The organism is Leptospira haakeii (assembly GCF_002812045.1).
In the GTDB taxonomy this organism is placed as follows: Bacteria; Spirochaetota; Leptospiria; order Leptospirales; family Leptospiraceae; genus Leptospira_B; species Leptospira_B haakeii.
The window spans coordinates 57,672-115,342 of the sequence record NZ_NPEG01000010.1 but is presented as its reverse complement, the minus strand read 5'-3'; the positions used below and the strand labels follow the sequence as shown (position 1 = coordinate 115,342).

The window sequence follows — 57,671 nt, the reverse complement described above, 5'->3', positions numbered from 1 at the left end:
TGATCAATTCTACTATCTTTTGGATGCGAGGATCGACCATTCGAATATTGTTTTCCACGATCGGAGGAATCTGATTTAATAATTCTAATATAGCTTCTTCTGAGCCTGGCTCAGTAGATAGGACTTGGTTGACCGTAGTGAATAATTGCTCTTCTTCCCTTAAAGAAATAAAGATACCGTCTGTTTCACTTTCTAAATTAGATGCTCTTAAGGATTCGTAATTAGGGCTACTTAAGTCCATAAAAAGTAATACACAGAACTTTCCCGAAAATTTGATAGAATGATCTACCATCGGGGGAATGAGTGCAGAACGAAAACTAATCCAATCGGAATTATTTAAAGAAACCTGGAATTCTCCATCTAAACTGATACAAACTGTTGCTGCAGCTCTTCGACGTAAGGTTAGATCGGGGAGATGACCCGCAAATAGACAACGACTTCCCCAAATACAAATCCTTTCCTGTCGATCGAGTGAGTGTGAATTAATTTCCATAGGTTGCAGAATTATACAAGTAGCTTTCATCATCTGCAAATATAATCATCCTGTCACTGAGAATTTATTCTACCGGATATTGGGTGGAAGGTTGGAAAGAACATACTACTTTATAATAGGATCTACACTTATATGATAAAACAGACCTTAGAATCTAAAACAGAAAATCCAAACAAGATATTATGGGAGAAGGGTGATTTTACTGAGATTGCTCGATTGATGCGTAAGTCAGGAGAAGAGCTGGTAGCAAATTTAGAAATTACGTCTTCAAAAAGGATTTTAGATTTAGGATGTGGGGACGGAACTACAGCGATCCCTCTTGCAAGAAGCGGAGCAGAAGTTCTTGGGATAGATATTGCAAAAAATCTTGTAGAAGCAGGTAATAGGAGAGCAAAAGAAGAAGGCCTATCCAATTTAAAATTCCAAGAAGGAGATGCATGTAATTTACAAGAAATCCCGGATCATTCTTTTGATCTAACTCTTTCAGTGTTTGGAGCGATGTTTGCTCCAAAACCATTCGATGTTGCAAGTGAAATGGTGAGAGTTACAAAACCTGGCGGTCGCATCGTGATGGGAAACTGGATCCCGAACGATCCTAATTCATTTGTTTCTCAGTTATTAAAAATAAGTGCTTCCTTCTCGCCTCCGCCACCGGAAGGTTTCGTAAGTCCTATGACTTGGGGAATGAAAGCATACATTATGGATTATTTCGCTAAAGCAGGGGTGAAGGCAGAAAAAATCTCCTTACTAAAAGACACGTATAGTTTTATTTCTCCCGATAAAACTCCGGAAGATTTAATAGAATCATTAAGAAAATATTATGGTCCTACTATGAACGCTTTTGAATCTGCAGAAAAAAATGGAAAAGTCGATATGTTACGTGCACAACTGATCGAACTTGCAAATTCGCAGAATCGAAGTGTCGATACTGGAATTTCCATCCCTGCTACTTTTTTGAGAGTGATTGTGGATCTATAATAAGAAAATTTATATCGGTTCTTTTATCTTTCTTTTTTATAAAAGAAAAATTTTGCAAATTCTGCAGAGCCAATGTACATCACTATTATTCCAAGTAAATATCCGTAGAACAATAACGGCAAATGGCTAAAGCCGAATGTTTTTGCTAATGGAAGATAAGGGATTGCAAATACGAAGCAGATGCAGAGTAGGGTGGCGCCTAATAGTAATTTACCCGGTTTACTTCGGTAAAAAACGTTTTTAGTACGGATCACGAGTACGATTAGACTTGCGGAAACGACTGACTCAATAAACCATCCGGTTTGGAATTGGGTTTCGTTCGCGCCTAATCCAAATAATAATAAACCGAATGTAGCGTAATCGAAAAGGGAACTTAGGAAGCCGAACATCAGCATAAATCTTCCGATAAATTTGATGTCCCATTTGCGCGGACGGATGATCCAATCTTTATCTACCTCGTCCGAGGCGATTGTCATTTCAGGTAGATCCGTTAGTAAATTTGTCAATAAGATCTGCTTAGGTAGAAGCGGGAGATAACTTAAAAAAGCAGAGGCTCCTGCCACACTGAACATATTTCCGAAATTCGCGCTGGTGGCCATAAACACGTATTTTAAGGTATTTGCAAACGTTATGCGCCCTTCTTTCACTCCATCCAGTAAAACCGCTAAATTTTTTTCTAATAGGACGATATCTGCTGCTTCTTTTGCAACATCTACTGCGGAATCAACGGATATTCCCACATCCGCGGAGTGGAGTGCAGAAGCATCATTGATCCCGTCTCCAATATACCCGACGACATGACCTGCTTTTTTTAGGGCTAATATGATCCTTTGTTTTTGATTTGGTTCTATTTCAGCAAATACATCCGTTTCTTCCGCCTTTACTCTTAAGGCTTCTTCTCCGATACTTTGTAGTTCTTCCCCAGTAAGTACCGTTCCGTTTGAAATTCCTACAGACTTGGCAACCTGCCCAGCAATCCATCTATTATCGCCGGTAATCATTTTTAGACGAATACCCAAGTCCCCTAGGTTACGGACTGTATCTTGGATGCCGGCTTTTGCAGAATCTGAAAAAGCTACAAATCCTAAGAACACCATCGAAGTTTCGATCTCATAATCGACCGGATCGTTTTCATGAATCTCCTTAATAGAAATCCCGATCATCCGATATCCATCCCGACTAAAAGTTTCATATACATTTTGAATAGATCCTAATTCTTTAGAGATGGATTGGATCTGCCCTTGTGGGTCTATATACCTATCACAAATTTCTAAAAGAGGAGTGCAGGCACCCTTACAGATAGCGACACGTTTTCCTTCTATCTCAGCGATCACTGTGATCCTTTTTCTATGAAAATCATAAGAGAGTTCTCCCGATTTAGGGATCGTATCAGCCGAGATCGGCCATACTTTACTAATAGCTAGATCCATCGGGTTTTGAAAACCGCTTTGTAGGTTGGAGTTGATCGACGCGAATTTTAATACTTCTTGGTTTGGATTTCCATTTGGATCTATGCTTGTATGTACTTGGATAACGCCTTCCGTTAAAGTCCCCGTTTTGTCTGAACATAGTACATCCATACTCCCGAAGTTTTCAATTGAGTTCAGACGTTTTACGATTACCTTTTTCTGGCTCATTTGTTTGGCGCCTTTAGCCAAATTAATATTGATGATTGCAGGTAATAATTGAGGTGTGAGTCCAACAGCGATTGCTAATGCGAATAAAAAGGAATCTAAGATCGGTTTTTCTAGTAATATATTGATCCCTAAGATTACTAATACTAAGCCCAAAGTGATTTCAAGTAGAAGGTTACCGAATTTTCGGATCCCTTTTTCGAAATCGGTTTCAGGCTTTCTTTCGTTCAATCGTTTATAGATCTCTCCGAATTGTGTATTTTTTCCAGTAGCATATATAAGAGCTAAACCGGAACCACTAACTACATGGGAACCCATGTATAATAAATTTGATCGTTTGGATAACGCAGTTTCTTCAGGTAATGGTCCTGTTGTTTTTTCTACCGGAAAAGTTTCTCCGGTAAAAGCGGCTTCGTCTAAAAACAATCGGTCCGAATTAATAAGATAGGCATCCGCAGGTATGATATCTCCGACTCTTAATCGGATTAAATCTCCAGGCACTAAAGATTGTGAATCTAATTCGGATTCTACATTACCACGGATTGTAGACGCGTTTAATCTAACCATGGACAATAAGGAATGTAGTGAATCGCTCGCACTCTTTTCTTGCCAATAACCCAGGATACTACTTAATAAAACGATACATTGGATGATGATCCCATCTGTTGGGTCGCGTAGAAACCATGATAATGCTGACGCAAAAAGTAAAATGATAGTGATTGGGTTTGCAAATTGTCTTAGGAATAGTACAAACCCGGCGACTTTTTGGCCGGAGCCGAAACTATTTTTCCCGTATATTCCCAAACGTTTTTTGGCTTCGGAAATCTCGAGACCGCTTGGCCCGGAACCGATTTCAGAGAACATCTTCTCCGAGGTATAAGTCCAGTAATTGGGGGATATTTTCCGGGATTCCATTCTCTTAGGTTGAGATCCCCGGATACTTAGAAAAGTACTAATTCATTCGTAAAAACCTCCTCCGCCAGAAGGACTAGCGGAGGAAAGTTTGATATTTGTTATCTATTTTGAATGGTTACGTTCTCAGTTTTCACATAAGAAGTATCAAACCACCATGCGCGAACTTCCATAGGACGATCCGCTTTATCTGGCGCTATATTAAAATCTAATGAGAAGTTAGTGTATTGGCCCGGACCTACGAACTCGTTTCTATAAACGTCTCTTCTTGCCAATACTTCTTGACCGTCATAAACATCTATCGTAACAATCTTATCGTTATTCGCGTTAGTAACATCTACTAACATGCGGAATACGGCACGTTTATTACCAGTTCCCCAACGACCTCTGTCGTAAGGACCATAGATAATATGATCTGCCCAATGATCAGCTGTAGTCACTACCCAAGCATCACCTTCTGCGAATCCAGTGCGGTGAGAAAGATTTTTTGCCTTATATACTAAAGGTAACTCTCCACTCAATGGAGAAGAACAGCAGAGTAGTGCAGCTCCGCCTCCGTCTCTTTGTGCAACCCCAGCTACATATTCAGTATCCGCACATTGTCCTTTATAAGAACCTGGAGCCCAGTCTCCTCCACGCTGAGAAGAGCGGCTATCTCCTCTGTCGAACCAAATAGTGCGGCAAGAGTTAGCTAAAGGGACTTTACTGTGTGCACAAAGGATACCACTAGTTCCCCAGGAATGTTTAGTCGCTCCTGCAACATAGTAGTCGTTAGGACATTCGTATTTTGTGAATCCGCCTGCCCAATCTCCCGTGCCATGGTAACGAGTAGTAGTTTCATAAACTGCCTGAACATTAATCGCACGGTCTGCATGCCAAAGTTTTCCGTATTTTGTATCACTACAAAGTGCTCTTTGGTCACGGCTTAAACCTAATAGACGTTCTCCGTCAGGACAAGTTCCTTTGTTTGCACCTGATAACCAGTCGTTATCGATTGTACTTACGTTATCATCTACACCGTTAAATCCGATCTTGGTCAAATGATCTACATACGCAACGGATCCGGTTTTACCATTGAAAGCAAGAAGACGATCCATATGTTCATCACGCCAGTTGCCTCTTTTGGTTTGAGACCAATCAGAAGTTACAAGTCCCCATTCATCTTCTCCATTCAGAGGCCAGAATGCAAAATCAAGATCCTTCTCGATTAAATAATCCACGAGTCTTTTGAGCCATTCTCTATCTGCAGGATTTGTTTCTCCTGGAGAAGCTCCGAATTCACTTACCCAAACAGGAGCAGTAGTAACTGCATCGGGATCAGTAACATATCCCCATTCGTCTGTGATGGTATTTCGGAATGTATTTAAATCCATATCCTTGTATTTGATATTTCCGCCGGATGTTCCATCGTCACCGTTATGTTTAGGTCCGATAAATCCGTAGTTATGAGCGGCATAAACAAGTTTGTTTACGTTACGAATATGAACTTGAAGATCTCTAACAGGTTTTAGGTGAGGGCGTTCTCCCGAACCTAAGATTGGGATTGCTCCCCACCAGTTGATACCTTCTACAACGATAACCAAGTCTGGATTTGCACGTAAGATATCATTTCCTGCTTCCTGAGCTGCCTTACGCCAATCATCTATATTATTCCAACCCCAGTTAGGGCTATTAGGTAGATGAGTATCGTTAAAACGTTGAGTGCGCACTTCGTTTCTAAGGTCCGCAGCAGCGACTAACTTATTATTTTTATAACGATTTACTAAGAACACCCAATCCGCTTTCCACATTTCAGGAGTTTGGTTATAAGCGAAGGAAGATCCTGTATGATACCATTGACCATTATAGTCAAAACCGCAACACCACTCTGAAAAAGTAGTATGGTTATTTAAAACAACTACGATCCCTGCAGCAGTTAAGGCAGCGACAGTCTCGTCATAGATCTGTAGGGCTGTCTTTCCGAAAAACTGTGGGTTAGCCGCCACATATTCATTCGGGACGATGTTTGCGTCATGAAGCATTATATTAGAAAAAGGCAATCTAACCGAGTTAAAGCCCCATTCTTGGATTAGAGAAATGATATGAGAGATAGGTTGTTTATCCAAACCTCCCACTACTTGACGAGTGTCACTTGCTCCATACCAGTTCACCGCTTTTAATTTGAAACGGTTATTATTCGAATCTACGATGTATCTTCCGTTCGTACTCAGAGGAACGACCGGAGGATTAGTAGCCACTACAAAAGCTCTGACAGAGTTGTAAGTGGACTTCGCCGATTTAGAAAGTGAGAACGGTAAATACGCTTGGTCTGTTTCAGGGGAACAACTTGCTAATATAGCAAATACCACTGATACAGAACAAAAAATTTTCATTTTCCTTCTGTTAAACATTTTGAATTCTCTCCATTGAATTCCCAATCAATCACGATAGTTTTTTATATGTGTGGGGGATATTTAACAGGGCATACTTATAAATCGTTTATTTTTTCCGAAGATTCTATTCTATATATGAAGTTTTTTCTTTTTAAAGCGTTCGTTATAATAAAAATATTGAACGAACAGTCCATATATTTAAACCTATTTATTACGAAATTTGTTGTATTATAAATATTTAATATATTTGATTTGATATATAGGGCGCCTCTTCGCTAGCGCTCAGACCGGGCTATTCGCTCACATCTGCGCCTCACCACTATCATGTTGCGGCGCAGGATGACGCTACTATCCCTGGCGCGTACTTGATTCGCAAAGGATCTGTATCTTGCCGTCAGTCATATTTTGGTTATAAAATGTGTATGCCTCTGCGGCTTCTTCCAACTTGAATTGGCGTTGTATCTTGGGTCTAAAAAGACCGTTCACATTCTCGATCACTTCTCGCGATAGTAAATATCGCGACGGAAGAGAGAGTGCATTGATATAGTATTCAATCTCGAAAAATTGGACTTTCCAACCGTTGAATAATTTCTGAGGTTGGAACTGCATGGGGCCGGTATTAAAATAACCATACATACAAAGGGTGGATCCTTGGGGCATAGATCGGACAAGTGTCAAAGGCATTTCTCCCCCGATACAATCGAAACCGTATGTGCAATTGACTTCTTTACATAGTTCTGTAAGTCGTTTTTCGAAATCTGGATCGGATTGATTTAATACGTATGATGCACCTTCTTCTTTGCAGATCGAGATCTGCTCCTCTCTGCGAACGATTGCTATACTTTTTAGACCGTATTTATGTGCGACACGCATCGTCATTCTGGCAACTGCTCCTGCCGCAGCGGTAATAAAAAAATATTTGGATTCGGATGCTTTCGCACATCTTGCCATAGCAATCCCTGTAATGGGATTTGCAACTGAGGAGGCTGCTTCCTGGAATTGCACGTCATTAGGAAGAACGATCAATTTTAAAGCCTCTGCCAAAGCGTATTCCGCAAATACTCCGCTCTTGCTATAAAAGGCAACTCTTTTGCCCATTCTCATTTTTCCGACGATCCCTCCTCCGTTAGCTACTACTGTTCCTGCTGCTTCAAAGCCGACCCCTCTAGGATAAGGATAATCAAAAGTAGAACTGTATACTCCTCGGATATGGTAAAGATCGTTCGGGTTCATAGAGCCTCGATCCACCTTTATGAGAACCTGTCCTGGGCCAGGTTTTGGCAAATCGATAGAAGTAAGTTGTAAGATTTTTTTAATCTCATTTGGATCAGAGAGTGCCTCGTTAGGTAGTGGACCTAATTGGCGGACCGCTTTCATTTTTTGGGGAAGATTAATTTTCATGGATTGGTTTTTTCGAAGCTAGATTTTTTTGGGATACAAGTATAAGATTACCTTCTGGATCTTTGAATATTGTGGTATTGTCTTTCTCTTCTAATAAAACCCCACCTTCTTCCAGTATTTTTTTTACTGATGATCGTAAATCGGATACTCGGAATCCTACCGCAATTCTTCCTGTATCAGATTTATCTAATGGGCCTATTTTGCTGAATTTATTGTATGAGAATATCTCGAATGTGGGTCCACCTTCTTCGTATCCGGGGAGGGGAAGATGACGTCCTTTTACTTCAATTTCAGTGAGTCCCGTTAGATTTTCTATAAAGTTTCCCTTATAGTCTCTTTCGAATCCTGTGGCATTTGTTTCGAATATCTTGCCGTAAAAAGAAAGAGTCCTGATCCAATCCTTGGAATTTATATTTACGTGAAGGAATCTGATCTTATCAACCGCAGGAGGGTCCAGTTTAAAGTAAGTCCTTACGAATGAATTTAGGCTGCGAAAGATGGTGCTTGGGCTAAGTGGAGTTGGAAATGGAATATGGACCTCGAATATATTCCCATCCGGATCTCTGCCGTAGATTGCCGGGACTTTTTGTAAGTCCTCGAAACGACTATCAATCTTTCCTCCGTTATTTTGGATTGTTTGGATAAGACCGGGAACATTATCCGTTTCGAAACAGATATGAGCGTAGCCTAGATCATTCGCTGCGAATGTATCTAGATTCTTTTTTTCCGTTTTTAATATGGTAAATAATGGTCCTTCTCCTTGATAATCAGGAGTTCTAAGAGTAATAATGGAAGAAAGCGGATCGCTTAGGGACCAACTAGAGTCGTTCTCCGCTTCTTTTGCTTGGAATACATTTTTATAAAAATTGGAAAGACGTTTCGGATCGGAACTCCTGAAAATTACAGTTTCAAAAGAAAGATCTGAATTTGTGATTCTTTTGTATTCATGAGGAGAAGGAGTTAAAATCCACCAGATTATAATTAAAAAAAGTACGGAAAATAGAACGATCAGAAACTTCTTCATTTATAACCAAGGATAGCATAAACATTTTATCCTTGGCTTGAACGAATCCGGTATAAGTGAAAAAAATTGTCCCCTGAACAACTGATTCACATTTCTTTCTTAAGAAGAAGGAAGAATTTTCGTTAAGTTAATTCAAACATTCTAAATTGTCTTGGAGTTCGTCCGGTGATCCGTTTGAATTCGGCGTTAAACGCAGCCTTGGACCCGAATCCTGATTCATAAGCAATTTCTAAAATATTCCATTCAGAGTTTTCTTTTAATAGTTGGATCGAATGTTTTATTCTATAATAAGATAATAGCCTTGGAAATGTGGTATTCAATTGAGTATTACATATTTCCGAAAGTTGGTGAGGATTTAATTCCAGCCTTGTAGCAAGAGTAGCTAAGGAAAGATTTTCTTCTTTAAATATCATTTCTTGCGTAAATAATCTTTCTATTTCTCCCAATATCTCATTTACATTTGTATTATGGATCTTACTTCTGATGTATTTAGAAGTTTTTCCGTCTGATGTCTTGGATTTTTCTGTCTTAAGAGAAAATTCAGATAACCGATCCATTGCTGTTTTCATTTCGATCTCTAATATTTTTCTTCTTGAATCTATGTTTTTATATCTTTGGTAGATACTCGCCGCAAAAAATATAACTTCCAAGGGTAGTGCCCAAACTGGCAAGTAAAAGCAAATAGGATTAGGTGGAAGAATTCGCATGATCCATAATATATATACGAATGCTGCCGAATAAAATGTGCCCCATGTGAGAACGAATGTTAAAAGATGTTTTTGTCCTTGAACTAGCATTCTAATCGTAACGATTAAAAATGCAGGGATCCAAATCATATAAATAAGGGAGAATACTCTAGAAAATAATTGGTTCCAATCCGAAAGCACTGAAGCAATTGAACTTAACGCGGCAAAAATAAGTATGGCGATCGCAATTTTATCAAAACGAGGGAAATGAGATCTCAAATCCACAAATTCCCTGAAGAATGCAACTCCAAAGAATAAGGTGCATGCCTGACTGAAGAAGAATCCATGATTGAGCCAATAGGGAATTTCTGATAAAAGAATCCTAGGTGCGGAAGAATACATTAGGCTAAAGTTCATTGTTACAAAAAATATATAACCTCCGTACCAAAGATAGATTTGGTCTTTGAGGGTAAAAAAGAAAAATAAAGAAAACAAACATATCGCGAGCATGAACCCTGCATAAAAGGAGGTGTACATGGTGCGGTCATTGGTTTTGTTTCTGGCTTCTTCTTCAGATAAGATAAAGAAAGGAATACGAACTAATGAACGAGTATTGATCCTTACTAGTATTTCTTTGTTCCGAAGAAGTGGAATACTCGGGTAATCCAACCAAGCAATTTTCCATTTGCTTCTTTCTAAAATCGCTCCTGCCTGACCATACAGGTTCCAGTCGCCTCTATCATTTTCTAAAAAGAAGTCTATATGAGTAAGAGTAGCCCATTCTAAGACCATATAACATTTTTTTTCCGCTGAAAAGGGTTTACTCTGCAGTTTGATCCAAATAGTACGATCGGTATATCCAAGATCAATATATGGCTGGTTTAGATCCTCAAAAGTTTGCGAAAACGCGAGATTCGGATCTCTTTCTTCGCTAAGAGTTGTTCGAATCTGTAAGGTCTCAACGCTACAATCTGCTTCCTTCTCCGCTTGGTTTGAGGACTTACAAGCGCTCATCGAAAGAAGCAGGATCAATAAGTATACTTTATATTTGGATCTCCACATTCACGGTGAGTTCTTTCAGATATCTAAAAGATGGCAATTCTTATTGGAAATAAATGTCCAGAATTATAACCACAGACGACGGATGACGATTTATGCCTATTATATTGTCCCGAATATGGAAGCCTTACCACAGAACCCTTGGCCAATCATTCCTTCGGATCCTACCGGTCTTCAGTATTTTTGGTACCAGCTCCCTTTTGCAGTTCCGGGACTCACTACCTTTGTTGTAGGTTTTTTGTTATTTGTCGCAGGTATGATAAGAGCTCGAAAAGAAGGTTCGCAAGCTCTTTTAATTAGTTTTGCAATTAGCTGCCTTGCCTTCGGAACTCTTGGACTTCTTTTGGGACTAAGAGCGGTTATTTTGGATGAGAGTTTTTTATTATCCGTTAATACGCTCTTGTACCCGATCGTTCTTTTATTCACTCCTATGAGTGCTCATATTCTGCATCATATCCTGGAAAAAAAATATAAGATTCTTTCTTGGATGAACTGGTTGAATTGGGGAGCAGTCGTATTTGCATTGTCCGGTATTATTTTAAATCGTGCCTTTACTGGAGATTTTATACATTATCCGTTCGGAAAATATCCTGTATCCACTTTCTTCTTAAAACCTTGGGGGATCATAGGAGTATCTACTTACTTTTTAATAGGTGTTCCATGTATTCTTCATTTTCTAAAACAAAACTCTTTAAAAAATAAGAAAACACTTGTACTCGGACAAAACCTTCTTATCATTCTGACCGCGTCCAATCTACCTAGTTTTGTAGGGATTCCTTTTTTCCCAGGTGGTAATTTTTCTTTTATTCCTATGCTTATTCTTGCATACGGAGTATTTCGATCTGACTTTCTGAACTTAAGCGATTTCTTATTTAATAAGAATGCTTTATTCTATTTTTTGAATGCGATAATCGCTCTCTTATTTTTGGGAATATCCGGAGCATTTGTTTATCTTATTTCTCCGGATGAGCTTGCCAAATCCCAAAATATACAATGGCTTTTTATTCCACTAGTCTCTACTTTGGCGGTTTTTTGGCTGGGGATAATTGTTGGAGGAACAAATCCCGCTTCCCCTTTAAATCAGATCGCGGCATTTTCTCTTTATATCTATGGGGCACAATTGATCTCCGTGCTTTCGATCAATATCATTTCAGATCCTATCATAGGTCTTAGAGTCACTCAGGTCTGTTATATGATCTTTTTTCTTGCACCTTCTATTCATATACGTTTTGCTTATCTTGCCCTAAAAAAACCTTTGCCCAAATATTTTCCAATCTTCGACGCGCTAGTATTTTTATTAAGTGTCGCAGCGCTCTCGCCTTGGTTGTTTGTAGGATATTACGAATTTCCTTGGGGAAGGATACTTGCATCCGGACCAGTTGTCCAAGGATTTGGAGTAGTCGGTTTTATCGGGATCTTAGCAGTTTTATTGGAATGGTTCTCCGCATTGAGAAAGAGAGAATCAGATTTCTTGGGGAACTTGGCAGTCTTGTTCTTAGTTGTAGGAAGTGTGATGCTTCTTTTGAATTTACCTGCAACACAAGGATTTCCTATCTATCCTCTTGGAAATTTAAGCATTATACCGACTGGAATACTTGCCTATGGAGTTCTTAAAAATTCAACAAGGTTGGAAGCTCAGCAGGCTTTTAGGATCAGTCACAGGATCTCTCTATTATCCCTTTCCTTGATCCCGTTATTTTCATTTCTCCTTTTTCCGTTTTTGTCGAAATATAGTCCAATTGATTCAAGAATACTTTATATACTTTTAATATGTTTTCCTATCCTTCTTCTAGGATACCAACTTGCTTTCTTTTTGACTAGGCCTATTTCGTCGGAGCTGGATGTTTTATTACATAGATTGGATCGGGCAAGAGAAGAAGCAGAAAATTCTCGAAACGAAGCAGAGATACTGACCGAGCTTGCTAAAAGGATCAATTCAACAAGTGATTTGACTGAAATTTTACAATTTGTTAAGGATCATATTTCTTTAAGGTTCGGGCAAGATTCCATTCTCGCTCTGTTTACGATCAATGATGCCCAGCAATCATTGGTGTTGTATCACCTGACTTCAAACGCGGATTCGGATATTAAAGACAAGATGTCGGATCTTAAGATTCCATTAGCGTTAGAAGGAGGAATTCTTGCAAGAACCTCAAAAAAGCAGAAGCCAATTTATTTGGCAGAGATTAAGCCTGAGTGGTTGGATGCTTCTCCCTTTGATGCGATTCTAGTTAGGACTTTTAATTTGGAATCTGTCCTTCATGTTCCTTTGATCGTACAAGGAAAAACACTCGGGGTCCTTTCGGTGACCTGGTCAAAAGTCCAATTTTTAGCCCAGAAAGATTTGAAGGAAATTGCATCCTTGGGAGATCAGATCGCAGGCGCAGTTCAAAATGCTATTTTATTACAGGAAACAAAGGATTCTGCAGAAGAAATAGAAGAGTTGAATAGATTTGCAAGAATTTTGAATTCTTCTTTGGATCTTGATCAAGTCTTTCAATCCGCATTCGATCATATCGTTGATCATGGTGCGGTGGATACTATATGGTTATTGTTGAAAGATAAAGAGAAAGGAGTGTTAAGGACTTATTCCGGAAATTCTGCCATGCCTGGGCTTACAGAGAAGGAGATGCAGTATTTTCGTAATCTGGAAATACCTCTGAACGAAACGGGTGGGAGTATCTATCATACTTATTCTGAAAAAGTTCCATTATATATAGATGATATACGCTCGGACCAAGGTTTTACGAATCTTCTCAATGGAAGTAAGGTTAACTTTTCTAAAATCGATCTCAGGATAGCAAAGAATTGTCATCTATATTCTATGTTCCAAATTCCACTTATATTGAACCAGGAAGTGATAGGGATTCTGAATTTAACTGCCTTCGAAAGAAAGATAGGTTTAAGCGTTAAGTCGCGGAATAAGATCATGCGGATCTGCGAACAAATTACCACAGCATTGCATAACGCTTCCTTATATGATCAGATCAAAAATCTTTTTACAGAAGCTGAAATTTCTCGAGAAAAAGCAGACTCATTACTTCTTAATATTCTTCCTTCAGAGATAGCAGAGGAATTGAAGGAAAAAGGAGAAGTTAGACCGATCTTATATGAATCTGCTACGATCCTATTTACGGATTTTAAGGGTTTTACTCAAATTGCAGAGACACTTTCTCCATCCGATCTGGTCAGAGAATTGGATAGTTGTTTTACTCAATTCGATGAAATAGTACATCGTTATAAATTAGAAAAATTGAAAACGATCGGGGATTCCTATATGTGCGTAGGTGGGATTCCCGCAAAAAATAGGACTCACGCAATCGATGCTTGTTTAGCTGCCTTGGAATTACAGGCGTTTATGAATCAGATGCAATCTATTAAAAAACAATTGGGATTACCTTACTGGCAGATGAGAATAGGAATCCATACCGGTCCGGTCATAGGAGGTGTGATCGGAAAGAAAAAATTTGCATTTGATGTATGGGGAGACGCAGTGAATACTGCATCACGTTTAGAGTCTGGAGGAGAAGTAGGGAAGGTTAACATTTCCCAGAATACATTCGAACTAGTGGACGATTTTTTTGAAACGGAATATAGAGGAACGATACCGGTTAAGAATAAGGGTTATATGGCTATGTATTTCTTAGAAGGACTTAGAGAAAAGTATTCTTTAACCGAAGGAAATGTTCCAAATAAAGTATTCCATGAAAAATATTTATCTATCTATTAAGTGAAATGACAGGCTGATTTTGCTTTTCACATCCTCAGCCTAAATTTTTTCCTACTCTTACTTTAATCCAGCCCTAACATAATTTCGTATATGAGAACCTACACTTTTCATATGATCCGTAATTGTAGAATTTAGATCCCCTAAGGACTTTTGATTGATCTCAGGTAAAAGTTTGTCTTCTGAAAATCCCTTTAATAAATTAGATTCATCTATCAGGGTATCGATTCGATCAGAAATATCGTAGCTTTGTTTTGATACAACGTTTACAATATAGGAATTATCGTATTTCCCGTAATTATTATCCGAATCAGTTTGTTTTACGCTTTGGATAAAAGGATGAGTTATCTCTTTAGTTCGATAAGCATTTCTTAATGTACTAAAATGGTATTTTTCGATAGTCGTGTGCCTGTTTGCGATCCTATCGATTGCTTCATTTTTGGCAGTTTCAAATCCAAGAATTGCTTTTAGATTGATCCAAAGCATGCTGATTGTCCCGAAATTCGGAAGAACCCTGGAATGATAGGGTTGAGTAAGATCCACAACATAGTGCATTCCCCAACCTAAAAAACGATATCCCCAATATGGATGACCGGTCTCAAAAGCAATACGAGAGAGTGTCATAAACTGATGTACTCTATATTTAGGATAGGTGCGGGTTAAAAATCCTGCTGCAGCAAAAATAATCGGAGATTCGTGATAATAACCTATATGAAATGGGACTTGAGTCGCGTAATAGATCCTGGAATCCCCAAAGGATTGTATTCCAAAACCATAATCTTTACCGAAACTTTCTCCATTATCTTCGAATAAATTCAGATCTAATCCGAAATCCGGTTCGTCTCCTGCAGTCGCCAATACTTCGAGAGGGCTAACAAATTCTCCTATTCTAATATCATAAAATTCGTAATCTTGTTTTAGGTCCTTCTCTCCATAAATACTCACAGTCATGGGATTTGATTTTTTTGCAGGTAAAGGATTTCCCGGAAGATTCTGTAAAAAATAACCTAACGGTGTTCCGGTATTCAGCCTAAGTGCTCTGAGAAAATGATTACGGATTGTTTTTCTATCTCCACCTTTGAATGAAAGTGCTTCCGGAAGAGGAGCATTTTTATCATAGCTTAGATTTGCTTCCTTCTCCATATCCCTCATAAGAGGGATAAGTTTATCCTGCTCTTTCAGTAAGAAATCTTCTAGGGATTCTACTTTTACCTTAGGCGCAGATACCAATTCTGGCATAACTTCGAGTGCAGGTCGGTTGAATAGGAAGTGATTCCACCATGCTTCTGCAGGTGTAGCAAACAAACTAAGTGAGAAAATACAGATTAGACTAAAATAATATTTAAATTTGAGCACACCAAAGTATTTTAGATAAGCAAGAGAAGTCAACACAAACTATAAAGTTGTTGAGTAGTGGAAAAGCTTCGTAATGATCTGTCAAATCTTCCGCTCAAACAGGAACAGATGGAAAATATTCTAGTTGAATACGTTTATTTGATTTTGATCATCCTTGGATTGGTTGTGATAGCCAATCGATTTGGACTTGCTTATCCGATTGTTCTTTTGATCGGAGGACTTGTTGTCAGTACAATTCCATTCTTCCAAAATATAACGATCACACCGGAACTTGTTTTTCTAATATTCCTTCCTCCATTATTGTATGAGGCTGCTTGGCAAATTTCTTGGAAGGAATTTTGGAAATGGAGGAGGATCATAGTAGGCTTTGCATTTCCAACTGTAATCATCACTTCTTGCGCAATTGCTTTGATCTCTAATTCCTTGATCCCTGGATTTACATTGGCCATTGGATTTTTATTAGGAGGGATTATCTCTCCTCCAGACGCTCTTTCTTCTGTTACTATCATGAAACAAACAAAAGCTCCTAGATCTGCGATTAGTGTCGCAGAAGGGGAAAGTTTGCTAAATGATGCTTCTTCTTTGATCGTATTTAGATTCGCGTTAGCTGCAGTGGTCACAGGGCAGTTTAATTTTCAAGAGGCGACTTTTAGTTTTGTTTGGGTTGTGATTGCGGGTTCACTTATTGGTCTGCTTGTGGGTTTTGTGTTTTATGCGATCCATCGCTGGCTTCCGCTCACTCCAAGTATAGAAATCGTTTTAACTTTTGTGACTCCATATTGTATGTATTATTTGGCGGAACATTTTCATGTTTCTGGAGTTCTTGCTGTGGTATGTGGTGGACTTCTCCTTTCTAGTAAACGCCAAGGTCTTTTGAGTTATGTAAGTCGCATCCAAGGTGAGAATGTTTGGAGTAGTATAGTATTTATTCTAAATGGACTTGTATTCTTGCTTATTGGTTTGCAGTTACCTTCCATCGTAAATCAACTGGGGGATATAAGTTTAACAAGTGCAATTATCTATGGATTATTGATCTCATTTGCTTTGGTAGTAATTAGGGTCATCATCACACTTTTTACATCCGGTTTTACTCGGATCATGAGTAATTTTATAGAAGTTTCAGAAGTAAATCCAGGTTGGAAGATCCCAATTGTTTTGGGATGGGCAGGGATTAGGGGAGTTGTATCTCTCGCAGCGGCACTTTCTATTCCATTGTATACAATTGGAGAAACCCCGTTTCCATATCGAAATTTGATCCTGTTTATCACATTCATAGTGATCTTGACTACAATGATCTTTAATGGATTAACTCTACCTTGGCTGATCCGGAAATTGAATGTAATGGATTTCCAAACTCCCATTCCTGTTCATAGACAAGAAGTGATGATCCAGAAAAAATTGGCTACCGAGTCTCTTCATTATCTAGGGGAGAAGAGCAAAGCAGGCCCTGGTAAAAATAAACATCTCAAAAATCTGATCTCCCGTTTGAAAACGGAGTTAGGATATTTCGAAGAAGAGCTAAAAGGAATGTCAGGGACTCATAGGGGAGAAAGAAAAGAATACGGAGACGTTTATTTAGAACTTCTCCAATTCCAAAGAGATATTCTAAATAAACTCAATCATGATTCAGGATTCGACGAGGAAGTAATTCGTAAATACCATACACTTATCGATATAGAAGAGTTTAAAACCAGAGAAAGTGACTGACTTTCTCTGGTCCTTATATTTTGAGACAGGATCATTTTTCTAGAATAGGTGCAGTCAAATTCTTATTTTTAGAATTATCATCGTCTGCATTTACGTCTATTCCACCGGCCGCATCCGGTTTTTTAGAATTACTAAAATCAAATATATTGAAAGGTTGGATCTCATCATCCGCAGGCAATTGAGTATTTTTCCAGCCACCGCCCAATGCTCTTATCAATCGAACAGATGCCCTGTTTAATTCAGTCTTAACTAAAATTGCATCTATTCGAGCATCCAGAGTATTTACCTGAGCATAGATCAATTCCAAACTATTACTTAAGCCCCCTTTATACAAAGCCATTGTCATGTTTTGTACTTGTGAGGCAGCTTCTACTGCTTGGTCCTGTCTTTGGGATTGTTCCGACATGAATGTAGTTTCTGTCAGTCCATTCTCCACTTCTCTAAAAGCGTTTAAGACGGTAGAACGATATACATCTTCCGTTTCTCTATATGCAGACCATGCTTGTTGTAATTGAGCTCTACGATATCCACCTTGGAAAATAGGAAGAGAAACCGTGGATCCGTAAGACCAGAAACTATTCTCGAGTTGTAATAGATTCACTCCTCCTTCGAATCCTCCGCCACCGCTAAATGAAATATTCGGAAAGAAAGCTGCGCGAGCTATACCTATATTACGATTTGCGATTGCCATTTTACGTTCCATGGAAGCAATATCAGGTCTACGTTCTAGTAGGGTAGAAGGAAGAGTTGCTGGCACTTTAAATGTAACAACATGAACTTCTTCTACAGGAGGGATAGAGAATCCAGTAGGAGCTCTATTCAGCAGGATAGCAATCGCATTTTCAGTTACTCTCATCTTGGATTGTATATCTAAACGTTTTGCTTGTGTACTTGACAGAAGATACTGTGCTCTTTGCACATCCAATTCTGGAGCTATGCCACCTTTATATCTTTCATTTACAAGGTTTAAGGATTGTTCATAAAATTCTATCGATTGGCGATAGGTTGTATCTTGAGCATTCAAACCTCTGAAAGTAAAATAATCCGCAGCAAGTTCTGCTTGTAAGCTTAATCTAGCCAAAGCATAATCTGCAGCCACTGATTGAGCATTATAAATTTGTGCTCTTGTAGAATTTCTGATAGAAGACCAAAAGTCAGGTTCCCAAGAGGCAATTCCTCCTAAGGATGCTGTTCCTTCTTGATTTGCTTCTCCTGCTCCTCTAAAAAGTCGATTATCGGATTGTTTATTATTGGATCCGCTTAAACCAATTCCTAGATGAGGGATCAACTGAGAGCGGACCTTAAGCATCGCATCTCTTGCTTGTACAAATCTTTCCGCAGCAGCTTGCAGATCCGGATTTGCAGTGATTGCTTGTTCTTCTAATTTATTCAATACAGGATCATTAAAAAGTTTCCACCAATCTGCTTGTATTGCTTCTCCTTCAGAAGGATTTGCTTTTACAAAAGGGCCGGATCCGCTCCAAGAATCCGGAACCACATATTCCGGACTTAAGTATTTAGGAGCAAAATCGAACGCGGGGCCGTTCAAACAAGAAACCAATAAGACTGCCAATGGTAGAAGTACGATCCATCGTCCTAAGACGATGTTTCGCTTCTTTGTTTTGTTTATTTTTTGAGATCGGTTCATTTGGATGCTACTGGTTCTAATTTTGAACCTTCTTTTTTGGAAATATTCATATCCGAATATCCGGTTCTTGGCTCTACTACTTTTACCTGATCACCTTCCAGTAAAGAAGCAGAAGGGTTATTCACAATTCGGTCGCTTGTGCTAACTCCATCTCTTACTTCTATCACAGAATCTATGATTTTGTTTACGGTGATCGGTTTGAAGTGGACTTTATTGTCTTGTGTGACAGTCGCTACTTGTGTGCCATTTTCATCAAAGACCAAAGAACTGGAAGGTATTGTAAGAAGATCTTTTTTAACAGGAGCAGTGAGAGTCACTTGAGCATATGAACCGGGCCATAAGGATCTGTCCTTATTATCGATGGTGAATTCCGCAATGACAGTTCTCATATTCAGATCGAAACCTTTAGAGATCGTCAGGAAGTTTGCTACGAATTTCCGATTCGGGAATTGTTGTACAGTGAGTTCTGCAGTTAATCCGGGTTTTAGTAAGTAGGCGAATGTTCCCGGAACAGAAACGAATAATCGCATTTTATGGATATCCGCTACTGTAAATAGGTTAGAAGGTGTTTTGCTATCATCAATATTCCCTTCTTGTGTTACGTAATCACCTACGTTAATATTCCTTTGGATCACAACTCCTTTGAATGGAGCGACTATCGTTTTAAAATTGATCCTGGCCTTATATTTATCTACATTTTTCTCAGCTGATTTCATTTTTGCTTCTTCAGAATTTTTATCTGCTACTGCTACAGAAATCGACTGTTCCGAAACTGCATGAGAACTTCTTAATGCTAGATATCTGTCCGCAGTAACGGCTGCCAGTTTGTATTTTGCTTTTTGAGAATCTAGATCTGCTTCTGCTTGTGCATATTCCGCGTCCAAAGCTGGGACTTTGATACGAGCAAGCACGTCTCCTTCGTTTACTTCTGCTCCGTAGTCTTTATACCACATTTTTACATAACCTGGAACCTGAGCATAGATAACAGCCTCATACCATGCTCTAACTGTTCCAGGCAGAGTAATCGTTTCTAGTGGGTTGGGGGGTTCTGGACTCACTACCGAAACATTCGGAATGGATGCTTCCAAGGCTTCCTTTCGGAATTCTTCTGCGCTATGTATTTGTTGATAGAATATATAGCACAGGAATATAACTCCGAATGAGATTGAAGATAGTGTTAAAAGTTTCTTTTTAGGTACTGTTGGAATCATTTTGAGTTTTCCTTTTGGATTTTTGCACGGTTGTTATAGATGATCGCATAGATACAAGGCACGAAGAATAGTGTGGCGAATGTAGCGACAGCCAATCCTCCGATCACTGCTCTGCCTAACGGAGCATTTTGAGAGTTACTTATGGACATAGGGACCATTCCTATGATCATCGCGGAAGCAGTCATAAGCACTGGCCTAATCCTGGAATATCCAGCTTCGATAGCGGCTCTTACCGCATCTCCATGAACTTCTAAACGGTCTCTTGCATAAGAAACTACTAATATAGAGTTCGCAGTCGCAGTTCCCATACACATGATTGCTCCGGTTAATGCAGGCACTGAAATATATGTGCGTGTGAGGAATAGGGACCAAGCAATCCCTGCTAGTGCGCCAGGCAATGCGGTGATGATGATGAACGGATCCGTCCATGACTGGAAGTTCACTACAATCAAAAGATAAACCAGAAGAATTGCCACAAAGAGCCCTCCAATCAACTCTATATATGCACTTCTCATTGTTTCTGCCTGGCCAAGGATCTCAATTGCGGCTCCTCTTGGAAGTTCGCTCTTCATAGAATCCATGATCTTTTGAGCATCACTCAAAACTCCGCCAAGGTCTCTACCTTCTGCAGAAACATATACGTCAATGAGAGGCAAAAGGTTTTGGTGAGTTACTAAACCTGGAGTTCCGGTCGGAGTGATATTTGCCACGTTACCTAACAGTTGTATTCCATTTTCTGTATTATCTTGTAGGTCTCCTCGATTGACAGGAACAGTAAGTAAATCTTCCGTTCTTCTCATCTGAGGTTGAGGCACATAGATATTGATCTGATAAGATAGACCGGTTTTACGATCCATCCAATACTCTTGGTCTATCTGCTGGCTTCCTGAAGTTGCGAGTAACATATTTTCTGCAACTGATTTCATCGGAAGATCAAGATTGATCCCTAAACTTCTATTTCCGTCTACGAGAAGGGTTGGTGTGGTCATGGTTTGTTGGATCACAACATCTGCTGCACCTGGAATTGTTTTCAATTTGCCTTGGAGTTTTTGAGCAAATTCAAAATTTTTCTCTAAATCCATTCCATTGATTTGAATATCGATTGGAGAAGGTGAGCCGAAGTTTAGGATCTTTGAAGTCAAGTCCGCAGGTTGGAACGTGAATACAGTTCCTGGATATAGTTCATTCAATCCTTTTCTGAGAATTTGTCTGTAATCCCAAACAGGAGATTCTTCATCCTTTAATGAAATTGTTAAGTCACAATCTTGGGAACCGATCGTAGGGGTAGGAATGAACGCAAGGTTATGAGGTCCAACTGGGAGACCACAGTTACTCAGAACGCTTTCCACCTTACCTGGAAGTAATTTTTTAATATCTTCCGAGACTAGAGTGGCAATCCTTCCGGAAACTTCTATCCTGGTTCCTAAAGGTGCACGCATATGCATCTGCAAAGTCCCTGCTTTGATCTCAGGGAAGAAGTCTCTACCATTCAGATAGAATAGAAGAAGGGACCCTGTCGCTATTGCTAAAAATATCTTCACAAATCTTTTGCGATCTGCTATTACTTTCTGTAGAAGAACATAATAACGTTCTCTGAATTCTGTAAAATTACGCTCGAATCCTTTTTGAAAACGGATTAGGAAATCGATCCATTCTGTAATGAAAGCAAAACGAGAGTTTGATTTTTTAGGGAAACTAGGTATGATATGATGTTTCGCTGCTCCCTTGGAATGAGATCCATGAGTATGGGTTTCCGGAGAATGATGAGCAGTAAGCAAATATTTTGCCATGGTCGGAACAAGTGTCCGTGAAAGAATGAAGGAAGCTATCATTGCGAGCGCCACCGCTTCTGCCATTGGCTTGAATAACCAGCCGGATACTCCGCTCAATTGGAATAGAGGGAACCAAACGATTACGATTGCAAGAGTTGCTACGAATGTAGGAATTACGATCTCGTTTGCGGCATCTATGATCGCCTTCTCCAACGGTTTACCCATTTCGATATGAGTATCTATATTCTCTATCATCACAGTAGCATCATCCACAAGGATTCCCACTGCTAAGGCAAGACCTCCTAATGTCATTACGTTGATAGATTCTCCTATCAGATGAAGACCGATGATGGAACTTAAAAGAGATAGAGGAATAGAGGTCGCAATAATCGTAGTCGCTCTCCAAGAACCTAAAAAGAGTAATACCACAAGTCCGGTAAGAGCCGCAGCCAATACCATTTCGTGAACAACGTTCTCAATAGAATCTTTCACAAATACGGAAGCATCGTTTAATAGTTTGATCTCTACATCGTCCGGAGAGATCTCTTTGATCCTTGGCATGGTCTTACGAATTCCGTCTACCACATCCAGAGTGGATGCATCGCCACTTTTCATAACTACGATCAATACGGATTGTTTTCCGTCTACGAGCACAGAGTTCAATTGAGGAGGTCCGCCTAATGCAACGCTCGCAACATCTCTCATAAAAAATGTACTATTGCCGACTCTCTTGATCGGAATATTATTAAAATCTTCTACATGGATCGGGATTGCATTTGTCATTACCATCCAATCCGTTTTACCGATCTTCTGGTCTCCCGCAGGTAACACGGCGCTCTGTTCATTAAACGCTTTGAATACGTCCATGGGAGAAAGGTTCCTGGACAAAAGTTTTTGCTTATCTAGTGATACCAATAATTGCATTGGAGTTCCACCGTAAGGCTGAGGAATAATTGCCCCGGGAATAGTAACCAGTAAGGAACGTATCCTCATGAATGCGAGGTTATACAGTTCTGCAGGGGTCATCTTCTCTGATGTGACTTGGAGCATTGCGACCGGAACGGAAGAAGCCTCCAAACGCATGATCATAGGTGGAGAAATATCCGGAGGCAAGGAAGTGACTACTGTCTGCGAAATTGCAGCCACCTCCGCTTCAGCACCTGCAAGATCGGTATGAGGTTGCAATTCTATATTGATAATGCTACTTCCGTAATAGGATCTGCTATTAATACTTTTGATCCCTTCTACAGTACTGGTTAATGCCCTTTCGAAAAAGTAAGTGATCCTTCCCGCAACATCTTCAGGAAGCATACCTTGGTATCCCCATACTACCGAAATAACCGGTATCTTAATGTTTGGAAAAACATCTGTAGGGGCCTTGAAAATGGATTGTATCCCGAAGAACAGGATTAGAATAGCGAGGACCACGAAGGTGTAAGGTCTTTTCAGAGCAATGAGAACGATTTCATTCATTTTGTTTCCTCATATATTAGTAGCATTTAAGATGGAGAAAATCGTCCCGGTTTATAAGTTTGGACAGGATTCTTGAATGATCAATATGTCTAGAATAAAAGTATTTCTGATTTGGATTCTGATTTTAGTAATTTCTACTCAGGTCTATTCCCAAGGGGATAAGAAGAATGTGGGGCATCTCCGCATCCAAGATTCGGACCAAACTCATTGGAAGCAGATAGATGATTTCTCGGTACTGCTCGACTGGGGATTCTATCCGGAACCGATCAATCTACGCTTTCGGATCGGTAATCTACCGGAGGAATCTAAGACAGAATTTCTGATCTTCCCTTGGAGTCTTTTGGATTCAGTTCAGGTTTGTGATCTAAAAGAAGATTGTTTGCAGGCCGGTTTTATTCATCCGGTGAATGAGTGGCTGATTCCTGGGATATTCCCGGTTTTTCCTCTCCGAAAATTTCTGGAGAATAGCCAAGAGATCAATATTAGGATACAGTCTAGGAATTATATACTTTCGGAAGTTCGATTAGTAAGCGCGGAAGAATTATATTCCATCTCTACAGTTTATTCAGGGATTGTATTCTCACTTCTCGCGCTTGTAATCGTTCAGATTGCGTATCTGATCAATTCCTATATTCGTCTTCGTTCTAAGTGGATCTTGTATCAGATCCTATTTTCATTTGGAATCGGCCTTACGTTTTTATTCGTGTCCGGGATAGCTTCCAGATACCTATTTCCAGGATTCGGTTTTCCTCTTTCCTTAGGAAAGAAGATCATGATAGGGTCTCTGATCATTTCAGGAACTCTATGGGTGTCTCATTTTTTGAAGATCAGGCAGAATTTCAAACCTGTTTGGTACTTCTATAATATAGTAAACATTCTGACTGCAATCATGATCGCTTTAAGTTTTACTAAATTTCCAAGGCAGTTCATTTCTCGCTCTTTTACTATTTTCTATTTGGCTGTGACTGGAACAGCAATCGTTCTCAGTTTGGTTGCTACAAAAAGAAAAACCATCCAAACTCGTTGGTTTGTATTTGGAATGTTCTCTTTGCTTGCGATAGAGCTATTAAACATTATTTCATATAAGGCATTCTTTTCCTTTGATGGGAAAAGTTTCTTATTTTTTATAGCACTCTTTGTTCCAATAAATATATTCCTGACTAGCCGTTCGGTTAGGACGAGGATCCGAGAATTAGAACATGAGATTTCATTAAGAAGAGAAGAGCTTAAGAATTTCCAAGTTGATAAGACGTCTTCAGACATATCCGGAAAGAAAAAATCTACCATCATCGGTATTAATGTAGAAGATACTCTAGCTCGTTTGAACAAACTTCTGGATGAGGATAAAATCTATTTAGAGGAAGAATTAAGGATCAGTGATCTTGCTGCAGTTTTAGGTTTATCTGTGCATCAAGTTTCAGAACTTCTAAACCAAGTTTTGAATATTTCCTTTCCTGACCTGCTTAAAAAATATAGAATAGAAGAAGCAAAACGTATTATTCTAAATGATCCTTCCACAAATATACTGGATCTGGCATTCTCTGTGGGTTTTCAATCCAAGTCTTCCTTCTATGATACTTTTAAGAAACATACTGGGCAAACCCCGCAAGAATTCAAAAAATCGGCGGGATTAGATTCTACTGAAGAATGATTTGATTTGGATGTATAAAAGAACTAGTTTCGAAAAAGAAAAATATTCTCTTTTCCGAAACTATCGATTAATCGATCAATACCAGTTGATCAATTCTACTTCGGTGGAAGGGCTAGACTCTTTTACGAGTGCTTTGAACTTTTCAGTATCGCTTAGGCCGTCTTTTCCACGGTAATGGTAAGGGTATACAATTTTCGGTTTAAAGTCTTTCACTGCGTCTGCAGCTTTTTCTACGGTCATTGTATAAGGTTGGTTCATACAAAGAAATGCAATGTCGATATTCTTCAAAGCTCTCATTTCTTTAATATCTTCAGTGTCTCCTGAAATATAGATCGTCTTTCCGCCGAACTTGATCAAATAACCGTTTCCTCTTCCTTTCGTATGTTTATCCAAATGTTCTTTGGTAATATTATACATAGGAATCGCGGAGAAATTAATATCACCAACCGAAGTGGATTGTCCGTTTTTCAAACGAGTGATATTAGTGTATTCTTTTGCTTCTTTCGCAACTGCTTCCGGAGCTATGATCTGAGTTTCTTTAGTAGCGATCTCTCCTAAAGTTTTTAGATCCATATGATCAGGATGAATATCAGTAATTAGGATCAGGTCTGGTTTTTTCTGATCCTTATACTTTTCTCCTCCCCAAGAGGGATCCACATAGATCGTCTTTTCACCAATTGTTAGTACCAAACTTCCATGAAAGATTGGCTGGATTTGGATAGAAGTTTTAGAACTTTGGATCTCGATTTTAGGTTTTGGTTCTGTTGTGGCACAGTAGGCGAGTGTAAAAGAAAGTAAGAGTGCCGCGATGGTTCTCTTATTTAGAAAAATATTCTGGATGGATTGCATAAGTTCTCCTTAATTCCGATCCAAAATATTAGAGGTGAAGGGGATTGTAAAGATATAAGTGCGGCTATCGACCGAAGGTCAAGTAGTTTATGTTTCTCTAAAATTCTTCCTCGGAATGCCTTTTTCAGAAAGGCATTCGATATCGAGTAAATTTTCAATAACAGGAAGAAGATTGAGGAGTGCTCGCTACTACAGTATTGTAATGAAGAGAATAATTTCCAGTAATTGACTGGGTTCCTTCTTTACCTGCATTTTCTCCTATGATCCAAGTATTCGATTTTGGAATACCACCGGCTGCATACGCTGCAATATCTGTAGTCGCATTTCCATAGGCACGAATAATATCCAAACCGACGGTATTACGCAAATAGTTGATATAATCAGTTTTGTAAGCCTGAACATTCGCGCCTAAATAATCTGAACTAGGATGGTAATGCCAAGATTTCATTCCTTTGGAAGGGAACCACTCACGAGTATCTTTTGTATTCCAATAAGGACGACCGGTTAAATAAACGATCTGATAACCTTTATTACGATATGCGTTTACGGTTTCCGGAGCGTAATAATAAGCGTCCGCAATTTTAATACCCGCATAATCTGCAAGAGCTTCAAAATCATTTGTGGTCAAGGTTCCATCCACATCGAATAGAACGGTTTGCCGACCTGGATCAGCTACAGTTAAATAACCATCAGCGCTAGAAAGATCACCTTCTACCACCATACGAACGATATAGTCACCTGTTGCGCGGACTCCTAAGTTTGCAGTGATCTTTCCATCACCATTCGTGGTGTAACGACCCACATAGGTCCAACCGCTCATTGCAGTCCCATAGATATAAACATGAATGTATTCGCCTTCCAAATCTTTGTGAAATACCGCATCGTAATCGAATTTACCAACCATAGTTGCATTCGATCCTGATTTTACGATCGTATCGTAAACCATATGATAAGGTACATATAGACCGGCCAAGATCGTGTTTCCGAAATTACGGAAACTTCTTTTGGTTGGTTTTGAGAAGGTAGGTGGGTTAGAAGGAGTGATATAGTCCGGACAATCTGCCCAAAGGCCTACTGAGAACGCAGTTAAGCACAAGGCTAACAAAAAGAATCGCATAGGGATCTCCAAATATTTTTTTCATCTGAAAGTTCTTTCGAAAAATTTTTGTAAACTGATTACAAAAATAATCCAAACAGCGGCGAATATATTGGGGCTGGATGCGTAGAGCAAGAAAAAACTAAAAATATGACAGTGAGAATCTATAGAAATATAAAATACAAAAGATTGGATAAATGAGATACAACTGTTATGAATAACTTATATATGTAATATATAAGAAATATTTAAAGAACGGGACTTGGTTTTTGTTTTGAGGCAAACTATTTTGCGTTCTACTTTTTACTTGAATTCGTATCTATAACTTCCGCCAAAATAAGCTCTTGCTCCATGATATGCAGAACAAGAAACTTCCTCTACTTCTATCCTGTTTTGAAAATATTCAAACTCCAATAAACAACAATCAGGATCTTCCGACTTACAACCATCAGTAGAAGCCCAGGTCCATTTGCCTTCTTTACTTGGAGTCCAATTTCCGTTTACTTCTCCCAGATGAGCCGTAGGACCTCTAACAACCTCGAAAGAAAATTGGACATTCTTATTCGATTTATCTCTAAAAAGTTTTAAATTTCCTCCGAAACCATCCGTATAAGAACCCAATCCTTCCTTAGATACCGTGCCAAATTTCCAAACATGATTTAGATAATTAGTTCTTTCGGCTGTGGTTCCGGTTTTACAGATGACCGTTTCTATACCGGATTCATCCGAAGCATACATGGGTCCTTCACAAACACCGTCCCTATATCCAATCCAAAGAACTTGCAATTTTTTTAAATCTTCCTTTTGGGAATCAGATAAACCTTCTCTTATCTTTTTATAAGTCACGTTCAGTTCTTTGTCCGCAGCTTGGTATTCCTTAGAATAACATCTTTTCCGATCATTCATATTTTTGAATTTGGAGCATGTATCAACATGTTCGGAAGTTTTAGGAAAAATGGAAAATGTAAGTAAGAAAAGAGAAGTGATGAGGGAGAAACGCATGAAAGAATTTTATTGGCCGATGGTCTATGGCAATGATTTTTCAGATAAAAAATCGAAAAACATTCAACCAAATGGTTGACTCTTGTTGGAGTCTCTGATATACATTTAACCATATGGTTGAATCTAGAAAATACGACCTCAATCTGATCTTTCAGGCATTGTCTGACCCGACGAGAAGGGCTATGCTCAGAAGTCTTTCTAAAAAGGAGAGGGTGATCACGGAGATCGCAAAACCTTTCGAAATGTCGCTAGCTGCTGCTTCCAAACATATTAAGGTTTTGGAAAAAGCAAAGTTAGTGAATAGGAGAAAGGAGGGCTCCTTCTCCTATTTAAGCCTTAATGGAAAAGCAATGATGAGTGCGGACAGGTGGATACAACATTATAAGAAATTCTGGGAAGAACAGTTGGATTCTCTCAAGGAATTGTTGGAGGAAATAGAATGAAAATGGCAGAATACAAACTGCAAATATCTAAGTTTATAAAAGCGAGTCGATCGAAAGTCTTCGAAGCCTGGATTAAACCTGAAATTATGAAAAAATGGGGCTGTCCTAAGGAATTGAAAATCGGAGAGATCCAAATGGATTTCAAAGTAGGTGGCAAATTTAGGACCTCAATGTTAGGGAACGGCGAGGTTTATATCGCTACCGGGACATATCAGGAAATTATTATGAACGAAAAGCTCGTTTTTACTCATGGTTGGGAAGGTCCGGACCAAGGTAACACTCTCGTTACAGTGGTATTTAAGGACAAGGGGGAAGGAACAGAAGTGTTACTGACTCATGAAAAACTTTCATCCGAAAGTTCTATGGAAGGTCATAAAGAGGGTTGGGTCAGTACACTGGAGAATTTAGAGCTCCAATTTTCTTAGATTTTCCAAATGGCTTTGAAAAAATATTTAGGAAGTTGCAAATGCAAAAAAGTCCGTTTTGAGGCATGGATTGATCTATCTCAGGGGACTTTTAAATGTAATTGCACTAGCTGCGTTAAAGTAAGATTTTGGGGAGCTTCCGTATCCCCGAAAAACTTTCGTTATTTGGAAGGAGAGACGGAGCTAAACATATATTCCACTCGGATCGATGTAATGTTCTGTAAACATTGCGGTGTGCGTATTGGTGGTGCGGGCGATTTTCCAGATGCGGGAGGTGAATTTATCGCGATCAATCTAGGTTCTTTGGATAATTTAGACCCTAAGGAATGGGCTGAAGCACCGGTACACTACCTAGATGGGTTACATGATCGTTGGGATCGGGAGCCCGAATATATCTTACATCTTTAAAAACTAGTATATTAAAGAGTTAGCAGAAATGCTTCTTGCCAATTCGTTTATCATTTCCTGGAATAAGAAATTCGATGCCTAAAACGAGTTTCGATATTCTTTGGATCATTCTTTCTTCCGGGTTGGTCTTCTTCATGCAGGCCGGATTTCTATGCCTGGAATCCGGCCTTACTCGAACCAAGAATTCGATTAACGTAGCGATTAAAAATATTACAGACTTCGGGATTGCGACCCTTGTTTTTTATTCAATAGGATTCGGACTTATGTTTGGTTCAACCTATAATGGTTGGATCGGAAAGGATATGTTCTTTCCTGATTTTTCAAAAACAAGTCCTGAAACTTCCGTTTTCTTCTTATTTCAACTTATGTTTTGTGGGACCGCTGCCACTATAGTTTCCGGTGCAGTTGCAGAAAGAATGAAATTCGGAGCCTATATCATAGTCACGACAATCATTTCTTCTTTGATCTATCCGATTTTTGGTCATTGGGTTTGGGGAAGAAGTCTAGAAAATTGGGATCAATTTACTGGTTGGCTCGCTCATCTTGGCTTTATGGATTTTGCAGGCTCCACTGCAGTTCATAGTGTAGGTGGATGGGTCGGGCTTTCTGCGATGATACTCATCGGAAACAGAACCGGAAAATATGGTAAAGATGGATCAGTCAGAAAGATCACAGGGCATAATCTTCCACTTGCTATGCTTGGAACATTAATCCTCTGGTTTGGTTGGATAGGATTTAATGGGGGAAGTACTCTTGCATTCACGTCCGAAGTTCCAAAGATCATTGCAAATACTATGTTTGCAGCTTCCGGCGGAATGGCTTCCAGTTTGATCTACGGTTGGATTCGCTTGAAATATGCAGAAGCCACTCTTCCTTTAAACGGTACCTTGGCCGGACTTGTTGCGATCACTGCTCCTTGTAATGCGGTTAATTCTTTGGAATCAATTTTGATCGGATTAGTTGCAGGAATTCTAATGTTCGAAGCGGGAGTTATTTTAGATAAACTTAAACTAGACGACGCGGTTGGTGCTATTCCTGTTCATCTTATTTCCGGTATCTGGGGTACCTTAGCTGTAGGTTTTTTTGGGGATCTTTCTATTTTAGGTACTGGATTGGATAGAAACACCCAGATCCTCGTGCAGTTGCTCGGTGTTATTTCCTGTGCGATTCTTTCTTTCGGTGTGAGTTATCCTCTTCTTTTTATTATACATCGTTTTTATAGTCTGAGAGTTTCTCCTCAAAATGAATACCAGGGACTCAATTATACGGAACATAGAGCTACCACTGAGTTGATTGATTTGTTTTTGGAAATGGAATACCAGAAACAGACAGGGGATCTGAGCCAGGATCTTTCGATAGAACCGTTTACGGAAGTAGGGCAGATCGCAGAAAGATATAATTTAGTATTGGATAAAATTAGAACCAATATTAAAGAAAAAGAAACATTGGCTGTGGAGTTAGAGCATAACTTAAGTTTACTCCAAAGCGATCTATCCACCGCTAGAAAGATCCAATCAGGGATCATATCTCAGCAAGATAAGCTTACAGGAGATTTGGAAATTACGGTAAGATATCTACCACTTACGGAAGTAGGAGGGGATTTTTTTGATATTATGGAACTTCGCCCGGGGTTGACCAGGGTGTTTCTTGCAGATGCAACTGGGCATGGAGTGCAGGCTGCTCTTTTGACCATGGCGATCAAAGCAATTTATGAATCTCTAAAGCGTGGGATTTATAGCGTTACTGAAATTCTATACCATTTGAACAACGAGTTCTTACATACATTCAAAAATTTGAATCAATTTTTTACCTGCATAGTAGTCGATATAGACACAAATTTGAATTTAATCCGGTATTCCTCTGCTGGACATGTGCCTCAATATTTGATCCAAGACAGAGAGGTTCACTCTTTAGAAAAAACCGGAAGGATCATGGGCGTAATCCCGAATACAAAATACACTTCTAATGAGATGGAATTCACCCAAGATTCCAAGCTGATACTTTTTACGGACGGCCTTTTTGAACAATGGAATTCTAATAAAGAAGAATTCGGAGAAAAAAGGGTAGAGGCGATCGTAGGAAATCTAAAAGGAATTCCTATAGGAGAAGGGATCGATCAAATATTGAATAAATTAGATGAATTTTTGAGCGGATCACCGAAACAGGATGATATTTCAGTTTTAGGTATTAGCAGAAAAACTAAAAAATAGAAATTTATATTTCGGCATCAAACTTATTTAAAATTACTGAAATTACTTCTTGCTAGCGCATGTATAAGTATAGAATCAGTTTTGCTTAATATATAAAGAAGAGAATCATGCCTCCCAAAAAATCAAACCGACCAAGTCCTGGAAAATCAATCGCAATAGGTAGGTCCGCCGAAATTTCGGAATATGGACCAAATAAGATCTTAAAATTATTTTTTAAAGAATTCCCTGCCTCCGAGGTGGATACCGAATATTCTAATTCCGTAATTGCCTATTCAGTAGAAGCAACTTCCATGAAATGTTATGAAAAGGTCAAGATCGGAGATAGACACGGATTGATCTTTGATAGATTGGATGGGATTTCTCTCACCAAACTCCCTGATAAAAAACCTCTGACCTTTTTCAGTCTTTCTAAAATACTCGCGGACCTTCATCTGGGCTTACATAATAAACAAGCCAAAAAGATGAAGGATATCAGATCGGAAGCGGTAAAGGTCCTTTCTAAAGAGCCTCTTTCTTTCTTGAGTAAAGAGGAAAAAAAGATCGCAAAACAATTTATAGAAAATTTACCCGAAGGTTCTTCCGTTTTACATCTGGATTTTCATCCTGAAAATGTGATCGTTACAAAGGATTCGTTTGTGATCATAGATTGGATGACCGCTTTAAAAGGAGATCCGGCAGCGGATGTCGCTTCCACTGTTTTTCTATTCCAAGATGCGGAACTTTGGCCAGGAACCCCATTCTTAAAAGTTTTATTCTATACTGTAGTTCGAAAGTTCATCTTAAAAGGTTATTTAAAAAGATATCTTTCCGTTTCCGGAATGGATTGGAAAAAAATAGAAAGATGGAGACTCCCTATATTAATTTTTCGTTTAGGGCTTTGGAATATAGAAAGTGAAAGAGCAGCTCTACAAAAAGAAATCAGTGAGATCATTTCTTCCTCCAAGGTAGGTAAATGAATCCTCAAAAATTGGATCGATTTATCGAAAGGGTAAAAGACGAGACCTACTTCGATGTACTGATCATAGGGGGTGGGATCACGGGTTCTGCCTTAGCATATGAGGTAGCGAGTAGAGGACTTTCTGTTGTTTTGGTCGAAAAAGAGGATTTCGGCGGAGCAACATCATCCGCCACAGGAAAATTGATCCATGGTGGACTTAGATACTTAAAACGTTTTGATCTTTCTTTAGTCAGAGAGGCATTGAAGGAAAGAAGGATTTTATCCAATATAGCTCCGAACTTAGTATATCCTTATCCAATGATACTTCCGAATCCCGGGCTTTTGGAAAAGATCGGTCTATTGGTATACGATCTACTTTCTTTTGATAGAAATCGAACTTGGGACAAATCTAAAAGGATCCCTGCACATAAAAACCTTTCTAAAAAAGAGATCCAAAGCCGTGGCTTGGTTATGGATTCTGCGATCTATTTTTATGATTGTATCATGCCTAGTCCCGAAAGATTGACTCTTGCATTTCTAAAATCGGCGGTGCAAGAAGGTGCATCCGTTTCCAATTATACAAGAGCAGAAGGATTATTATTCGATGGGAATCGAGTGACTGGAGCTGTTGTTAAAGATATCATTCATAATAAAAACGTAAAATTAAACGCTTCTGTGGTCGTGAATGCTTCCGGGCCATGGAGCCAAGACTTCCTTAATGGAACTAAAAAAATCAAAGTTCCAGTTCCTAAAACAAGATCTGAAGGGATTTATCTGATCACTAAAAAATATTTCGATACCATGGTGCTTCATGTAGGCAAAAAGGGACATTTCAGTTTTGCTCCTTGGAGAGGTAAGAATATGATCGGGCCTACTGAAAAAGCATATTATGGCCCTGTAGAAGATTGGAAACTTTCTAAAGAAAGTATTTTAGAATTTTTGGAATATATCAATTCTTCAGGTTTACTTTCCGAAAAATTAGAATTAAAAGATATAGAGTTTGCTTATGGTGGGCTTAGACCTCTTGCAGAAACCGGAGGAGAAGATAAGGAAACTTACTCAGCTTCTAGAAAATCGGAATTGTTAGATCATTCAAAAGAAGGAATAGAAGGTCTCATCAGCGCAGGTGGTGGAAAATATACTACTAGCCGTCACTTTGCAGAAAAAATATTCAAACTCATCCAAAAGAAATTTTCTAAAAAAACAGGACCAAACATTTCTGAGAAGAAGTTCTTAAAAGGATGTGAGATCCAAAACATAGAATCCTATTTAGAAAATGCTAAAAGTTCTTACCCTAATATTTCCAAAAATACGATAGAGTATTTGGTCCGTCATTACGGGACTGAATACGGAGCTATTCTAGAGTTAGCAAATTCATCTCAACAATTATCAGAAGTATTGGATGAAGACGGTGAACTGGCCGCTCAAGTTCTATACGCGATTCGTTTCGAAATGGCCATGAATTTGCAGGACATTTTCTTAAGACGGACCGGTCTTGGGACTGTTGGACTTCCTACAGACGATGTGTTATTTAAAGTAGCTGAAATTGTGGGTAAAGAATGGAACTGGTCCTCGGAAAAAAAATCGGAAGAGATCGAAATATTAAAAAGAAGACTAAAACTTCCAGTTTCTTTCTAGTTTGTTGAGATCTCTCCCAATCAAAAACGGACTCTTTTAAATTGTAATAAATTCCCTCTAACTATCCAAAGCTACTCGTTTGAGGGATCAGGGTTTAACTCGTTTAGTAAATAAATTGCTTTGCAACCGAAAGCAATTCGTCTAAATTAACTATCGAATGTCCGGATTTCTTCCCTTGAATCGAAATATTAATAATTTATTATATACCTTCTGTGCGACTCTGCTTATAAGTTGTGGGGCTATTTCTACCGAGAACCCTTGTGATCCCTCAAGTGATACGTTCTTAAATACCCAACTTTTAAAATTCATTCTAAATGATACAAGCTCCACCTGCGGAGCTGAGGTTGTCGGAAATTCCTGCAATGTTTTTAAAAACGGAGAGGCCGCAACCATGGTTATAGGCCAACCGGATTTTACGACCAACACTGTTTTCGGAACAGCCCCCAACGAATTCCGAGGTGTTGGTGGAGCCGCAATGGATGTTCAAGGGGGGCTTTGGATAACGGATACTTATGGCGGTCCTGCCGATTCTAGAATCATGCATTTCGCTCCACCTTTACAAACGAATGCAAGCTCAGACATTATACTTACTGTGAACCCGATGGAAGCCAGACTCATGGCTATGGATTTAACCGGCGGGATCTGGGTGGTTGCAGGAACTACTTCTACTGGGAACAAGGTACTACATTTTGCAGCCGGAATGAATTCCTCAAGCACGTATGATATTATGCTTGGAACCGGAGCGTCTAGCACAACTATAAACACATTAAATAATCCTTATGGAGTTACGGTTGGCGGAGATGGCAAAGTCTGGGTAGCGGATTATTGGAATAACCGTGTTCTAGGATTTTTTCCACCGCTTACGTCAAGCATGGATGCAAATGTAGTAATTGGTGCAAACGATTTTACCACCGCCGGAGGCGGGGCTGCGTCAGATACTAGATTCACCACTCCTACGGGTCTTGCAGTAGACCCCTCGGGAAATCTCTGGGTTGCGGATTTTGGAAATAATCGGGTCCTTCGATTTAGTCCTCCTTTTACAAATGGAATGGCAGCAAGCATGGTTCTCGGGCAACCTAGTTTTACTAGCTCAACGGGAGGAACGAGCCAGTCGGCCTTAATGGGTCCGAATGGAATCGACATTCAGTCCAATGGGGCGGTTTGGGTAGCGGATACAAATAACGGAAGAGCTGTACGTTTTTCTCCTCCTTTTACCGTTGGAAAAGCAGCCGATAGTGTATTAGGTAAACCTGATTTTACTTCGGGTTTTAACGGAGCAGCTACTGCAGAAAATATTGGAAGCCTTGTATCTGTGGCGGTCGCTCCTTGCGGTCTTTGGGCAACGGATTCTTTTAATAGGCGAGTCCTCTTTTTTCCATAAAGTTTTAGAGGCGAAGATACTTTACGGTATTTCCGCTACTATCCTTTTCTCGTTTTAAGCGAGATCATTTCTTAAAATTATAATTTTCTAATACGATTGCTATCCCTTGTCCGCCACCTATGCAAAGAGAAGCTACACCGTATCTTAGATTCCTGCGTTTTAATTCGTAGGCTAAAGTAAGTGTAACCCTTGTTCCACTTGCGCCAAGAGGGTGGCCGATCGCGATTGCTCCTCCGTTTACATTTGTTTTTTCCGGGTCCAAACCGAGTTCTCGGATCACTGCCAAAGTCTGAGAAGCATATGCTTCGTTAATCTCGAACAGATCTATATCTTCTAGTTTTAATCCGGCATTTTGGAGAGCTTTGGGAATTGCAAACACAGGCCCGAGCCCCATCATTTTAGGATCACAGCCTACATTCGCATAACCTAATATGGTTGCTAAAGGATTCAGTCGTAATTGTTTTGTATATTCTTCTGAAGAAAGTAGGACGGAAGCTGCTCCGTCATTGATTCCGGAAGCATTTCCTGCAGTTACGGTTCCATCTTTCAAAAAAGCTGTAGGAAGTTTTTTTAATTGGTCCACACATTCAGCACCCCGGATCTGCTCATCTCGGTTTAGAAGAATTGACTTTTTTCCTCCGGTCTCGACGCCGATCATCTCATCCGAAAACTTTCCTTCTAAACTTGCTTTTTCTGCTCTCACTTGAGAAATCCCTGCCCAATCATCTTGGTCTGCTCTGGAAATTTTGAAATGAGAAGAGATATTTTCGGCAGTCATTCCCATGGTCAAATCTACAAAACAATCTGTTAAACTTTGGGCGAGTCTATCTTCTGCGATTGTATCCCCGTATTTATTTCCCCATCTCGCTCCTTTTAAAACGAAGGGAGCATTACTCATAGATTCGGTTCCTCCAGCAAGAATCAGTTTGTTTTCTTGGGATGCGATCTTACGAGCTCCTATTATGATACTTTCTAGTCCGGAGCCGCAAAGACGATTTACTGTAAGCGCACTGGAAGATTGTGAAAGCCCGGATCTAAGTCCTATATGCCTTGCTAAATAAGCAGAATCCTTATTGTCTTGTATTACATTTCCATAAATAGATTCTTCAATTTCTTTAGGGTCCATTTCGGTCTTTCGGATCGTTTCTTTTGCGGTGATCACTGCCAGATCTGAAGAGCTATAATCCTTTAATCCTCCGCCGAATTTTCCAAAAGGCGTTCTTACTCCGTCTACTAAAACTACCATATCGTCTCCTAATATATTGTATATACACTATTTACAGTTTAAGGAACCGTCGCTTCCAATATAATCCTTAGACCTGATTTTGGGTTTCTAAAACCGGAATTTTTCTGACTTTGGATAATATCCTTAAGGTTTCTTGGAATTTAGATTTTCCTAATGATTTGGTAAGTTCGCTCTGTGCTTCATTCCAGAGTAAAATAGCTTCCGCTAATTTGGACTCTCCCTTTTTGGTGAGGGATAGATTTCGGATATTTCCGGCTTCCTTTTTTTCGATCCGGATCAGGTTATCCCGTTTTAGGATCTCCAAACTTCTCTGTAATGTAGTCCTGTCTATATCTGTGAGTCTGGAGAGGTCCGTGATACTACATTCTTCTTCATGTCCAATTCCTACTAAGATGCTAAATTGTGTTATTCTAAGCCCGGAAGGTCTAAGTATGGAATCATAATAGGAAGTAACTAATCTTGCAGTCCTTCTTAAACTTACATTCAAGCAGGAGAGTCCTATTTTTTTGAGTTCCGAAGAGGAAGGTTTATTTTTCATATCTTCTGACTGAATGGTGTGTATGCACTATCCAGAGGTCAAGCTTAAAAATGATCATATAACGAAGACTATTATCTTAAAGCAGGGTATTCATGGATCTGTTTCGGGTGATTTTCTTTCAATATTTTATAAGAAGAATCCTTTTCTTCCAGGATACATTCATCCAAAAGGGACCTAAACGCTCTACTTACTGATTCCGGGGTAGTTCCGATCAAAGAGGCTAATTGGTTTTTGCTGATAGGGAGAGTGATAAATTTTTGAGAAGCCCCGCATTCTTTTAAAAAATTTAAAATCCTGTCTTTTACTGAGAGATGTAGATTCTCTACTAATTTTTTTCTGAAATAGTTGAGATGTTGTATGGTTACGGCTGAAAATAAATAAAGAGCTTTGGTATTTTCGAATAAGAAGGATGTAAATTCTCTTTTAGGATAATATATCAATTCTCCTTCCTTTAGCGCTTCGCAGAATGCAGGATAAAAGCAAGGTTCATTCGGTTGAAAGATCGGATGAGAAGCGATCAACTCTCCTGGATAAAATACTTTTAGGATAGCTTCCTTTCCATCCTGAGATAAGGAATATACTTTGAAAATGCCCGATTTGATCTCGAAGAATCCATCGTAAGGATCTCTTTCTCCGAAAACTACTTCACCCTTTATAATTTTTTTTCGAATGCCGATAGATAAGAGTTCGTTTGGGAATTCTTTTTGGATTTCTGCCCAATGTTCGCTTGTTTCAACGTTTAACGTTTTAGTCATAACAATTGTTTTATGTTTGTTTTAAAAAAGAATTCAAGCCAAAAGAGCTCCGAAATTTTCTGAACCTACTTGATCTATATCAAGGAATTTTTTTGCAACATCACTGAGAATACTCCCGATTTCTAAATCACTGTTTTCCGCGAGCTCGCGGTTTTTTTAAAGATAAGGAAGAGGGTATGCTTACAAAATTTCAGGCGAAATTATTTTTCCTGGTTGGAACCTTTTTATTCTCCGCAGTTTTCCTGCTTCTTACTTATGATTCTTTAAAATACGTTTATTCTTCTACTTCTTCCAAAACTTTAAGTGAGGAAGTGATCCGAGGCAAAGAGCTTTGGGAAAAGAATAATTGTATGGGGTGTCATACGATCTTGGGAGAAGGAGCGTATTATGCACCTGAATTGACCAAGGTTTACGAAAGAAGAGGTCCTGAATGGATCCGCGTTTTCTTAAAGGATCCTCAAGCGATGTATCCTGGAGAAAGAAAAATGGTTAAGTACGATTTTTCCGAATCTCAGATCTCGGATATCATCGCATTCTTAAAATGGAATGGAGAGTTGGATCTAAAAGGATTTCCTCCTAAGCCTGAATATAAGTCCTCCACACAACTCATAAACGCTGAGTCTGCTGCTATAGCCCACCCTGAAAAGTTTAAGCAGATCTGTGCTGCTTGCCATTCAGTCGGAGGTGCTGGAGGTAATGTGGGGCCGGCATTGGATTCCGTAGGGAAAAAATACGATATCGCATATCTACAAAATTGGCTGAGGGATCCACAAAAGATCAAACCTGGAACCGCTATGCCAAAACTTCCTCTAAGTGATAACGAGATCAAGGATCTGTCCTCTTATCTCTCCCAATTGAAATAAACAAATAGGATTAGGATATAACGGTTTCTTTATGAAATATAAATCTCAAAAAATTGCGTACTGGTTTTTTGCAACCTGCATGCTCTTATTATCCCTGCAAATAGTTTATGGATTCGTGATGGGATTCGCCAGAATGGGGTTCGATGTTTTGCACGATTGGGTTCCATTTAACGCTGCGAGGGCGACTCATACGAATTTGCTGGTAGTTTGGTTGCTCACGGGGTTTATGGGTGCAGCCCATTATATAATTCCGGATGAATCTGATAGAGAGGTCTATTCTGAGAAACTTGCCTATATCCAGCTAATCTCTCTGATTTTGGTGGGAGTTATTTCCATAATAGGATTCCATCTGAATTTTTGGGAGGGAAGAAAGTTTTTAGAGATCCCTCGTCCATTGGATTATCTGGTAGTAGTTAACGTTCTATTATTCCTTTTTAATATAGGAATGACTGTCTGGAAAGGGAAAAGATACACTACAACTTCTCTTGTTTTGTATTTTGGTCTTTTCTCCGCGGCTCTTTTATATCTTCCTGGAATGATCGAATTTAATAGCCAAACAGTAGACTCTTATTTCCGTTGGTGGGTAGTTCACCTTTGGGTAGAAGGAGTTTGGGAATTGATCATGGGAGGTATTCTTTCTTTCCTTCTGATCAAACTAACTGGAGTGGACAGAGAAGTTATCGAAAAATGGCTGTATGTGATTGTGGGGTTAACTTTCCTTTCCGGGATCTTGGGAACAGGACATCATTATTATTATATTGGGGTCCCTGAATATTGGAAATGGGTAGGTGGGTTTTTCTCTATGTTGGAACCTCTCGCATTCCTTGCAATGGCAATGTTTGCAATCTCCATGTATAGAAAAAGTGGAAGAAACCACCCGAATACGATCTCTTTATTTTGGACGATCGGAAGTGCGGTCATGTCTTTTGTGGGAGCAGGGTTTTTAGGATTCGCTCATACTCTTCCTCAGGTAAACTTATACACTCATGGAACATTGATCACCGCTATGCATGGTCACCTCGCATTCTGGGGAGCTTATGCAATGATCGTATTTGCGATCTTAACATATTCAATGCCTTTACTCACAGGTCGAAAACTTTGGAATAATCCAACCGGACTATTCGCATTCTGGGCTTCTAATATTGGAATGTTAGGAATGACTGGAGCGTTTGCAGTAGCGGGTATCGCACAAGTCTATTTAGAAAGAAAGTTAGGATTAGACTTTTTGACTGTTCAGAAAGAGATTGAAGTTCATTTCTTAGGTTTGATCCTTGCTGCACTTGTATTCACTTCCGGGATCGTTGCTTTCATTATCAACTTCATACGTTTTGGAACTCCTACAGATGAGGCCTTAGGCGCGGAGCAAGCTTCAGGGGATATTTCTCTTGCCCGTAGATCCTAAAACAGATCATAAAAATGGAATGTTAACACAAGGTGAGGTCCCTTATTATAGGCAGATCGGGCAAGAGATAGAAATATTCGAGCACGCATATAAGAATAGGCTTCCTATCTTGCTCAAAGGTCCTACCGGTTGTGGTAAGACCAGATTTGTGGAATTTATGGCGTCTAAACTAGAACTTCCCATGACAAGTGTGTCTTGTCATGAGGAAACTTCTGCGGTGGATCTGTTAGGAAGATTTTTAATCCAAGGTTCGGAAACGGTCTGGCAGGATGGGCCTTTGACGAGAAGTGTTCGATCCGGCGGAATATTATATATTGATGAAATTGCGGAAGCAAGACCGGATATGATTGTTTCTATTCATCCTTTGACGGACCATAGAAGAGAAATTTTTATAGATAGAAAGAATGAAAATCTGAAAGCCCCTGATTCTTTCATACTCGTTGCTTCTTATAATCCGGGTTATCAAAGGGGTTGGAAAGAATTAAAACCTTCTACAAGGCAAAGATTTATATCCATACAATTCGATTATCCGGATAAGGAAACGGAAGCGGAGATATTGAGTAAAGAAACGGGAATTTCTTCGGCTGTTTCTTCCAAACTTGTAAAACTTGCGGAGAAGATCAGGAATCTGACGGAGTTAGGATTATTGGAATCTTGTTCTACAAGATTACTTGTGGATGCTGCAAAATTGATCTCTACCGGTTTACCATCAAGATTGTCCTGCGAGGTCGCAATAGTCCAACCATTAAGTGACGATCCGGATACGATCCGATCTTTAAAAGATCTGGTCTCTTTAATGATCTGATATGGGTTGGGAAGAGTTCGTATTCAAAAAGACCTATGATACAGTTAGAGAAATTTTCTCTTCGGAAAAAGACCAATCCGTAACGGATAAAATAGTAAAACTATCTGATATTAAACCAAGACTTTCTATTCTCGCAAAGTCTTTAACTGGAGAAAATATAGAAATATTGCCTGCTGAAAAAGAAGGAGGATTTCAGGACCAATTCTATTTTTTGCCACAATCATACTCCCATGGGCCGGATTCGTTCTCCAATATTCAGTTTTATATATTCAGGATACTTTATCTTTCAGAGCAGAAAAGGTTAGGATTTCATTGGAAAAAAGGAGAAATTAAGGGTAAGAGTGAATCTATAAAGGCCGCAGAGGAAACTTATCCACAGGTTCTGGAAAGTTTAAGGAAAAATTATCCGAATACAAAATTTCTTCTTGAATCCGTAGAGAACATAGAGAGGGAATTTCAGAGTTCAATAGCGGAAAAGAGGAAAATTCCTGAAGATCTTTCTTTATTACGTGGAATTTGGATGTCTTCTTCAACATCTACATTAGAAAGCCAGATCTCATCTCAGGAATTACTTTCTCAAAAAACTGAAAATGATAAAATAGAAACAGAATTAGAAGGGGTGCCCAGAGAAAGAATCGAAACGATTGAAGCGGATCTAAATTCACAAGAAGATTATACTTTAATGCACCAATTCGAAAAGGTGGAAACTGCCGAAGAGTTCCAGGGAAATTGGCGGGATTTTGATGGATCTGATACTTTATCAGAACAGGAAGATGCAATCCGGGAGTTAGATCTTAGACATACGGTTCGATCTAATGAACCTACACATTCCATTTTTAGGACTGATTTTTTATCGGGACTATTTACAGGAGAAGTGGAGGATGATCGTTTTAATCAAAATCCGATCTCTTATGACGAATGGGATTATAAAAAAAGGAAATATAGAAAGGATCATTGTAAGGTTTTTCCTAAAAAATTTCCTGATGGAAATCACGGATTCGCGGGAAAAGTTCTCCAAGGGAATTATAACACATTAAATTTGCTTCGATCCAGAATGAATCGATTCTTTAATCTTAAAACTTCCCTAAAAAGGCAAGCTTATGGAGAAGATCTGGATCTAGATGCTACTCTACAATATTTTTCGGATCTGTCTTGCGGGCAAACTCCTACTGAAAATGTGTATTTGTCTGATAGAAAAAAACTTAGAGAGGTTTCTATACTTCTACTTGCGGATATGAGCTTATCTACTGATTCTTACGTGGATAACCAAAGGATCTTGGATGTGGAAAAAACTTCCTTGGTTTTATTCGGACAGATCTGTTCCGAATTTGGAGATCGTTTTAGGATAGATTCATTCTATTCCAATACCAGAAATCATTGTGATTATTCTAATATAAAAAGTTTTGATGAACCTTGGGAAAGATCCAGAGAAAAAATAGGGCTAATGGAAGCGAAAGGATACACTCGAATTGGACCTGCGATCCGGCATTCCCTCTCTTTAATCCAAAACGAAAAAAGTCAAAAACGTTGGATCTTACTTTTGACAGACGGTAAACCGAACGACTATGATCGTTATGAAGGGAAATACGGAATAGAAGACGTTAAAAAGGCAATCTTAGAATGTGAAAGATCCAATGTGGGAGTTTTTGCACTTGCAATCGATAAAAGTGCAAAACAATATCTTCCGGCAATGCTTGGAAAAGAATCCTATAGGATCTTGCCGAATCCAAAGGAATTGCCTGAAGCTCTGACTGATTTTTTTATTAAACTGGTCAAATGATCCTGAATAAACGATATCATATTATAAAAACTTACTATTTTAGAATGGAGTAAATTGTGAAAAAAATTCCCTTAGGATTGATCTCTTTGGTATTATGGATAATTTCTGCTTCCGTTTTTCTCTATTTTTTCTTATCCGGAAATGTGTCCGAATCAATAGATGGAAGAGTCGCAATACATTTGAATTCTCAAGAGAAAAATTTGGTTCTAACAGAGATGAGGGGACTATTAGCATCCGTTAATGGGATCGTATCCGCATTGGCTGAAGACGATTATAAGAAGGCTGAATTGGCTGCTTCAGCAAGCGGAATGGAAATGGTAAAAAAGCTTGAGGACGAAGAAAAAACAATTCTTCTTAAATTACCTATCGAATTCAAACAATTAGGATTCGGTACTCATGATCAATTCGATAAGATTGCAGAAGACCTAAGACAAAAGAAAGATACAAAAATTATTTTAAAAGAATTAGATAAACTTACTCAGAATTGTGTTAGATGCCACGCAACTTATAAGATCGCATTTTAGAATAATGAAAGACCAACTAAAACCGGAAGAGAGATAGATAAACTTTCCGATTTTAGATGATCGTCCGTGGGAATCTTAACGAACTACTTTCATGAGTTCTACTAGCTGATCTAGAGCTGCGTTCCAACCCTCGTGGAAGCCCATCTCTTCATGTTTTTTTCTACTTTCTTCGTCTTTATGACGAGCAAGAACATGATACTTGGTTCCATTACCATGTTTTTCTAATGTAAGTATTGCGGTAAAAAATCCGCCGCTTGGAGTAGGTTTAAAACCTGGTTCGAAAATATCAGTGAATACAAGCTTCTCATTTTCTACGATATCCAAAAAACATCCGCTATTCGGGAATTCTTGTCCTTCCGGAGACAACATAGTTGTGCGGAAGATCCCACCCGGTTTGAGATCAATCTCACAATCGATGGTTTTCCAAGGGGCAGGGGTGAACCATTTTAGTATATGTTCCGGTGTGGTCCATGCTTTCCAAACCAGTTCCGTAGGAACGTCTACGATCCTCTCAAGAACTAGATCGGTTTTTGGGTCCGGTTGGTAATAATTAGTTTTTGCCATTTTCTTTCTCCTTCATTTCAAGTAAGTAACTGTCTAGTTGATCGAGCCTTTTGTCCCAATGGGTGCGTTGTCTCACGAACCAGTCTTCTCCTGCTTTCATGGTGTCTTGGGTAAGTTTATAAGTTCTTATGCGACCCACTTTTTCGGAACGCACCAGAGAAGAATCTTCCAACACGCCCAGATGTTGCATTAGGGAAGGAAGGGCCATTTTAAATGGCTCTGCCAGTTCTCCTACCGTTGCGGGTCCCATGCTTAAACGTTCTAAAATGGACCTTCTTGTCGGGTCCCCCAGAGCGTGAAACATATTGTCCAGACTGTTACTATACTTAGGCACTTACCTAACTATATCATAAGAATAAACTTAGGTAAATACCTAAGTATGGAAAAAGTGGAAATTTGAGAAAAAAAATGAAGGGCGCCCCCGCTGAAGGCGGTCGGGCTCTCCGCTTCGGTCGCTTTGCGACACCCGCGTCGATCCCTGGCGCGAGCTGCGTAAACTCACGCGGAGTCGCGAAGGCGCAAAAATGTAGTAACTTCGACGCTATGATTTAAAAGGAAAATCTCCCAGATAATCCTTCTTACCCAGTTCGACTCCATTATGCCTAAGTATATCGTAAGCAGTTACTATATGAAAGAAGAAATTCGGGATCATATGATGAAGGGCATATTCCTTTCCGGTAAGGGATTTCCCTTCCCAACGAGGCAAAGAAATTTTGATATCGGAAGCTTCTTTATAATCTTCCGGTTTCAGGCCTTTCAGAATACCAACAACCGAATCAATCCTATCGATTACTTCCGAAAGAGTTTTTTCCTTATCATCATGTGTTTGGAAATGTTTTCCAGTTAAGCGAGCTGCTCCTAATTTTGCCGTATCGCAGGCCAACTGGATCTGTCGGATGAGATTGTATTGGTCCGGGGCGAGTCTTGAATTTAATAAAACATCTATTTCGATCTTTTTGGATTCGGCGAAACTTTTGCCCTTATCTATAAATCGTTTTAGATGTTCTAGGTTTTTGATTACTTGTGTTACTGTAATTTCGTAAATCGAAATGTCTGACATACTTCCATGGAAAGCACTGATTAGGATCTATCAAGTCATAAATCCGCGCGGATCGTTTCGAATTTTATTGGTCTTTGGTATAAGAAGATTTCAAAAACAATTTGTATCTGATTCTATTGCGCCAATCGAAATAGAACCGGCTCCCGGTGGAGCAAATGGACTAGACGAATTTGTTCTTGGACTTCCATAAAAATCAGTTTGTAGGAATGGGATTGCAGTAATTGGAAGTGTGATCGTACTCAGATCTACTCCACCATAAAGTGAAGAACAAGGAGAATTTGCAGATGATGGAATTCCAAAAGGAAGATTAAAATTCCAAATCTTTTCTATCTCGGTCGTATCTACAAACTTAGGATCTGCACCGTAACTATTTGAAAAATCCCCTACAAATTGTCCAGAAATTGGATGAACACAATCTTCTTGGTTTAATGTGCTTCCACAGAAGATATATTGGTCAAAACCTATGACTACAGGTACACTCACAAAATAATTATTCCCTCTTACGACGGAAGTTGGTTCAGGAGGACTTCCGAAAATAATACCTGCACTATTTGCGGATAGATTTCTGGAGAAAATTTGGTTATTTAGAATTTTATGAATTCCGAATCCTGCCTGAGTAAATATCCCTACAGAATTTCCTAAAGAAGAGTTTTTAGAATTTCCTATATAAATATCATTATTTATAATATTACTGGAATCTACTGCATCTGTAAAAATGATTCCATAAGAATTTTCGGAAATCAAACCCGGATTTAGATATTGATATGGATTTATCTTATTTTCGGAAACGATTGCCCCTTCGAAAATTCCTGTTTCTATCCAAAGTCCGGCGCTGAATCCCGCAGGTTCTATACTGACCAATCCATCTAAAATATTTCTGGAAAGTATGATGGGTTGTAAAGTGGAACCGGAACCTTCTAACATAACTCCTATCGAATGAGATCTTCCTGAACCTCCTCTTAACCAATTTTCCGTTACTAAAACATGATCGGATTGATTGATTATTAATCCTGCACGGATCCCAAAACCACTCGAGTTCGTTTCATTTCCAAAAACCATATTTTTAGAGATGATGATCTGTCCTAGATTGGTTCTTGAATCCAAAACTTGGATCCCAGTGGAATAATCTCCGGTTAGATTCATCTGTATCTGGAACCCACTCACTGAAAGGTTTGTAGTCGGTGAGCTCAAAGAAGTAGTAGAGATCAAAATTGCATTACAGAAATTCGAGAAGGAAGTCCCGCAACTGGAAAGTGTATCATCTACAATTCTTGTGGGGTGAATGCTTGGGTCAGAATCCAGATCAGGAAATCCTGGACTAAAACCGCCGAATAAGGAAGTATTTCCGCTTAAGAAAATTTGGGAAATAGGAGTGTAACTTCCTTCGGCAACAAAAACAGAACAGATAGATCCGCTAGAGTCACATTCTTGGACTCCCTTTTCTATACTCTTACAGAAAGCATTCGAGCCAAAACCGGTTCCGCATCCTGGATCATCTATTCCATTAGTTTCATCCACTAAACGAATATTCGAGGAAGTTATAAAATCATAATGGATCGGGTTTCCATTTTGGGCCGGCAGGCTTTTGGCAGTACAACCCACTAATTCAAAAAATGAATTTCCGGGAGATCCCCATTTATCCGGAGAATTGGGAGTGATTACAATTGTATCATCATCCGGTGCGGATGGATAAGTAATACTAGGCGGATTCGCAAGAGAAGCTACATTATTTTTTCCTGAAATAGAAATCGGATCGAAACTACAACTTCCAGGATCCACTCCATGAAAGGAAAGTTTAATCGAAACTTTACCATTCGGAGTGAGTACCTTGGACTTAGGAAAAATTTCTAAAACTGAAATACAATCTAAGAGTAGGGTTACTGCTCCCCCGGACATGGTTCCACTTCCGGAACCGTTCGGAATGAATATGCAGGAATGCCCCGTAGGAATAGAGATAAAACTAACGGAATAATTTGCCGAATCTCCCACTTTATGTGCGAATGTTTTTGTTCCATCTGCAGTAAAAGTGATTTTGTCGGACATATTCTGTAAAATTAAAGGAGATGTCCCTGCAATCGAAGGATCCAAGCCGATCACCTTTACGGATAGATCATAGAATATCTTCCCACAACTGATAAATATTACGGTCTTAGGATATACGATCGGTCCGTCCGGATTACTAATCTTACATTCTTGCTGAGCGGACGCGCCTGATATTCCTATTATAGAAACTGAATATTGGTCTCCTATTTTGACCAGAGTAGGGAATGCCTGAGTCCCGTTAGAAGGAAAATCCAAATTTTCTCCCAATAGATTGGAAATAGTAAGAGTTCCTGAACTTAAACCTGAGACTTGGACGGAAACTTTTATAGGCGTATTAAATGCATCCAGATCCATTTTTAAACTAAAAAGATCTAAAAGTGTGGATGCTTGCGGAGGCTTATAGCAATAAATATTTGATAAAAAGAAAATAAGAAAAAATAGGATCCTGTAAGAATAATATTTCATTTTTCTTAACTAGGATCCTTGCCCAAGTTTACTGGATAGAAGTTTGAACTGGGAAATCCACAGAATTTCCCGGAGAAGAGAGTTTGATCGAATAGAAAGTATGAGTGCTTCCGTCAAAATTAGGATCTAGGATATATACCCCGTCGCCTAATGCCCCTGCACTTGTATAACATCTGGAAGTCCTGCAAGTAGTGGAACTTCCTAAAGTGAAATTCTGTCCAAGCGTACTTCCTGAATAATTCGTAATGGCTCCCAAAGCTCCGCTACTAGAGTTCATAGGAGAATGATATACATCAAAGAACAAGGAACCGCTTTGGGTACATCTCAGATCATAACCCATTAATACTCTTGAGCCTAGGTTTCCGGGAGAAGGAACATAGGTTTGGAATCCGGCACCATTCGGATTACAACCATTTGGATTCGTATCTCTTCTGATCTGTGCAGGAACTCCTGACAAATTTCTCCACTCCATTAAGCTGGAATCAATTGTATTGTCTGTGTTTCCCATATTAGATCTATTAAAGAAAAGCCATACATCAGAAGAAGTTCTTATAAATTTCGGATAAGCTGCACCTGCAGAACTTACTGGGAAAATTGCTCCAGTGGAACCGGTTCCGGAAGCTAAGAACAATTGATTTACCTGAGTAGCAGCACCGTTCGTAAAACTATATACAGCTAGATAATTATTAGGTGCATCATCCGTATCATTATCATGAAATTCGAATGCAGTTGCATATTTGCTCCCATCCCAAATTACATCCGAATATCCGAAAGTGGATCCAATTGTTCCAAGAACAGATTTGATGGTTGTAGGAGTTCCAATTAAGGTACCATCTGGATGGATACGGATGTATCTTACTAAATTTGAGAAGGAAGTACTTCCACCGAATTCTACAAACACAACTACGAACTCATCCAGATCCGCATTATAAGCGGCAGATAACGTGCTGATCTTTGCTCCTGGAGCGGTTGAGATAGTTCCTGACACCGTAATATCAGAACCTATAGTTGTTTGTTCGATATCCAGAAATCTGGCTTTGATCGTATTTCCCGTAGGGGTCCAAACTGCTAGGTATTTATTTCCGGACCAGACTAGATCCAGCATGGGCAACCCTGCGCTGGTGCTGAAAAACATAGGAGTTCCTACCACTGTAGAAGTTTTCTGGTTCACTTGATAAAGATTCATGATCGGAACACTTCCTGAAAACCAGGTCCCGAAAACCGCCAAGTTCCTTTCACAATCGATTTTAGAAGCAGCTACTAAGCCTGCCTTGCCGGAATCTCCAGTGAGAGTGCAGTTTTGTCCTCCTGTATAAGTTCCAAGGTCGATTGTAAAATTTGTACCTGGATCTAAAGTATCTGGAAAGGAGAAGGTTCCATTAGCCGAAATTTGTAGTGTTTGAGTTTCGGAAGTATCAGTGTTTGTCAGAATTAGATTCATCTCTTTGCCTGACTTGTTCAAGTATCCGATAACGTTAACTTTAACAAGAGAAGGTCCTGGAGTATTACTTCCGAAAACCCCTATGTTTCCATCAAATGCGATTGCTCCTATCGCGGAGGAGCTTGCATCTATACTCACTGCTTTTGCGTTATTACATCCTGTGGATAAAAGTACGATTAGAAGTAAGGCGACTATTAACAGGGCAGTTTTTAGAAGAATGTCCTGGAATTTCTCGTCTTTCAGAAATTTTTTCATGTCTTAACTCCCTCGTATAACTCTCGTTTGTTTTAGGGTTGGCTTCTGAAAAAACAGACAAGCCGTTCTGAGGAATTTGATGGGAAAACCATGTTGGGAGGTGAGTTTGGAACGAACGCTACTGATTCCGGAATGGGTGTTTGGATTAGAAATTTTGAAATATCCCTCAAATGAGGGGGTATTTTTTTTCTAAAATCCCGATTTGTTTCTCAATTTTTTCTAATTGGATTGTAACGGGGTCTGCGATCGAATGTAAATATATTTGCATGCGAAAATTTCTGAAAAATGGAATTCATTCTGGAGTAGCGGCCCTTCTTCTTTTCTTTTTAGGATCCTGTTCGCTCAAATCTATGAATCTCGCATTCGAAGCAATGCTCGAGGCTCAGGTCGCCTGTTTAGTTACGGGGGATACCTGCGTAGATGCGAGCACGACTACTGGAATCCCTACAGTCACGATCACAAATCTTCCTAGTTCCGGAAGACCCACAGTGGAGACTGGATTTCTCTATGGTACATCTTCTGATGATATTTTAGTTTCCGCAGTGCAGATTAGTATCGATGGAGGAACTTACGCTACTGCGACTGGAACGACCACCTGGAGTTTTGCTTTGCCTAGCGGCTCTTCTACTTGGAAGCATAATTCTTTCCATACGATCAATATCAGAAGTGTGGATTCCAGCGCGAATCTTTCCACGGTCTTAAGCCTGAATATTAGAAAAGGATATAATAGAGACCTAAACGGGGACGGTTATGCAGACGTAGCAGTGACAGCTCCTGGAGATGCCTCTGGTGCTGGAATTGCTTATATTTTTTACGGAGGAGCTTCCGGTATTGCCGCAACAGATACAACTATGGCGGATCATTCCATTACAGGCCAAACAAGAATGGGTTATACTTCTGCAATGGGAGATGTGAATGGAGATGGATATGGTGATCTTGCAATAGGAGCCTCCGATTATTCAGGATTACAAGGGATTACTTATATTTTTCATGGAGGTTCTTCCGGCATTACAACTAACGCAGCCTCCAGTGCAGATCGTGTCCTGACTTACACAGGTTCAAATGAATTTGGTTATTCGATTGCATTGGGAGATGTAAATGGGGACGGATACGATGATCTCGCAAATGGTGCATATCGTGTTTCGGGGTTTTCGGGACTCGCATTCATCTATTATAGTACTGGATCCGGAGGCATTTCTTCCACCGCTGGAACAACTATTTCAGGTCCTGGTTCAAGTAATTTTGCCTGCGGGATTGGGCTTGGAGATATTAATGGAGATGGATTTTCAGATCTGATCGTAGGTGGAAACGCATACTCCGGATCTGCGGGAGCGGTTTGGATCTTCCATAGTACTGGAACTGCAGGAGTTACAGTAAATTCTTATACAGCAGCAAATACTACGATAGTTGGAGAGACTACGAGTAATTTTGGGATCGTTGTAAATACTGGAGATGTAAATGGAGACGGATACGCTGATCTCGCAGTAGGAGCTCCTCAATACAACGGCTTTTTTGGAAGAAGTTATGTATTTAACAGTACGGGAACTACAAGCGGAATCACTGCTTCTGCAGCTTCAAGTGCGAATGCTGTAGCCACCGCTTTTGTTTTAAGTTCTTTAGGATTCGGAACTCGGCTTGGAGATATTAATGGAGATGGTTATGACGATTTTGCCACAGGCGCTCCTGGTTATTTGTCCAGCCAGGGGAGAATTTACGTAAATTTAAGCAATGGAAGTAATATCTCCACTGGTTCTATAAATTTAATTGTGGGACAATCAGCTAACCAATCTTTTGGAAATACTCTTATAATCTCCGACATAAATGGGGATGGGTTAGGAGACTTGATTGCTGGAGCAGTTACTTATCCGGATGGAGTTGCGTTATCCGGAAGAGTTTATATTTTTCACAGTATCGGTTCCGGGTATCTGGCGGTAAGTGCAGGCTCAGCAAATACTACTATTTCTGGTTTTACTGGAAGCGAATTCGGAAGTAATCTAGTAGATGCAAATATTCCGAAGGACCTGTATCCTAAATTTTTAGGAGTTTGGACCTTCGGAAATTTACAAACTTATAGGATCCAAATTTAAAAAAATCGAATATTAGGTGAGTTTCGGTCTTCTCTTTTCTTTCAAAGCACTCATTGCTTCCAACAAATTTGCCACTACTTTAGGATCTTCAAAACTACTTTTGGTGAATTCCAACTGGGATTCGAATTTATCATTGATCTCTTTGTTGATGGCAGCCTTGGTTCTTCTGTAAGCGCTTGGTGCGATTGACATCACTTCGTCCAATTTTTTCAGAACAAGTTTATGCAAATCTTCCTTATTCTCGGCGGTTTCATTGATCAAAGAAATTTCCTTTGCTTCTCCTGCCTTATAAGCGGTTCCTAAAAGGCAAACCTCGTTTAAGTATTCCGACTTAACAGTGATCTTAAGCTTATCAATAAAGCTGATCGGAAGAGGAAGTCCAACCAGAACCTCAGTGAATGCGATTCTTGCCTTACCTTCCAACATAAATTTAAAATCGCAGGCTAGAGTCATAACTGCACCTCCACCCATTGCGTAACCGGTAACTTCTGCAAGAAGAGGTTTTCCGAAGCTTAAAAGTTTGCCGAATAGGATTACAATTTGTCCCATCTCTGCGGTGAGTTTTTCTCTTGGAGTATTTAGGATATTTTCTGCATCGATACCGTTGGAAAAAAATTTGGGATTATCGGAACTTAGAACGACTGCGCGAATATTATCGTCCTTATCGATCTCAGCTAGAATATTTTCCAATTCTATCATATTTTCCCTGGTCAGAGAATTTTGATCGTTAGTTTGTATTTTAATACATTCGGCTCTGCCGTTTTTTAATTGGATTGGTTCCCGTAAATAGTTCATAGGGCATGATTAGAAGCTCCAACATAAGTGATCTACTCGAATTTTATGGTTTCATTCACAAACTAATCATACCCCGAAACACTCAAAAAATTTTATCTAAAGCCACCGGATGCACTGATCCTTTCTCCCGTAAGCCAATAAGAATCCTCGGATGCCAAGAACAACGCAACCTTTGCTATGTCTTCGGGTTGTCCTAACCTTCCTAGTGGAGTTTTGGAAACGATCATTTTTTCCATATCACTTCCTATCATTCCAAGTCTATGAGCTCCTTCTGTTTCCACACCACCCGGTGCGATCGTATTCACTCTGATCTTTTTGGAACTCAGCTCTAAAGCTAATACTTGGGATACAGTATCCAACGCACCCTTAGTGGAAGCATATACAACTGAATTTGGAACAGGATTATCGCTCACTATGGAACTGATATTGATCACTGATCCACCTTCCGGAGAAAAATGGTTCAGAGATTCCTGAGTGGCAAGTATAGGACCTAGAACATTCGTATTCATTTGTCTATGAAACTCATCTTCCGTTACCGCTTCTAAGGGAGCGAACTCGAATACACCTGCATTATTCACTAGGATATTTACCGAACCGAAAGCCTTTTTCGTTTCTGAAAATAATCGTTTAACGTCGGAAGACTTAGACATATCACCTTGGACTGCGATTGCTTTGCCTCCGTTTTTTTCGATCTCTGCAACGACCTTATCTGCACCTTCCTTGCTGGAAGAATAATTAACAACTACGGATGCACCTGCTGAACCTAATGTTTTAGCGATACTTGCTCCAATCCCTTTGGAAGCTCCTGTTACCACCGCGACTTTACCTTTTAACTGACTCATAAGATCACTCCTGAATATTAGGATCTAATTAATTTTATAGTTAGACAAGTATCGAAGTATTTGTTTTTAAAATATTTAGATAATTCGATAATTATCAAATTAACGAAACTAGAATGAGCGTCGGTCGGTTCGATCTAAATCTGGGAAAGTTTGTCCAGATAGGCCTTGAATATATCCCTTCTTAGGGTGATACTTACGAATTTGCCTTCTTTGGAGGTTTCTATCAAGCCCGCATTTTCCAGTTCTTTAATATGGTGGGAGAGGGTGGCTGGGCTTATATCTTGGGACTTATTCAGAGTGCTGCAAGCAGTCGGTTCGTTTTTGGAACCGATACATTGTAAAAGCTGGAATCTCCTAGGTTCGGCAAGGGCCCTGGAAATTTTAGTAAATTCCTTTTCAGTGAGTTTAACTGGCTTATGGTTCGGCACTCTCTCCATGTTTCATTCTTTAGACGGTCCTGTCTAAAGAAATTTTCGATTTTAAGAGTATGTAAGGTGGGCTCTCCGGTCTTTATACGCAGAGAGCCTTGTCCTTATTGTTGGACGCAGATAAACTTTTTGGAAACGGAACAGCTATCATTTCCTGAACTGATTGCCCCGGATCCTAATGCGTTTCCGATCCCGTACTGTCCCGTAATACCGGAAGTAATATCATCGGTCCACATATTACAGTGATTACTTGCGGTAGTCCAATTCGAATTTAATCCTGTCCAGAAAGAATCCGACCCGCTTCCGCTAAATGCAGTTGTCAAACTTCCAAAGCTGAAAAATTTGAATGAATTCGTAGTAAATACTTTATTAGAATAAGGTAAACTACCTGTCTTTAGATAATAATCTCTGTTTGCATCCAAAACCCAGTTGGTTTGACCGGTCGCATTCGTTCCGGTTGTGGTGGCAATCCTGGTGGAACCATCCACGATCAAAGCTTTATAGGTAGCACTTCCCATATCTGTAGGTTTGTTTGCATCTGCACCATCGTTACAACTATCGTCTGCAACAGTCATGCCCGAGTTCAGGTTTCCACTTTTTGTAAGGGAAGTGATCCAAATTAACTTATCATTGTCCAAGTTTTGGACCCCACAATAATCAGGAGGTTGATACTGGTCGAAAGTTGCATCACTACTTGTGAGAAGACTGAAAGATACACAACTACTTTGGGTGCCATCCACTCTATTATCGTTCTTGCCTGTGATCGTTATAGTTTTATTCACATTATAATCGGAAGAAGTAAATGTTAGGCTTGTAGGGCTCACGCTTGCACATTCTGTGCTTCCGGATTTACAAGAAAGAGTGAAAGTGACATCTCCGGTAGGCGGAGAGGAAAGTCCCAGTTTTACTTTAAAGGTCGCACTTGTTCCATCTTCGCTCGTATCCCCGCTTATATTCGAAAATGTTAATACTTGTTCATCGTCGATATTTCGGATAGGTGTAGAAGGTGTGGTATACGTCAATCCACCGGTGGCTGCGCCGTAAATTATATTGTATAGGACATTCCCATCTACGAGAGCATCATCCACACCGGTAGCTACGATTTTATTCGTTCCGGAAGAGATCATCGTGTTCCAGTTTCCGGAAGTGATGGTTGCAGAAGCAGTCACATTTCCTTCCGTAGTATCATCACTGGAAGCAGTAACAGTTACGTTAGAGCTTGGAGAAGATTGTGTGATCAGATATATAGTAGCAGTTCCTCCTCCTTCACTTGTGGAGAAACCTCCGGATCTTCTACAAGAAGAAATGAGATTGGAAACATCATTATCACAACTATAATACACGAAAGAAGGATTTTTGACGAATGTAGCGTTTCCATACTTAGTATCTGTTGTTGTAGTGGAAGTCGAAACCGTATAATCGTGATTTCCTTCGTTAGCGCCATTGGAATTTCCGGTTACGGTAATTTCCCTATCCTGATTCCATCCGCCTGCTACATTCTTAGAAGGAGTGAAAACTAAGGTAGAAGTATTTAAAACTCCATCGTTAGTTGTACTTCCGCTAGAAAGATTTAGAGTAACATTGGAAAGAGGTTGGGACCTCAATCGGATTGTGAACTTGGAATAAGTTTGAGGATCCAGTTTAGCGGAATCATCTGTAGCAAAACCATTGATAGAAACGGAAGAATTACTTGTGAGAGTGGTATTTCCATTTGCAAATATCACATAGCCGGCAGTGTCGTCGTCCAAATTGTTTACTGTAACAAAATTCGGACTAGGGGTTCTATTATTATATTTGGAATCGGAACTTGTCGCCTTATTAACTCCGATCTGGTATTGTACATTTCCATCCATCACATCGTCATCCACTCCGGTAACCACCACTGATTGAGGTGTGTTCCAGTTGGAAGGAGTGAATGTAACCTGAGTTTGGTCGATCGTGCCTTCTTGGTTGCTTAAATTTACCGAATCTTTCTTTTCGTTAAAGGAAACAGTAACGTTAGACGTAGGTTCACTTGTAAGAACTACTGTGAAGAACGCGTTTTGTCCGGCCTCATTGGTATTTGTGCTTAATGTAGAAACCGTGATCCCAGGACTATCATCATCCGTTATATTTGTTTTTACATCAGGAGGATTTTCATTTCCGTAATCTGTTGCGGTTCCTAAGATTATATTTACGATCACATTTCCGTCTGCAATCCCGTTATTTACAGGAGTGACTGTAACCGTCTGAGGAGTATTATAATTTGCAGGAGTAAACGTAAGTAGTGAAGTATCCACCGTTGCTCTTGATGGATTCGAGCTGGAAACAGGTATGGTCACATTGCCGGGAGGTTCGACAGTCAAAGTAACCGTAAATGTTTTAGCAGCTCCCGCCTCATTGATATTCAAAGTAGTAGGTGTGACTATTATAGCCGGTTCCTCGTAATCTATATTCGTAACGGAAACCGGAGGTAATATTATATTATTATAATTTATATCGGAACTCGTGGAGTTCCCTAAGTTGATCTTATATTGAATATTTCCGTCCGTAAGAACGTCGTCCACTCCGGTAATCGTAACTACCTGAGGAATATTGAAATTCCCATTAGTAAATGTTAAAGAAGAAGGGGATACGGTTCCTTCTGTCAAATCAGAACTTTGGATAGTAGGAATTACAACATTAGCGGAAGGAGCCTTGCTCAAGACCACGACAAAACTGGCGGTATTTCCTTTTTCAGTAGTGATCAGATCCTTTTTAGGAGAAACTACGATGCTATATGAATCGTCATCTATTACGGTAATCCCGATGGAAGGTGTATAAAGACCGTTATAGGATTTGTCTTCACTAGTTGCTTTACCTACATAAAGAGAAATATCCTTATTCCCCTCCACAGCTAAATTATCTATACCAGTAATCGTAATTGTCTGAGGAGAATCCCAGTTGCCTGCAGTAAAGGTTACTGTAGGAACAGAAATTGTTGCCCGATCCGTATGGCTTAAAGAAAGAGGCAAAGTCACGTCCGCCGTAGGTATCTTGTTTAATCGGATCTCTAGATCCAAGGTCCCATTTACCGGATTTTCAGGCACTACATAGGAATAATTGGGAGAAGAAACCGTAACTCCGTTCGCACTTTGGGAATATTTTTCACTTACCCCGGAGAGTATATAATCCAAAGAATTCGTCGAACCCTTACATTGGAGCAAAAGTAAAACCGAAAGAATAAAGATGGAAATAGGATGCCTTTTGCGGATTCGTTTCATCGACCTCGGTCCAATTGGGTTTCTATGATTAAGACTAGGCAATCTCAAATAGGTATTAACTCTAATCTTTTTCAGAAATTTCGGAAAAAAGTTTTAGACCATTCCTTAAGTGCCAAGGATTGATTTTGTTTTTAATAAAATATTAAAACTTACATAAGACTTTGCGAATATTATAAAAAAGTAGTATCTTGTCGAAGATGTTTCCTGCACAAGGGTCATAACTTTCTTATTCAAATCGTATTCGAGTGCTGATTATTAATTCTCGCATATCCTTCTTGCTCTTCCTAGTCGTATCATTTTTCTTTCTGGATTGTGCTCGGACCAGATATGCCATCGTAGAGTCTAAATCATTTCAAAAATTCTGCGGCTGTGTTCCGGAAGACGAAATACCTGCAAATTCCAAGGAAGAAGCGTTAGGTAAATTAAACGAAGGCTCTTTGGACGATCTAGGAACTCCTAATTATATGGAGATCATGTATCGAGGCTTAAAAAAAGCATTTGAGTATTCGGGAACTACATTTGAACAAACGGAAGAAGGACTAAAGGCTCCCGGAGTCGAACTAAAACGTATAGAAGAAGAGAAAAAGTTAAGAGAACTTTTGATCGTAATAGATGGAGACGTTGCATTTCCATCCGGAAGATCCACGTTAACTCCTAAAGCAAGGGATCTTATTTCTAAAATCGCCGATGCATTAGTTGCTTATCCTGAAACAAATGTGAGGATCGGAGGACATACGGATACTCCAGGTTCCTTCACTTCAAATCTAAAGTTAAGTAAAGAAAGATCCCAGGCAGTAAAACAAGAACTTAAACAATCCCATGAAATTGCAGAGGAAAGATTTAAGGAAGTAGATGGATACGCGGATCTGCGTAAGATAGTTGATACCTTCTTCTCTGAAAAAAAGAATCGAAGAACCGAGATCTATGTCGGAACAGTTCGGATCGTATACTAAGGGGATTCGAATGAGATTCTTTGTGATTTCGAATTTTAGGATTTTATTAAGTTTACTTTTATTTTTGTCTTTTACCATCCCGAATTTTTC

General features: G+C 39.5%; 44 protein-coding genes (2 of these 44 cut by a window edge). 19 read left to right on the top strand and 25 right to left on the bottom strand.

Going from position 1 to position 57,671, the window contains the following annotated elements; translation table 11 throughout:
• Window positions 1-526: the 5' portion of a helix-turn-helix transcriptional regulator gene (locus CH377_RS14730; RefSeq protein ID WP_100724525.1), read on the bottom strand. The gene continues 326 nt to the left of window position 1, outside the view; only the first 526 of its 852 coding nucleotides appear in the window; it begins with the start codon at window positions 524-526; the stop codon falls past the left edge of the window.
• Window positions 527-625: 99 nt separating this feature from the next.
• Here CH377_RS14730 and CH377_RS14725 point away from each other — a divergent pair, with 99 nt between their 5' ends.
• On the top strand, window positions 626-1,471 hold the full coding sequence (locus CH377_RS14725; protein ID WP_100724524.1) for a class I SAM-dependent methyltransferase: 846 nt from the start codon (window positions 626-628) through the stop codon (window positions 1,469-1,471).
• 23 nt (window positions 1,472-1,494) lie between these two features.
• Here the strand turns inward: CH377_RS14725 and mgtA are convergent, their stop codons facing one another.
• The 5 genes from mgtA to CH377_RS14700 all read right to left on the bottom strand — a co-directional run bounded on the left by mgtA (window position 1,495) and on the right by CH377_RS14700 (window position 10,562).
• Window positions 1,495-4,020 carry a magnesium-translocating P-type ATPase gene (gene mgtA, locus CH377_RS14720; protein ID WP_100724523.1) on the bottom strand — a complete coding sequence of 842 codons (2,526 nt, stop codon included), beginning with the start codon at window positions 4,018-4,020 and terminating at the stop codon, window positions 1,495-1,497.
• Between the two features lie 98 nt (window positions 4,021-4,118).
• Window positions 4,119-6,407, bottom strand: a complete 2,289-nt coding sequence (locus CH377_RS14715; protein WP_100724522.1) for a glycoside hydrolase family 5 protein — start codon at window positions 6,405-6,407, stop codon at window positions 4,119-4,121.
• A gap of 330 nt (window positions 6,408-6,737) precedes the next feature.
• Window positions 6,738-7,790, bottom strand: a complete 1,053-nt coding sequence (locus tag CH377_RS14710; protein WP_100724521.1) for a zinc-binding dehydrogenase — start codon at window positions 7,788-7,790, stop codon at window positions 6,738-6,740.
• Complete coding sequence (locus CH377_RS14705; protein ID WP_100724520.1) at window positions 7,780-8,814, bottom strand: VOC family protein; 1,035 nt, start codon at window positions 8,812-8,814, stop codon at window positions 7,780-7,782. Before CH377_RS14705 ends, CH377_RS14710 begins: the two co-directional genes overlap by 11 nt.
• Before the next feature lie 122 nt (window positions 8,815-8,936).
• Window positions 8,937-10,562, bottom strand: a complete 1,626-nt coding sequence (locus CH377_RS14700) for a 7TM diverse intracellular signaling domain-containing protein (protein ID WP_100724519.1) — start codon at window positions 10,560-10,562, stop codon at window positions 8,937-8,939.
• 115 nt (window positions 10,563-10,677) lie between these two features.
• Here CH377_RS14700 and CH377_RS14695 point away from each other — a divergent pair, with 115 nt between their 5' ends.
• Window positions 10,678-14,289, top strand: a complete 3,612-nt coding sequence (locus tag CH377_RS14695; RefSeq protein ID WP_165780513.1) for an adenylate/guanylate cyclase domain-containing protein — start codon at window positions 10,678-10,680, stop codon at window positions 14,287-14,289.
• Between the two features lie 57 nt (window positions 14,290-14,346).
• On the opposite strand, the gene CH377_RS14690 is transcribed toward CH377_RS14695, so the two are convergent.
• Window positions 14,347-15,678, bottom strand: a complete 1,332-nt coding sequence (locus tag CH377_RS14690; RefSeq protein WP_243402118.1) for a phospholipase C/P1 nuclease family protein — start codon at window positions 15,676-15,678, stop codon at window positions 14,347-14,349.
• A 72-nt stretch (window positions 15,679-15,750) separates the two neighbouring features.
• On the opposite strand from CH377_RS14690, the gene CH377_RS14685 reads away from it, so the two are divergent.
• On the top strand, window positions 15,751-17,349 hold the full coding sequence (locus CH377_RS14685) for a Na+/H+ antiporter (RefSeq protein WP_100724541.1): 1,599 nt from the start codon (window positions 15,751-15,753) through the stop codon (window positions 17,347-17,349).
• 31 nt (window positions 17,350-17,380) lie between these two features.
• Here CH377_RS14685 and CH377_RS14680 read toward each other — a convergent pair whose 3' ends face one another.
• Genes CH377_RS14680 through CH377_RS14670 form a run of 3 tightly spaced genes read right to left on the bottom strand, consistent with a single transcriptional unit; the run spans window position 17,381 to window position 23,453 of the window.
• The gene (locus CH377_RS14680) at window positions 17,381-18,997 is read right to left on the bottom strand and encodes an efflux transporter outer membrane subunit (RefSeq protein WP_100724516.1); all 1,617 of its coding nucleotides are present in this window, start codon (window positions 18,995-18,997) and stop codon (window positions 17,381-17,383) included.
• Window positions 18,994-20,208 carry an efflux RND transporter periplasmic adaptor subunit gene (locus tag CH377_RS14675; protein WP_100724515.1) on the bottom strand — a complete coding sequence of 405 codons (1,215 nt, stop codon included), beginning with the start codon at window positions 20,206-20,208 and terminating at the stop codon, window positions 18,994-18,996. Before CH377_RS14675 ends, CH377_RS14680 begins: the two co-directional genes overlap by 4 nt.
• Window positions 20,205-23,453, bottom strand: coding sequence for an efflux RND transporter permease subunit (locus tag CH377_RS14670; protein WP_100724514.1), 3,249 nt, complete (start codon window positions 23,451-23,453; stop codon window positions 20,205-20,207). Before CH377_RS14670 ends, CH377_RS14675 begins: the two co-directional genes overlap by 4 nt.
• A gap of 85 nt (window positions 23,454-23,538) precedes the next feature.
• On the opposite strand from CH377_RS14670, the gene CH377_RS14665 reads away from it, so the two are divergent.
• A complete protein-coding gene (locus CH377_RS14665) occupies window positions 23,539-25,104 on the top strand; it encodes a helix-turn-helix domain-containing protein (protein ID WP_100724540.1) in 1,566 nt (521 codons plus the stop codon).
• A 75-nt stretch (window positions 25,105-25,179) separates the two neighbouring features.
• Here CH377_RS14665 and CH377_RS14660 read toward each other — a convergent pair whose 3' ends face one another.
• The 3 genes from CH377_RS14660 to CH377_RS14650 all read right to left on the bottom strand — a co-directional run bounded on the left by CH377_RS14660 (window position 25,180) and on the right by CH377_RS14650 (window position 28,051).
• The gene (locus CH377_RS14660; protein WP_100724513.1) at window positions 25,180-25,953 is read right to left on the bottom strand and encodes an MBL fold metallo-hydrolase; all 774 of its coding nucleotides are present in this window, start codon (window positions 25,951-25,953) and stop codon (window positions 25,180-25,182) included.
• A 154-nt stretch (window positions 25,954-26,107) separates the two neighbouring features.
• Window positions 26,108-27,070 carry a lipin/Ned1/Smp2 family protein gene (locus tag CH377_RS14655; protein WP_100724512.1) on the bottom strand — a complete coding sequence of 321 codons (963 nt, stop codon included), beginning with the start codon at window positions 27,068-27,070 and terminating at the stop codon, window positions 26,108-26,110.
• A gap of 282 nt (window positions 27,071-27,352) precedes the next feature.
• Window positions 27,353-28,051, bottom strand: a complete 699-nt coding sequence (locus CH377_RS14650; RefSeq protein WP_100724511.1) for a lysozyme inhibitor LprI family protein — start codon at window positions 28,049-28,051, stop codon at window positions 27,353-27,355.
• A gap of 113 nt (window positions 28,052-28,164) precedes the next feature.
• Between CH377_RS14650 and CH377_RS14645 the strand changes: the two genes are divergently transcribed.
• The 7 genes from CH377_RS14645 to CH377_RS14615 all read left to right on the top strand — a co-directional run bounded on the left by CH377_RS14645 (window position 28,165) and on the right by CH377_RS14615 (window position 35,493).
• Window positions 28,165-28,494: an ArsR/SmtB family transcription factor gene (locus tag CH377_RS14645; RefSeq protein WP_100724510.1), complete on the top strand. Its 330-nt coding sequence runs from the start codon at window positions 28,165-28,167 to the stop codon at window positions 28,492-28,494.
• A 2-nt stretch (window positions 28,495-28,496) separates the two neighbouring features.
• A complete protein-coding gene (locus CH377_RS14640; RefSeq protein ID WP_165780512.1) occupies window positions 28,497-28,919 on the top strand; it encodes an SRPBCC family protein in 423 nt (140 codons plus the stop codon).
• Between the two features lie 9 nt (window positions 28,920-28,928).
• On the top strand, window positions 28,929-29,327 hold the full coding sequence (locus tag CH377_RS14635) for a GFA family protein (RefSeq protein WP_100724508.1): 399 nt from the start codon (window positions 28,929-28,931) through the stop codon (window positions 29,325-29,327).
• Window positions 29,328-29,401: 74 nt separating this feature from the next.
• Window positions 29,402-31,537, top strand: coding sequence for an ammonium transporter (gene amt, locus CH377_RS14630; protein WP_100724507.1), 2,136 nt, complete (start codon window positions 29,402-29,404; stop codon window positions 31,535-31,537).
• 107 nt (window positions 31,538-31,644) lie between these two features.
• On the top strand, window positions 31,645-32,493 hold the full coding sequence (locus CH377_RS14625; protein ID WP_100724506.1) for a phosphotransferase family protein: 849 nt from the start codon (window positions 31,645-31,647) through the stop codon (window positions 32,491-32,493).
• Window positions 32,490-34,112, top strand: a complete 1,623-nt coding sequence (locus CH377_RS14620) for a glycerol-3-phosphate dehydrogenase/oxidase (RefSeq protein ID WP_100724505.1) — start codon at window positions 32,490-32,492, stop codon at window positions 34,110-34,112. The genes CH377_RS14625 and CH377_RS14620 overlap by 4 nt, the downstream gene beginning before the upstream one ends.
• A gap of 175 nt (window positions 34,113-34,287) precedes the next feature.
• Complete coding sequence (locus CH377_RS14615) at window positions 34,288-35,493, top strand: NHL repeat-containing protein (RefSeq protein ID WP_243402117.1); 1,206 nt, start codon at window positions 34,288-34,290, stop codon at window positions 35,491-35,493.
• 64 nt (window positions 35,494-35,557) lie between these two features.
• Here the strand turns inward: CH377_RS14615 and CH377_RS14610 are convergent, their stop codons facing one another.
• The 3 genes from CH377_RS14610 to CH377_RS14600 all read right to left on the bottom strand — a co-directional run bounded on the left by CH377_RS14610 (window position 35,558) and on the right by CH377_RS14600 (window position 38,032).
• A complete protein-coding gene (locus CH377_RS14610; RefSeq protein WP_100724503.1) occupies window positions 35,558-36,739 on the bottom strand; it encodes a thiolase family protein in 1,182 nt (393 codons plus the stop codon).
• Window positions 36,740-36,806: 67 nt separating this feature from the next.
• On the bottom strand, window positions 36,807-37,277 hold the full coding sequence (locus CH377_RS14605) for a MarR family winged helix-turn-helix transcriptional regulator (RefSeq protein WP_100724502.1): 471 nt from the start codon (window positions 37,275-37,277) through the stop codon (window positions 36,807-36,809).
• Between the two features lie 71 nt (window positions 37,278-37,348).
• Window positions 37,349-38,032, bottom strand: a complete 684-nt coding sequence (locus tag CH377_RS14600; protein ID WP_100724501.1) for a Crp/Fnr family transcriptional regulator — start codon at window positions 38,030-38,032, stop codon at window positions 37,349-37,351.
• A gap of 176 nt (window positions 38,033-38,208) precedes the next feature.
• Here CH377_RS14600 and CH377_RS14595 point away from each other — a divergent pair, with 176 nt between their 5' ends.
• The 5 genes from CH377_RS14595 to CH377_RS14575 are packed head-to-tail and all read left to right on the top strand — an operon-like array spanning window position 38,209 to window position 43,406.
• Window positions 38,209-38,895: a c-type cytochrome gene (locus CH377_RS14595; protein ID WP_100724500.1), complete on the top strand. Its 687-nt coding sequence runs from the start codon at window positions 38,209-38,211 to the stop codon at window positions 38,893-38,895.
• A gap of 31 nt (window positions 38,896-38,926) precedes the next feature.
• Window positions 38,927-40,297, top strand: coding sequence for a cbb3-type cytochrome c oxidase subunit I (locus tag CH377_RS14590; protein WP_100724499.1), 1,371 nt, complete (start codon window positions 38,927-38,929; stop codon window positions 40,295-40,297).
• Window positions 40,298-40,316: 19 nt separating this feature from the next.
• Window positions 40,317-41,102: a CbbQ/NirQ/NorQ/GpvN family protein gene (locus CH377_RS14585; RefSeq protein WP_165780516.1), complete on the top strand. Its 786-nt coding sequence runs from the start codon at window positions 40,317-40,319 to the stop codon at window positions 41,100-41,102.
• A gap of 1 nt (window position 41,103) precedes the next feature.
• Entirely contained in the window at window positions 41,104-42,882 is a 1,779-nt protein-coding gene (locus tag CH377_RS14580; RefSeq protein ID WP_100724497.1) for a nitric oxide reductase activation protein NorD, read from the top strand.
• Window positions 42,883-42,938: 56 nt separating this feature from the next.
• Complete coding sequence (locus CH377_RS14575) at window positions 42,939-43,406, top strand: hypothetical protein (RefSeq protein ID WP_100724496.1); 468 nt, start codon at window positions 42,939-42,941, stop codon at window positions 43,404-43,406.
• 75 nt (window positions 43,407-43,481) lie between these two features.
• Here CH377_RS14575 and CH377_RS14570 read toward each other — a convergent pair whose 3' ends face one another.
• The 5 genes from CH377_RS14570 to CH377_RS14550 form a co-directional block, all read right to left on the bottom strand.
• Complete coding sequence (locus CH377_RS14570; protein ID WP_100724495.1) at window positions 43,482-43,970, bottom strand: SRPBCC family protein; 489 nt, start codon at window positions 43,968-43,970, stop codon at window positions 43,482-43,484.
• Window positions 43,957-44,274, bottom strand: a complete 318-nt coding sequence (locus tag CH377_RS14565) for an ArsR/SmtB family transcription factor (protein ID WP_100724494.1) — start codon at window positions 44,272-44,274, stop codon at window positions 43,957-43,959. The genes CH377_RS14570 and CH377_RS14565 overlap by 14 nt, the downstream gene beginning before the upstream one ends.
• Before the next feature lie 237 nt (window positions 44,275-44,511).
• The gene (locus tag CH377_RS14560; protein ID WP_100724493.1) at window positions 44,512-45,030 is read right to left on the bottom strand and encodes a DUF1993 domain-containing protein; all 519 of its coding nucleotides are present in this window, start codon (window positions 45,028-45,030) and stop codon (window positions 44,512-44,514) included.
• A 90-nt stretch (window positions 45,031-45,120) separates the two neighbouring features.
• On the bottom strand, window positions 45,121-47,538 hold the full coding sequence (locus CH377_RS14555; protein WP_100724492.1) for a hypothetical protein: 2,418 nt from the start codon (window positions 47,536-47,538) through the stop codon (window positions 45,121-45,123).
• A gap of 28 nt (window positions 47,539-47,566) precedes the next feature.
• Window positions 47,567-49,234, bottom strand: coding sequence for a hypothetical protein (locus CH377_RS14550; protein WP_100724491.1), 1,668 nt, complete (start codon window positions 49,232-49,234; stop codon window positions 47,567-47,569).
• A gap of 266 nt (window positions 49,235-49,500) precedes the next feature.
• Between CH377_RS14550 and CH377_RS14545 the strand changes: the two genes are divergently transcribed.
• On the top strand, window positions 49,501-51,321 hold the full coding sequence (locus tag CH377_RS14545; protein ID WP_100724490.1) for an FG-GAP-like repeat-containing protein: 1,821 nt from the start codon (window positions 49,501-49,503) through the stop codon (window positions 51,319-51,321).
• Window positions 51,322-51,333: 12 nt separating this feature from the next.
• On the opposite strand, the gene CH377_RS14540 is transcribed toward CH377_RS14545, so the two are convergent.
• The 4 genes from CH377_RS14540 to CH377_RS14525 form a co-directional block, all read right to left on the bottom strand.
• The gene (locus CH377_RS14540) at window positions 51,334-52,116 is read right to left on the bottom strand and encodes an enoyl-CoA hydratase/isomerase family protein (RefSeq protein WP_100724489.1); all 783 of its coding nucleotides are present in this window, start codon (window positions 52,114-52,116) and stop codon (window positions 51,334-51,336) included.
• A 92-nt stretch (window positions 52,117-52,208) separates the two neighbouring features.
• Complete coding sequence (locus CH377_RS14535; RefSeq protein WP_100724488.1) at window positions 52,209-52,958, bottom strand: SDR family NAD(P)-dependent oxidoreductase; 750 nt, start codon at window positions 52,956-52,958, stop codon at window positions 52,209-52,211.
• Window positions 52,959-53,092: 134 nt separating this feature from the next.
• On the bottom strand, window positions 53,093-53,395 hold the full coding sequence (locus tag CH377_RS14530; protein WP_100724487.1) for an ArsR/SmtB family transcription factor: 303 nt from the start codon (window positions 53,393-53,395) through the stop codon (window positions 53,093-53,095).
• A 95-nt stretch (window positions 53,396-53,490) separates the two neighbouring features.
• On the bottom strand, window positions 53,491-56,628 hold the full coding sequence (locus CH377_RS14525) for a DUF1554 domain-containing protein (RefSeq protein WP_100724486.1): 3,138 nt from the start codon (window positions 56,626-56,628) through the stop codon (window positions 53,491-53,493).
• Window positions 56,629-56,903: 275 nt separating this feature from the next.
• Between CH377_RS14525 and CH377_RS14520 the strand changes: the two genes are divergently transcribed.
• Together CH377_RS14520 and CH377_RS14515 are read left to right on the top strand one after the other, a co-directional pair.
• Entirely contained in the window at window positions 56,904-57,581 is a 678-nt protein-coding gene (locus CH377_RS14520; RefSeq protein ID WP_243402116.1) for an OmpA family protein, read from the top strand.
• A gap of 10 nt (window positions 57,582-57,591) precedes the next feature.
• Window positions 57,592-57,671 carry the beginning of a hypothetical protein gene (locus tag CH377_RS14515; protein ID WP_100724485.1) on the top strand. Its footprint extends 1,111 nt past the window's final position, so only the first 80 of its 1,191 coding nucleotides appear in the window; the start codon lies at window positions 57,592-57,594; its stop codon lies beyond the right edge, outside the window.

Excerpts from the sequence above, each read along its gene's own strand:
- CH377_RS14605 (WP_100724502.1), bottom strand. The coding sequence starts at position 37,277 with ATGAAAAATAAACCTTCCTCTTCGGAACTCAAAAAAATAGGACTCTCC.
- CH377_RS14645 (WP_100724510.1), top strand. The coding sequence starts at position 28,165 with ATGGTTGAATCTAGAAAATACGACCTCAATCTGATCTTTCAGGCATTG.
- CH377_RS14725 (WP_100724524.1), top strand. The coding sequence starts at position 626 with ATGATAAAACAGACCTTAGAATCTAAAACAGAAAATCCAAACAAGATA.
- CH377_RS14565 (WP_100724494.1), bottom strand. The coding sequence starts at position 44,274 with ATGTTTCACGCTCTGGGGGACCCGACAAGAAGGTCCATTTTAGAACGT.
- CH377_RS14535 (WP_100724488.1), bottom strand. The coding sequence starts at position 52,958 with ATGAGTCAGTTAAAAGGTAAAGTCGCGGTGGTAACAGGAGCTTCCAAA.
- amt (WP_100724507.1), top strand. The coding sequence starts at position 29,402 with ATGCCTAAAACGAGTTTCGATATTCTTTGGATCATTCTTTCTTCCGGG.
- CH377_RS14530 (WP_100724487.1), bottom strand. The coding sequence starts at position 53,395 with ATGGAGAGAGTGCCGAACCATAAGCCAGTTAAACTCACTGAAAAGGAA.
- CH377_RS14625 (WP_100724506.1), top strand. The coding sequence starts at position 31,645 with ATGCCTCCCAAAAAATCAAACCGACCAAGTCCTGGAAAATCAATCGCA.
- CH377_RS14545 (WP_100724490.1), top strand. The coding sequence starts at position 49,501 with ATGCGAAAATTTCTGAAAAATGGAATTCATTCTGGAGTAGCGGCCCTT.
- CH377_RS14590 (WP_100724499.1), top strand. The coding sequence starts at position 38,927 with ATGAAATATAAATCTCAAAAAATTGCGTACTGGTTTTTTGCAACCTGC.
- CH377_RS14640 (WP_165780512.1), top strand. The coding sequence starts at position 28,497 with ATGGCAGAATACAAACTGCAAATATCTAAGTTTATAAAAGCGAGTCGA.
- CH377_RS14685 (WP_100724541.1), top strand. The coding sequence starts at position 15,751 with ATGGAAAATATTCTAGTTGAATACGTTTATTTGATTTTGATCATCCTT.
- CH377_RS14680 (WP_100724516.1), bottom strand. The coding sequence starts at position 18,997 with ATGAACCGATCTCAAAAAATAAACAAAACAAAGAAGCGAAACATCGTC.
- mgtA (WP_100724523.1), bottom strand. The coding sequence starts at position 4,020 with ATGGAATCCCGGAAAATATCCCCCAATTACTGGACTTATACCTCGGAG.
- CH377_RS14600 (WP_100724501.1), bottom strand. The coding sequence starts at position 38,032 with ATGACTAAAACGTTAAACGTTGAAACAAGCGAACATTGGGCAGAAATC.
- CH377_RS14610 (WP_100724503.1), bottom strand. The coding sequence starts at position 36,739 with ATGGTAGTTTTAGTAGACGGAGTAAGAACGCCTTTTGGAAAATTCGGC.
- CH377_RS14555 (WP_100724492.1), bottom strand. The coding sequence starts at position 47,538 with ATGAAATATTATTCTTACAGGATCCTATTTTTTCTTATTTTCTTTTTA.
- CH377_RS14670 (WP_100724514.1), bottom strand. The coding sequence starts at position 23,453 with ATGAATGAAATCGTTCTCATTGCTCTGAAAAGACCTTACACCTTCGTG.
- CH377_RS14585 (WP_165780516.1), top strand. The coding sequence starts at position 40,317 with ATGTTAACACAAGGTGAGGTCCCTTATTATAGGCAGATCGGGCAAGAG.
- CH377_RS14710 (WP_100724521.1), bottom strand. The coding sequence starts at position 7,790 with ATGAAAATTAATCTTCCCCAAAAAATGAAAGCGGTCCGCCAATTAGGT.
- CH377_RS14540 (WP_100724489.1), bottom strand. The coding sequence starts at position 52,116 with ATGAACTATTTACGGGAACCAATCCAATTAAAAAACGGCAGAGCCGAA.
- CH377_RS14635 (WP_100724508.1), top strand. The coding sequence starts at position 28,929 with ATGGCTTTGAAAAAATATTTAGGAAGTTGCAAATGCAAAAAAGTCCGT.
- CH377_RS14700 (WP_100724519.1), bottom strand. The coding sequence starts at position 10,562 with ATGTGGAGATCCAAATATAAAGTATACTTATTGATCCTGCTTCTTTCG.
- CH377_RS14550 (WP_100724491.1), bottom strand. The coding sequence starts at position 49,234 with ATGAAAAAATTTCTGAAAGACGAGAAATTCCAGGACATTCTTCTAAAA.
- CH377_RS14650 (WP_100724511.1), bottom strand. The coding sequence starts at position 28,051 with ATGCGTTTCTCCCTCATCACTTCTCTTTTCTTACTTACATTTTCCATT.
- CH377_RS14705 (WP_100724520.1), bottom strand. The coding sequence starts at position 8,814 with ATGAAGAAGTTTCTGATCGTTCTATTTTCCGTACTTTTTTTAATTATA.
- CH377_RS14525 (WP_100724486.1), bottom strand. The coding sequence starts at position 56,628 with ATGAAACGAATCCGCAAAAGGCATCCTATTTCCATCTTTATTCTTTCG.
- CH377_RS14595 (WP_100724500.1), top strand. The coding sequence starts at position 38,209 with ATGCTTACAAAATTTCAGGCGAAATTATTTTTCCTGGTTGGAACCTTT.
- CH377_RS14715 (WP_100724522.1), bottom strand. The coding sequence starts at position 6,407 with ATGTTTAACAGAAGGAAAATGAAAATTTTTTGTTCTGTATCAGTGGTA.
- CH377_RS14570 (WP_100724495.1), bottom strand. The coding sequence starts at position 43,970 with ATGGCAAAAACTAATTATTACCAACCGGACCCAAAAACCGATCTAGTT.
- CH377_RS14660 (WP_100724513.1), bottom strand. The coding sequence starts at position 25,953 with ATGCAATCCATCCAGAATATTTTTCTAAATAAGAGAACCATCGCGGCA.
- CH377_RS14655 (WP_100724512.1), bottom strand. The coding sequence starts at position 27,070 with ATGCGATTCTTTTTGTTAGCCTTGTGCTTAACTGCGTTCTCAGTAGGC.
- CH377_RS14620 (WP_100724505.1), top strand. The coding sequence starts at position 32,490 with ATGAATCCTCAAAAATTGGATCGATTTATCGAAAGGGTAAAAGACGAG.
- CH377_RS14695 (WP_165780513.1), top strand. The coding sequence starts at position 10,678 with ATGGAAGCCTTACCACAGAACCCTTGGCCAATCATTCCTTCGGATCCT.
- CH377_RS14675 (WP_100724515.1), bottom strand. The coding sequence starts at position 20,208 with ATGATTCCAACAGTACCTAAAAAGAAACTTTTAACACTATCTTCAATC.
- CH377_RS14580 (WP_100724497.1), top strand. The coding sequence starts at position 41,104 with ATGGGTTGGGAAGAGTTCGTATTCAAAAAGACCTATGATACAGTTAGA.
- CH377_RS14665 (WP_100724540.1), top strand. The coding sequence starts at position 23,539 with ATGTCTAGAATAAAAGTATTTCTGATTTGGATTCTGATTTTAGTAATT.
- CH377_RS14560 (WP_100724493.1), bottom strand. The coding sequence starts at position 45,030 with ATGTCAGACATTTCGATTTACGAAATTACAGTAACACAAGTAATCAAA.